Origin of the sequence: Gracilibacillus suaedae, assembly GCF_017599345.1 — a bacterium.
In the GTDB taxonomy this organism is placed as follows: domain Bacteria; phylum Bacillota; class Bacilli; order Bacillales; family Amphibacillaceae; genus Gracilibacillus; species Gracilibacillus suaedae.
On sequence record NZ_JAGFVL010000021.1, the window covers coordinates 1 to 57,671 of the forward strand.

The 57,671-nt window shown below is 36.3% G+C and carries 52 protein-coding genes, 2 tRNA genes, 1 other RNA gene and 1 other annotated feature (1 of these 56 running past the window's edge); of the genes, 26 read left to right on the forward strand and 29 right to left on the reverse strand.

Annotation, left to right across the window (positions count from 1 at the left end; genetic code table 11):
• Positions 1-176: 176 nt before the first annotated feature.
• The 10 genes from J5J03_RS05495 to J5J03_RS05540 all read right to left on the reverse strand — a co-directional run bounded on the left by J5J03_RS05495 (position 177) and on the right by J5J03_RS05540 (position 8,146).
• Positions 177-437 (reverse strand): pro-sigmaK processing inhibitor BofA family protein, encoded by a 261-nt coding sequence (locus tag J5J03_RS05495; protein ID WP_018933896.1) that lies wholly within the window; start codon positions 435-437, stop codon positions 177-179.
• A gap of 71 nt (positions 438-508) precedes the next feature.
• Positions 509-724 carry a YaaL family protein gene (locus J5J03_RS05500; protein ID WP_153836297.1) on the reverse strand — a complete coding sequence of 72 codons (216 nt, stop codon included), beginning with the start codon at positions 722-724 and terminating at the stop codon, positions 509-511.
• A gap of 15 nt (positions 725-739) precedes the next feature.
• Positions 740-1,336, reverse strand: coding sequence for a recombination mediator RecR (recR, locus tag J5J03_RS05505; protein WP_018933894.1), 597 nt, complete (start codon positions 1,334-1,336; stop codon positions 740-742).
• Positions 1,337-1,346: 10 nt separating this feature from the next.
• Entirely contained in the window at positions 1,347-1,670 is a 324-nt protein-coding gene (locus J5J03_RS05510; protein WP_208587095.1) for a YbaB/EbfC family nucleoid-associated protein, read from the reverse strand.
• Between the two features lie 29 nt (positions 1,671-1,699).
• Entirely contained in the window at positions 1,700-3,406 is a 1,707-nt protein-coding gene (gene dnaX, locus J5J03_RS05515) for a DNA polymerase III subunit gamma/tau (RefSeq protein ID WP_208587097.1), read from the reverse strand.
• A 393-nt stretch (positions 3,407-3,799) separates the two neighbouring features.
• Positions 3,800-4,065: signal recognition particle sRNA large type (gene ffs / locus J5J03_RS05520), an RNA gene on the reverse strand.
• 138 nt (positions 4,066-4,203) lie between these two features.
• Positions 4,204-4,815 carry a YesL family protein gene (locus J5J03_RS05525; RefSeq protein ID WP_208587099.1) on the reverse strand — a complete coding sequence of 204 codons (612 nt, stop codon included), beginning with the start codon at positions 4,813-4,815 and terminating at the stop codon, positions 4,204-4,206.
• Between the two features lie 114 nt (positions 4,816-4,929).
• The gene (locus J5J03_RS05530; RefSeq protein ID WP_208587101.1) at positions 4,930-5,772 is read right to left on the reverse strand and encodes a carbohydrate ABC transporter permease; all 843 of its coding nucleotides are present in this window, start codon (positions 5,770-5,772) and stop codon (positions 4,930-4,932) included.
• Positions 5,773-6,690 (reverse strand): carbohydrate ABC transporter permease, encoded by a 918-nt coding sequence (locus J5J03_RS05535; protein ID WP_407927809.1) that lies wholly within the window; start codon positions 6,688-6,690, stop codon positions 5,773-5,775.
• Positions 6,691-6,802: 112 nt separating this feature from the next.
• The gene (locus J5J03_RS05540; RefSeq protein ID WP_208587105.1) at positions 6,803-8,146 is read right to left on the reverse strand and encodes an ABC transporter substrate-binding protein; all 1,344 of its coding nucleotides are present in this window, start codon (positions 8,144-8,146) and stop codon (positions 6,803-6,805) included.
• 452 nt (positions 8,147-8,598) lie between these two features.
• Here J5J03_RS05540 and tadA point away from each other — a divergent pair, with 452 nt between their 5' ends.
• From tadA to J5J03_RS05555, 3 genes are all read left to right on the forward strand, one after another.
• Entirely contained in the window at positions 8,599-9,102 is a 504-nt protein-coding gene (gene tadA, locus J5J03_RS05545) for a tRNA adenosine(34) deaminase TadA (RefSeq protein WP_208587107.1), read from the forward strand.
• 39 nt (positions 9,103-9,141) lie between these two features.
• Positions 9,142-9,663, forward strand: coding sequence for an isochorismatase family cysteine hydrolase (locus J5J03_RS05550; protein ID WP_208587110.1), 522 nt, complete (start codon positions 9,142-9,144; stop codon positions 9,661-9,663).
• A 219-nt stretch (positions 9,664-9,882) separates the two neighbouring features.
• Positions 9,883-11,175, forward strand: a complete 1,293-nt coding sequence (locus J5J03_RS05555) for a LysM peptidoglycan-binding domain-containing protein (protein WP_208587111.1) — start codon at positions 9,883-9,885, stop codon at positions 11,173-11,175.
• A 134-nt stretch (positions 11,176-11,309) separates the two neighbouring features.
• Here J5J03_RS05555 and J5J03_RS05560 read toward each other — a convergent pair whose 3' ends face one another.
• On the reverse strand, positions 11,310-11,753 hold the full coding sequence (locus J5J03_RS05560) for an RrF2 family transcriptional regulator (RefSeq protein WP_208587113.1): 444 nt from the start codon (positions 11,751-11,753) through the stop codon (positions 11,310-11,312).
• A gap of 234 nt (positions 11,754-11,987) precedes the next feature.
• Between J5J03_RS05560 and hmpA the strand changes: the two genes are divergently transcribed.
• Positions 11,988-13,214: an NO-inducible flavohemoprotein gene (gene hmpA, locus J5J03_RS05565; protein ID WP_208587115.1), complete on the forward strand. Its 1,227-nt coding sequence runs from the start codon at positions 11,988-11,990 to the stop codon at positions 13,212-13,214.
• 44 nt (positions 13,215-13,258) lie between these two features.
• On the opposite strand, the gene acsA is transcribed toward hmpA, so the two are convergent.
• Positions 13,259-14,977, reverse strand: a complete 1,719-nt coding sequence (gene acsA, locus J5J03_RS05570; protein WP_208587116.1) for an acetate--CoA ligase — start codon at positions 14,975-14,977, stop codon at positions 13,259-13,261.
• Between the two features lie 189 nt (positions 14,978-15,166).
• Between acsA and J5J03_RS05575 the strand changes: the two genes are divergently transcribed.
• Genes J5J03_RS05575 through J5J03_RS05585 form a run of 3 tightly spaced genes read left to right on the forward strand, consistent with a single transcriptional unit; the run spans position 15,167 to position 19,005 of the window.
• The gene (locus J5J03_RS05575) at positions 15,167-16,654 is read left to right on the forward strand and encodes a spore germination protein (RefSeq protein WP_208587117.1); all 1,488 of its coding nucleotides are present in this window, start codon (positions 15,167-15,169) and stop codon (positions 16,652-16,654) included.
• Between the two features lie 21 nt (positions 16,655-16,675).
• Positions 16,676-17,764 (forward strand): GerAB/ArcD/ProY family transporter, encoded by a 1,089-nt coding sequence (locus tag J5J03_RS05580; RefSeq protein WP_208587118.1) that lies wholly within the window; start codon positions 16,676-16,678, stop codon positions 17,762-17,764.
• Entirely contained in the window at positions 17,761-19,005 is a 1,245-nt protein-coding gene (locus J5J03_RS05585; RefSeq protein WP_208587119.1) for a Ger(x)C family spore germination protein, read from the forward strand. The genes J5J03_RS05580 and J5J03_RS05585 overlap by 4 nt, the downstream gene beginning before the upstream one ends.
• A gap of 170 nt (positions 19,006-19,175) precedes the next feature.
• On the opposite strand, the gene J5J03_RS05590 is transcribed toward J5J03_RS05585, so the two are convergent.
• The 16 genes from J5J03_RS05590 to dnaA all read right to left on the reverse strand — a co-directional run bounded on the left by J5J03_RS05590 (position 19,176) and on the right by dnaA (position 38,907).
• Positions 19,176-19,249, reverse strand: a tRNA-Arg gene (locus tag J5J03_RS05590).
• Between the two features lie 94 nt (positions 19,250-19,343).
• Positions 19,344-20,174 carry a pyrroline-5-carboxylate reductase gene (gene proC / locus J5J03_RS05595; protein ID WP_208587120.1) on the reverse strand — a complete coding sequence of 277 codons (831 nt, stop codon included), beginning with the start codon at positions 20,172-20,174 and terminating at the stop codon, positions 19,344-19,346.
• Between the two features lie 346 nt (positions 20,175-20,520).
• A tRNA-Ser gene (locus J5J03_RS05600) sits at positions 20,521-20,613 on the reverse strand.
• A gap of 99 nt (positions 20,614-20,712) precedes the next feature.
• Positions 20,713-21,987 (reverse strand): serine--tRNA ligase, encoded by a 1,275-nt coding sequence (gene serS / locus J5J03_RS05605; protein WP_208587122.1) that lies wholly within the window; start codon positions 21,985-21,987, stop codon positions 20,713-20,715.
• A 332-nt stretch (positions 21,988-22,319) separates the two neighbouring features.
• Positions 22,320-22,533 (reverse strand) — a binding site (T-box leader).
• A 33-nt stretch (positions 22,534-22,566) separates the two neighbouring features.
• A complete protein-coding gene (pdxT, locus tag J5J03_RS05610) occupies positions 22,567-23,136 on the reverse strand; it encodes a pyridoxal 5'-phosphate synthase glutaminase subunit PdxT (RefSeq protein WP_208587124.1) in 570 nt (189 codons plus the stop codon).
• A 20-nt stretch (positions 23,137-23,156) separates the two neighbouring features.
• Positions 23,157-24,041 carry a pyridoxal 5'-phosphate synthase lyase subunit PdxS gene (pdxS, locus tag J5J03_RS05615; protein WP_208587126.1) on the reverse strand — a complete coding sequence of 295 codons (885 nt, stop codon included), beginning with the start codon at positions 24,039-24,041 and terminating at the stop codon, positions 23,157-23,159.
• 105 nt (positions 24,042-24,146) lie between these two features.
• Positions 24,147-25,493, reverse strand: coding sequence for a D-alanyl-D-alanine carboxypeptidase family protein (locus tag J5J03_RS05620; RefSeq protein WP_208587128.1), 1,347 nt, complete (start codon positions 25,491-25,493; stop codon positions 24,147-24,149).
• Positions 25,494-26,457: 964 nt separating this feature from the next.
• Positions 26,458-27,930: an IMP dehydrogenase gene (guaB, locus tag J5J03_RS05625; protein WP_208587130.1), complete on the reverse strand. Its 1,473-nt coding sequence runs from the start codon at positions 27,928-27,930 to the stop codon at positions 26,458-26,460.
• A gap of 758 nt (positions 27,931-28,688) precedes the next feature.
• Positions 28,689-29,774 (reverse strand): HD-GYP domain-containing protein, encoded by a 1,086-nt coding sequence (locus tag J5J03_RS05630; protein ID WP_331460438.1) that lies wholly within the window; start codon positions 29,772-29,774, stop codon positions 28,689-28,691.
• Positions 29,775-29,797: 23 nt separating this feature from the next.
• Positions 29,798-32,272 (reverse strand): DNA gyrase subunit A, encoded by a 2,475-nt coding sequence (gene gyrA, locus J5J03_RS05635; RefSeq protein ID WP_208587134.1) that lies wholly within the window; start codon positions 32,270-32,272, stop codon positions 29,798-29,800.
• A gap of 62 nt (positions 32,273-32,334) precedes the next feature.
• Positions 32,335-34,254 carry a DNA topoisomerase (ATP-hydrolyzing) subunit B gene (gene gyrB / locus J5J03_RS05640; RefSeq protein WP_208587283.1) on the reverse strand — a complete coding sequence of 640 codons (1,920 nt, stop codon included), beginning with the start codon at positions 34,252-34,254 and terminating at the stop codon, positions 32,335-32,337.
• A gap of 40 nt (positions 34,255-34,294) precedes the next feature.
• Positions 34,295-34,582 (reverse strand): extracellular matrix regulator RemB, encoded by a 288-nt coding sequence (remB, locus tag J5J03_RS05645; protein ID WP_208587136.1) that lies wholly within the window; start codon positions 34,580-34,582, stop codon positions 34,295-34,297.
• 14 nt (positions 34,583-34,596) lie between these two features.
• On the reverse strand, positions 34,597-35,709 hold the full coding sequence (recF, locus tag J5J03_RS05650) for a DNA replication/repair protein RecF (RefSeq protein ID WP_208587138.1): 1,113 nt from the start codon (positions 35,707-35,709) through the stop codon (positions 34,597-34,599).
• A gap of 25 nt (positions 35,710-35,734) precedes the next feature.
• Positions 35,735-35,959 carry a S4 domain-containing protein YaaA gene (gene yaaA, locus J5J03_RS05655; RefSeq protein ID WP_208587140.1) on the reverse strand — a complete coding sequence of 75 codons (225 nt, stop codon included), beginning with the start codon at positions 35,957-35,959 and terminating at the stop codon, positions 35,735-35,737.
• A 260-nt stretch (positions 35,960-36,219) separates the two neighbouring features.
• Positions 36,220-37,362: a DNA polymerase III subunit beta gene (gene dnaN, locus J5J03_RS05660; RefSeq protein WP_208587148.1), complete on the reverse strand. Its 1,143-nt coding sequence runs from the start codon at positions 37,360-37,362 to the stop codon at positions 36,220-36,222.
• Positions 37,363-37,554: 192 nt separating this feature from the next.
• Entirely contained in the window at positions 37,555-38,907 is a 1,353-nt protein-coding gene (gene dnaA, locus J5J03_RS05665) for a chromosomal replication initiator protein DnaA (RefSeq protein ID WP_208587157.1), read from the reverse strand.
• 610 nt (positions 38,908-39,517) lie between these two features.
• Between dnaA and rpmH the strand changes: the two genes are divergently transcribed.
• The 19 genes from rpmH (at position 39,518) to J5J03_RS05760 (ending at position 57,142) form a co-directional block, all read left to right on the forward strand.
• Positions 39,518-39,652: a 50S ribosomal protein L34 gene (rpmH, locus tag J5J03_RS05670; protein WP_018933824.1), complete on the forward strand. Its 135-nt coding sequence runs from the start codon at positions 39,518-39,520 to the stop codon at positions 39,650-39,652.
• Positions 39,653-39,740: 88 nt separating this feature from the next.
• On the forward strand, positions 39,741-40,085 hold the full coding sequence (gene rnpA, locus J5J03_RS05675) for a ribonuclease P protein component (protein WP_208587159.1): 345 nt from the start codon (positions 39,741-39,743) through the stop codon (positions 40,083-40,085).
• 112 nt (positions 40,086-40,197) lie between these two features.
• Positions 40,198-40,986: a YidC family membrane integrase SpoIIIJ gene (gene spoIIIJ / locus J5J03_RS05680; protein ID WP_208587161.1), complete on the forward strand. Its 789-nt coding sequence runs from the start codon at positions 40,198-40,200 to the stop codon at positions 40,984-40,986.
• Positions 40,986-41,645 (forward strand): RNA-binding cell elongation regulator Jag/EloR, encoded by a 660-nt coding sequence (gene jag / locus J5J03_RS05685; RefSeq protein WP_208587163.1) that lies wholly within the window; start codon positions 40,986-40,988, stop codon positions 41,643-41,645. Before spoIIIJ ends, jag begins: the two co-directional genes overlap by 1 nt.
• 683 nt (positions 41,646-42,328) lie before the next feature.
• Positions 42,329-43,705 carry a tRNA uridine-5-carboxymethylaminomethyl(34) synthesis GTPase MnmE gene (gene mnmE / locus J5J03_RS05690; protein WP_208587165.1) on the forward strand — a complete coding sequence of 459 codons (1,377 nt, stop codon included), beginning with the start codon at positions 42,329-42,331 and terminating at the stop codon, positions 43,703-43,705.
• A gap of 25 nt (positions 43,706-43,730) precedes the next feature.
• On the forward strand, positions 43,731-45,623 hold the full coding sequence (mnmG, locus tag J5J03_RS05695; protein ID WP_208587167.1) for a tRNA uridine-5-carboxymethylaminomethyl(34) synthesis enzyme MnmG: 1,893 nt from the start codon (positions 43,731-43,733) through the stop codon (positions 45,621-45,623).
• A gap of 12 nt (positions 45,624-45,635) precedes the next feature.
• Positions 45,636-46,349 carry a 16S rRNA (guanine(527)-N(7))-methyltransferase RsmG gene (gene rsmG / locus J5J03_RS05700; protein WP_208587169.1) on the forward strand — a complete coding sequence of 238 codons (714 nt, stop codon included), beginning with the start codon at positions 45,636-45,638 and terminating at the stop codon, positions 46,347-46,349.
• Positions 46,350-46,597: 248 nt separating this feature from the next.
• Positions 46,598-47,461 carry a nucleoid occlusion protein gene (gene noc / locus J5J03_RS05705; protein ID WP_208587179.1) on the forward strand — a complete coding sequence of 288 codons (864 nt, stop codon included), beginning with the start codon at positions 46,598-46,600 and terminating at the stop codon, positions 47,459-47,461.
• Between the two features lie 181 nt (positions 47,462-47,642).
• On the forward strand, positions 47,643-48,404 hold the full coding sequence (locus J5J03_RS05710; protein ID WP_163582185.1) for a ParA family protein: 762 nt from the start codon (positions 47,643-47,645) through the stop codon (positions 48,402-48,404).
• Positions 48,397-49,230, forward strand: coding sequence for a ParB/RepB/Spo0J family partition protein (locus J5J03_RS05715; protein ID WP_208587181.1), 834 nt, complete (start codon positions 48,397-48,399; stop codon positions 49,228-49,230). The genes J5J03_RS05710 and J5J03_RS05715 overlap by 8 nt, the downstream gene beginning before the upstream one ends.
• Before the next feature lie 80 nt (positions 49,231-49,310).
• Entirely contained in the window at positions 49,311-50,015 is a 705-nt protein-coding gene (locus J5J03_RS05720; RefSeq protein ID WP_208587183.1) for a DUF554 domain-containing protein, read from the forward strand.
• A gap of 406 nt (positions 50,016-50,421) precedes the next feature.
• Positions 50,422-51,432, forward strand: a complete 1,011-nt coding sequence (locus tag J5J03_RS05725) for a YkvI family membrane protein (RefSeq protein WP_208587192.1) — start codon at positions 50,422-50,424, stop codon at positions 51,430-51,432.
• A 42-nt stretch (positions 51,433-51,474) separates the two neighbouring features.
• On the forward strand, positions 51,475-51,669 hold the full coding sequence (locus J5J03_RS05730; protein WP_018934417.1) for a DUF951 domain-containing protein: 195 nt from the start codon (positions 51,475-51,477) through the stop codon (positions 51,667-51,669).
• 219 nt (positions 51,670-51,888) lie between these two features.
• Positions 51,889-52,989, forward strand: coding sequence for a redox-regulated ATPase YchF (gene ychF, locus J5J03_RS05735; protein ID WP_018934416.1), 1,101 nt, complete (start codon positions 51,889-51,891; stop codon positions 52,987-52,989).
• A gap of 142 nt (positions 52,990-53,131) precedes the next feature.
• Positions 53,132-53,422, forward strand: a complete 291-nt coding sequence (gene rpsF / locus J5J03_RS05740) for a 30S ribosomal protein S6 (RefSeq protein WP_018934415.1) — start codon at positions 53,132-53,134, stop codon at positions 53,420-53,422.
• Positions 53,423-53,437: 15 nt separating this feature from the next.
• Positions 53,438-53,956, forward strand: a complete 519-nt coding sequence (ssb, locus tag J5J03_RS05745; RefSeq protein ID WP_018934414.1) for a single-stranded DNA-binding protein — start codon at positions 53,438-53,440, stop codon at positions 53,954-53,956.
• Positions 53,957-53,976: 20 nt separating this feature from the next.
• Entirely contained in the window at positions 53,977-54,207 is a 231-nt protein-coding gene (rpsR, locus tag J5J03_RS05750) for a 30S ribosomal protein S18 (RefSeq protein ID WP_018934413.1), read from the forward strand.
• A 592-nt stretch (positions 54,208-54,799) separates the two neighbouring features.
• Positions 54,800-56,386 carry a phosphoglycerate dehydrogenase gene (gene serA, locus J5J03_RS05755; RefSeq protein ID WP_208587194.1) on the forward strand — a complete coding sequence of 529 codons (1,587 nt, stop codon included), beginning with the start codon at positions 54,800-54,802 and terminating at the stop codon, positions 56,384-56,386.
• A 258-nt stretch (positions 56,387-56,644) separates the two neighbouring features.
• The gene (locus J5J03_RS05760) at positions 56,645-57,142 is read left to right on the forward strand and encodes a hypothetical protein (RefSeq protein ID WP_208587196.1); all 498 of its coding nucleotides are present in this window, start codon (positions 56,645-56,647) and stop codon (positions 57,140-57,142) included.
• Between the two features lie 219 nt (positions 57,143-57,361).
• On the opposite strand, the gene J5J03_RS05765 is transcribed toward J5J03_RS05760, so the two are convergent.
• Positions 57,362-57,671, reverse strand: partial view of an HAD family hydrolase gene (locus J5J03_RS05765; RefSeq protein ID WP_208587198.1) — the 3' end only. Its footprint extends 470 nt past the window's final position; 310 of the gene's 780 nt are visible here — the last part of the coding sequence; its start codon lies off the right edge, out of view — the gene reads right to left on this strand; the stop codon is at positions 57,362-57,364.

The window sequence follows — 57,671 nt, forward strand, 5'->3', positions numbered from 1 at the left end:
AGCGCAGTATTCTGCCGGAGCGAATGACAACACTTCTCAAAAAACAGGATAGAACAACGCAAATCCATGTCCAGTTACTGCGCAGTTTATGGATTATGTAAAGCATTTTTATAATTACTTTTTACCAAAAAAATAACTCTTCCTAAATAGAAGAGTTATTTCTAATATTCATATGATTAAATGACAAAAACACTGATAGCAGTTAAACAAGCAATGCCTGGAATGCCTAGCATGCCGACAATCACCGCTGTAAATACATTGATAGGTATATGCAATCCAAAAGATGCACCAAACAAGTTAAAGAAGAACAGAAATAAGACACCAACCGTAACTTTCATCACAACTTGCCCACTACCTTTAACGAAATTCACCGGAATTCCTTTCGTTAGCAAAATGACAATTAATACTACTATCCCTGCTATAATCCACCAATTCATATACTTGTCCCCTTTTACATATAAAATATTACTCTATCTATATGAAGGGAAAACGAGAAATAGAAGAAAAACTACTTAATAGCAGATAAATTTCGTACTTTAGCTTCTCTTAGTAAATAAAAGTATTTTGCCTTTGTCATTGCTAAATCGAATTGACCGTGTTCACTCGGCTCAATGCTTCGATTCAAAATATCCTCTAAATAATTCCATTCCTTTTTTAAATGAAATATTTTATCTAAAAATTCTTGATCTAGTTCTGCTTTTTTTATTTTTTTGGAACGAAACATATGCTTCACCTACTATTACACTTCTCTTCTGCCTTCTAATGCTTTGGAGAGTGTTACCTCATCGGCATACTCTAAATCTCCTCCCATTGGCAGACCATGAGCAATTCGTGTAGTTTTTATACCTGAAGGCTTCACCAATCTTGAGATATACATCGCAGTTGCTTCACCTTCAATATTAGGGTTTGTTGCTAAAATTAATTCTTTTATTCCTTCATCTTTCAAACGGTTAATCAATGATGGTACATTAATATCTTCTGGTCCAATCCCATCCATTGGAGATATTGCACCATGTAAGACATGATACTTACCATTGAATTCTTTCATTTTTTCCATTGCAATGACATCTTTTGGATCTTGCACAACACATATTAATGATTGATCACGCATGTCATCCTGGCAAATTGCACACGGGTCCTGATCCGTAATATGCCCACATGTACTGCAATGTGTCAATTCACGTTTGGCGTTGGCGAGCGCTTTTGCAAAGTCCAATACATCATCTTCCTTCATATTTAAGACAAAAAAAGCCAGGCGAACGGCAGTTTTTGGACCGATTCCTGGCAGTTTGGTAAAGCTGTCAATCAGCTTTGATATCGGTTCGGGATAATACATGAGAACCCTCCTAGAACATTCCTCCAGGTAAATTTAATCCTTTAGTAAATTTGCCCATCGTATCATTCGTTTTATCTTCTACCTCTTTAAGTACTTCATTTGTCGCTGCTAAAATAAGGTCTTGCAGCATGTCGATATCATCTGGATCTACTACTTCTTCATTGATTTCAATATCTGTAATTTCCTTCTTTCCGTTCGCTACTACTTTTACCATTCCACCACCAGCAGTAGCTTCAAACGTCATTTCCTGTAACTCTTCTTGAGCTTTCATCATATCCTTTTGCATTTTCTGCATTTGTTTCATCATTTTATTCATGTTTCCTCCACCACGCATGGAAAACCCTCCTAATAAAGATCTATTTTTTAATCATGTATTTCTAATAAGTCATCACCGACTAACTCTCTGGCAGCATCTACTACCGGATCTCCTTCTTCTGCTGATGAAGAGGTATCCGATTCATCCGAACCATCATCTTGTTGTTTTTGTTTACGAACATATTCTTCACGTAAACTAGTCCAATCAGCTTCTGGAATCGGAATAAAAGATACATTCTGACCAATAGTCTCAGATAACATTAATTCTATCGTTTGTTTATGCTCTAATGCAAGTGAACAGTGAATTTCATATCGAAAAGCGATAATAATTATTTCTTCTGACGCTGCACTCGGCTTACTATTTTGAATAGTCGCATGTGCTGGAGCACTTTGTTTCTTTAGAGCATCCATAAAAGCTGGCCATTGTGTTCGAACTTTTTGAATCGCAGCCTTAGAAGCGTCATTCAGAACATGCCTAATTCTGTCATAAGGTACTTTATAACCGTTACGATTCGTTGGTGTACTTCGTTTCGGTGCAGGCTGCTTTCTTTCCGTTGGCGCAGCTTGACTCGGTTGTTTCTGAATATCCATCAATTGCTGTTCTAACTTTCGAATTTTTTCGTTTAACTGCTCTACCGCAGGCATAGAAGCTACATCTGCTATTGCACCAGTTCCTTGATTACAAATTTTTAATACAGCTACCTCGATAAAAACTTTCGGACTATTGGTCCACTTAATTTCCTGCTGACACTGATTCAATTCTTTAATCGCCATTTGAATCCATTCCGCATCAAGCTTTTCGGCTAATTCTTTAAACGCCTCATCAACTATTGCTCGCTCCAGAACATTTTCGAGGGAGGGAGCAGTCTGATATAGCAAAATATCACGCAAATAATAGATGAGATCAAAAACAAAACGACCAGGATCCTTACCTTCCTGGATCATCCCGTCAATCTCCAGTAATGTTGCTTTCACTTCATTTGTATGCATTGCACTGACTACTTTTGCCAGTTTAGCTTGCGAAACAGAGCCTGTGACAGCGAGTACATCTTCAATGGTTACTTGATCTTCACTGTATGAAATAGCTTGATCTAATAAACTTAATGCATCACGCATACCACCTTCAGCCGATAGCGCAACCGCCTCTAATGCTTCATCAGTCACAGCAATTTGTTCAGCTTCGATAATCTTCTTCATACGATCAACCATAGCTGATTGCGCAATTCGTTTAAAATCGAATCGTTGACACCTTGAGATAATCGTCAATGGAATCTTATGCGGCTCCGTTGTTGCTAAAACAAAGATAACATGTTTAGGTGGTTCTTCTAATGTTTTTAACAATGCATTAAATGCACCAATTGATAACATATGAACTTCATCGATAATATAGACTTTATACGCTACCGCACTCGGTGCATATTTTACTTTGTCACGAATATCCCGAATCTGTTCAACGCCATTATTAGAAGCAGCATCAATTTCTACCACATCTGAAATCGAGCCATCCTGAATCCCGATACATGCATCACATTGATTGCACGGCTCTAAAGAAGGCCCATTCTGACAGTTAACAGCTTTGGCAAATATCTTAGCTGCACTTGTTTTTCCCGTACCTCGGGGACCTGAAAAAAGGTAAGCATGGGTAAACTTATCTTGCATGATCGCATTTTGCAAGGTACGTGTAATATGTACTTGTCCTACTACATCATCGAAATTCTTTGGACGCCAGACACGATATAATGCTTGATAGCCCATAATTGATCCCCTTTACTAATAATCATCAATTTCTTTCTCATTTTATTGTATCAAATCCAAGCATGAAAAACGAGTAATATTTAAGTGGTAAACGCATTGTCTATAACATTGCTACTTTTCCATCATAGTTTTAAATATAAAGAAAAACTGGGCAACCCAACCAGTTCTTATCACTAAATACTAAGTAGATGTGCGATTGCTTTGGCAGTAATAATGAATCATTGCGAGAATATGCAACATTTCAAAATTACCACATCGAGTTATTGGACTTCATGCCCCCTATACACAACTATTTCACTAGGTGCTTTACTAATTAATGGCAAAGTTTATATGCTTTATTTATAACAAAAACCTCTTGTATGCATACAAGAGGTTGGATCTTTATATTTAACGCCGTGCACCAAGCTTCGATGACATCACCTCAAGCGTTACTCAAGTTGATAGCTCGACCCAGGCTTCCCTGCGGCACACAGGAGAATTCGCTTAATGCTGCTTCCTTCCGGACCTGACATGGTTCACGAGTTCCTGTTGCGCAGGACCCGAGTGTCAACACTACTCCCTTAAGGCAGACCTTAAAGTGATGGCACCTCAGCAAGGTATTCAGTCTCGCTATAGCGGATTGCGAGTACAGGGCACCGCTACCTCCCCACCTAGCACGGCAAGTTTGCAAACATATTCAATTGCGCTCAAGTTAAAAGCGCAAATATTAGTATAACCTTTTTTTATAGAAAATGCAATCAAAAACAGCATCCAATTCCTTCCACTTTGACTTAGGTTACCGCGTTTACTCTTTCCACTTACTGAAATATCTTCACAAACACTCGTAATGTTAGCCACATCCAAATCAGCGCCAGTAAACTAAAGGTAAAAAAAACTAAAAGCACTGGAAATTCCAATGAAAAAAACATAGTGGAAAACATGAGTAACATGATTGTAATCGTAATATGGATTTTTGATATTCCAATAATTAAGGCATTTTTTAATTGTTGAATGACAGAAGCATAATTATGAACAATAAGCGGAAATGCCCAGATTACCATAGTGAAATAGAGAAATAAAAGGAAATAGAAGATAAATGGAACAACAAATAGTATCTCTTCCTGCGAACTGTTTATGACCTGAAAATTTAAATAGAACAAAAGGCCAATAATTGCAAGAATCCATCCGATCATATTCGCGTACTTAAATTCATCTTTGTACACCTTTTTAAAGGTCGACCAAATATGGATATCCCTGTCACCCATTAACCACTTTCTAACTACTCCAAGTGCAGCAGCTGTTGCTGGAAACACACCGAAAACACCTAATCCTATTAAGGTAAAAGCTATCCAAAGTATATTTAATAATGCTAATTTAGTTGTCCATACAAATACTTTATCTAGTGTGGTTGTAATATTTTTTCCGTTCATTATTTAAGCCATCCTTCTGCACTTTTCTACTATCTGATTTTACTACTATTATAACACGAAAAAAAAGCCATAGTCTTCGTAACATACTATGGCTTTCAACTAGTAGACAATCTGTTATCCTTTTACACCGCCAGACGTTAACCCTGCAACAAAGTAACGTTGGAAGAAGATAAACAGAATAACGATTGGAATAATCGTTAAAACAGATCCTGCAATTAAGATATCATAGTTATTTCCATATGGTGTTAGTAGTGTTGCTAACCCGATCGGAAGTGTAAACATATCATTTGACCGCAATACTAGCAATGGCCATAAGAAGTTGTTCCAACTAGCTAACCCTTGCAAAATCGCCATCGCTGCCAGTGAAGGTCCCATTAACGGAAGCATAATTTTAAAGTATATACCGTATTCCGTACTTCCATCTATTCTCGCTGCATCCATCAGCGCTGTTGGTAGACCTGTAGCATATTGTCGGAAAAAGAATACTGCGACTGGTGCGACTATTAATGGAAGAACTACCGCAAAATAGCTATCAACTAAATTTGCACCTACCATCATTTGATATAAAGGAAGCATTAGTATTTCAAACGGAATCATTAAGATCAATAATACTAATACAAAGAACAAATTTCTTCCTTTAAAATTGTAAACAGCTAAAGCATAGCCAACCATCGATGAAAAGAATAAAGATAATACGATGGTTAACGCTGAAATAATTAAACTGTTACCATACCAGCTCCAATAAGAAGCAGCTTGTTGGAAAATATACATATAGTTATCCATGTTTAATAGACTAAAATCGATACTAAACGTAATGCCATCTCGCATTAGATCTGATGATGGTCGAAAAGACGAAATCAACAATCCAATAATCGGAAATAATATGATTAATGAGATGAGCGCAAACCCAACAGTGGCTACCCACGTCAACCCACTATTTTTCTTGTTGGTATTCATTTATTCATCACCTCGTTTGAACGTACCTGTTGCTATTAAGTTAATAATACTAATAACAAAGATTATCAGCATGAGGACAACCCCGATAGCAGAACCGAATCCCATATCGTTTTGCCCGATCCCTTGTTGATAGATGTAACCTACTACCGTTAAACCGATATTTCCTGGAGAACTTGTTTCCCAGAAGACAAAACTTTCTTCAAACATTCTAAATCCATTGATGATCGTAATTGTACTTACAAATATCGTAATCGGTTTTAAATGTGGAATGGTAATATATCTTAATTTCTGGAAAGCACTAGCACCATCAATATCCGCTGCTTCGTACAATTCATCGGATATATTTTGAAGCTGTGCTAAGAAATATAAGACATTTACACCAATCCAGCGCCATGAAGCTAAGATCACCATTAGGAACATAGCGGACCAGGCATTGTAGCGCCAGTCAATCGATTCCATCCCTAAAAAGTTTACAATTTGATTAGCTACAGAAGAATCTGCCTCACTAAACATTAACCTGAAAATCATACCACCAACAATTGTAGAAGTTAAAGCTGGGATGAAAATAGAGGCTCTAAAAAGAGTTTTGAATTTTACTAATTTAGAGTTTAGCAATATCGCTAAAAGCATCGGAATAAGCGTTAAGATAATAACGGTCAGTATAACATAGATCGTTGTATTGGATAACGCTTTATAGAAATTAGGGTTAAATACCCGTTCATAGTTTTTTAGCCCAATAAATTCAACTTGTCCTGGCAAGATACTTTGAAAACTCATGATGATCCCGTGAATTGCAGGATAAAGCGTTAAGATTAAAAAAGATAAAATAAATGGTGAAACAAAAATATAGGGAACTACTTTTTTTGAATTTAAGAATCTTAAAAATTTGTTCGGTTCTTTATATGCTGTTTTTTCTATGCTAGCACTTGTATTAGATCCTTGACTTGGAGAGGACACGATAATACCTCCTTCTGATTTATCTAATTTAGGAGACAGATTCTAACCTGTCTCCTAAAAGGTTATTTAAACTTTAATTTTCCATTTGTGATCTTACTGCTTCTGCAGCTTGTTCAAGTGCTTCTTGCGGAGTTTGAGAATCATTTCGAATCGTTTGCTGTGTTACATTCGTATGATATTCACTGATAACATCAGGTGTATTCTCCGTAAAGTTCAATTGATTGATGTCATCTCGTACTTCTAGAAGCATGTCAAAAATTCCATCTCCAAAGTAATCATAATATTTGTTATCTGCTCTTACTTCTTCACTTTCCCAAGTGTCCCAGCGTGGTGGATCAAATCCTAACACTGTCCATAGGTTAATATTTCCTTCTTCACTAAGCTTCGCATATGCTAAAAATTCTTTTGCCAGTTCCACATCTTCAGATTGATTTGTTACAACTGTACCTGTTCCACCCATACCAGCAGAGCGTTTTCCGCCTTCTTCCCATGCTGGCATCGGACGAATTGCAATTTTGCCTTCTAAATCTGGCATATTATCTAAGAATCTACCCATATACCATAATGGTGCTAAAATTGAAGCTGAGCTTCCTTCAGAGAAGTAACCGTAGAATTCCTCAGACTGGTTCATACCACCCGGTGTTACTTCAGCTATTTCATGCTTGTAAACAGCATCTTGTAAGAATTGTAGTGTATCAATATTTGTTTGGTTATCTAAGGTTAACTCGCCATTTTCATCAAATGCATCGGAATCTTGTTGCGAGATCATTGGCCACATATCCATCAACCAATCTTCTGTACCAACATTCCACATTACTGAATCCGTATTTTCAACCACTTGTTCACCAGCTGCTACGAAGTCATCCCAAGTTTCAATTGCATCAATATCTACTCCAGCTTCATCCATGATTTCTGTGTTATAGAACATTACCGTTGCACCAACATGAGTAGGTAAGCCATAGTAGTTTCCATCTTTAGCATAGTTTTCAAATCTTGACGTTACTGCATTCTCTAATACCGGCTCTACATATTCATTCAATGGCTCTAACTGAACTTCCCCTTGTAAATAGTTCGGAAATTGCCCAATCTCGATATCAGCAATGTCCGGACCACCTTGCCCTGATTGAATCGCTAACAATAAATTATTGTGCATTTGCTCAAACGGATACGTCTCAGCCACTAATTTAATCGCTCGATCTGGATTCTCTTCATTCCATCGCTCTGCTGCATCTCGATATAGATCAACGTGTTGCCCAACAAATGTCCAAAATGTCAGTTCTGTTGCATCTTCAATATCCTCACCAATTACTTCTACTTCTTCCGCTTCACCAGAGGAGTCACCATCTCCGCCTCCCCCGCAAGCTACTAAAGCTACTGACAATAAACCCAAAATTAAAATGAGTAAACTCTTTTTCATATTAATACCCCCTATTTTATGAAACGCTTTCAAACATTGCGAAAAAATATTCTTACTACCATGCATGATAGACTTTAAATTACTAATTTGTTATTCATAAATAACATCTTTAAATAGAGATTATCATTATATTAACCAGTTGTCAATAACTACTTTAATGTTTTCATTAAATTTATACGTACATGTTAAAAGTTAGTGTATTAAAGTAATAAGACACTATTCACTTCGATAACTCAAAAGGTACACCTAATAAATAATACCCTAGAATCATACAACTTCAATTAATGTTTTTGTTTCATTTTGATTTTTAACTATATAAAAAGGTAATTAATAAGTTACTTTAGATAATTACACGAGAAGCTTATACTTCACAAAAAATAAATACTACATAACTTGAACTTCCACGTTTTTTTCTGCACTATAGTAGTAAATATCTAAAGTGTGGGATGATAATGACAGATCAGGAATATATGTTAATAGCTCTTGAAGAAGCGAAAAAAGCTGAGGTGCTGGGAGAAGTACCGATTGGAGCTGTAATTGTCCATCAAGAAGAAGTGATTGCAACAGCATTTAATTTACGCGAAAAATTGCAGACAACCAACTCTCATGCGGAAATGCTTGCAATTGATAAGGCAAATCAAGTACTAGGTAGTTGGCGATTAGAAGATTGCACATTATATGTCACATTAGAACCGTGTCCCATGTGTACAGGTGCTATATTGCAATCAAGAATATCACGTGTTGTATACGGGGCGAAAGATATAAAAGCAGGATGTGCTGGGACTTTATACAATTTCCTGCAGGATAAACGTTTTAATCATCAAGTAGATGTAGTGGCTGGTGTAATGGAAGAAGAGTCCAGCCAACTATTATCAGACTTTTTTAAAGCATTGAGGCAAAAGAAAAGACAAGAGAAAGTTATCAAGGAAAACCAAAATACTATTGATCCATCCTAAACAAAGCATTTTTAACAAAAGAAGAACTGAGGTGTAAACTTGAATAAAACAGCTGTATTAATCATTGATTTAATCAATGATTTTACATTTCATGAAGGAGAGTTACTTTTAAACAATACGCGAAAGATTTTACCGAATATTAAGAGGTTAAAGCAATACGCAAAAGAACGTCATTATCCGATCATTTATATTAATGATCATTACGGTACATGGGAAACAGATTTCAAACAAATTGCCCATGCATGTTTATCTTCACAAAATGAAGATATCATTGAAGAAGGAATGCCAGACAAAGAAGATTACTTTATTATGAAGCCTCAAATGTCAGGCTTTTTTCGAACACCACTACGTTCTTTATTAGAACAATTAGAAATAGGGCACTTAATGATTGCAGGCGTTGCGGGAAATATATGTGTGCTCTTTACCGCCAATGATGCTCATATGCGTGGTTATACACTACATGCTCCGGAAAATTGTGTTGCATCGAATACCGAAAGGCATAACCAAGAAGCCATTAAACTAATGGCAGAAGTATTTAATGCCGAAACGAAACCCATCTAAATATTCAAGACGCTATGTTCTATTTCTCCTTTCTTATCATAAAGTTAAATAAAGAACTTTTTTATCACGGTGCTAATCGTCTGTTAATCCACCACTTTAAGCTTCACGAAGCTAAGGGGGATAACAGACGCTAACACCATGATTAAGTATCGCTAATGATCAATCGGGGGCAATCCCCCACTGATCATAGTCTCACTATATTAGAAAGGAGAACTTTTCGTGCAAATTTATGTAGTAAAACAAGGGGATAGTTTATATCAGATCGCCAATCAATTTGGAACTTCCTATGAATCGATTGCAAATGCAAATGAAATAGATCCCGAATTACCTCTAGTAGTTGGTCAAGCACTTGTTATCCCGATTTATGGAAGATTTTATGTCGTCAAACCAGGAGACAGTTTATATACGATTGGGCAAAGATTTGGCATATCTGCCGCTGAACTCGCTAGTATTAATCAAATCAATATGTATCAGCCACTTTCTGTCGGGGTGACATTATATATACCAGAACCTGCTAAATCACCTATTGAAGTAAATGCATATGTTGAGCCCACTGGAGGGACGGTCTCTGAAACACTGGAAAATGCAGCCCGAAAACATGCAGGTAACTTAACCTACTTAGCTCCTTTCTCCTACCAAGTAGACCGACAAGGAAACTTAAGTGCTCCCCCGTTAAATCAATTGGCAGCTATTGCTAACGAACACAATACTACACTCATGCTTGTTGTTACCAATCTCGAAGAAGGTGCTTTTAGCGCAGAATTAGGTCGAATCATTTTAACTGATGAATCTGTCCAAAATAATTTACTCGATCAAATTATTCAAACTGCTCAGGAAATTGGATATGGAGATATTCATTTTGATTTTGAATTTTTACCTCCTGAGAATCGTGAGGACTATCGCAGCTTTTTGGAAAAAGCAACCACTCGATTACATCAAGAAGGGTTATTGGTATCAACTGCACTTGCACCTAAAACAAGTGCTGAGCAACAAGGAGAATGGTATGAAGCTCATGATTATGGAGCACATGGGGAAATTGTTGATTTTGTTGTCTTAATGACCTACGAATGGGGATATAGTGGTGGCCCTCCGATGGCCGTTTCACCGATTGGTCCTGTCCGGGACGTCGTTAATTATGCCTTAACAGAAATGCCTCCAGAGAAAATTTTGTTAGGTCAAAATCTATATGGTTATGACTGGACGCTTCCCTACGAACCTGGTGGTGAAATTGCACAAGCTGTTAGTCCACAACAAGCAATCCAAATAGCTAGAGAAAATAATCAATCGATCCTATTTGATGAAGAAGCACAAGCCCCTTATTTTAATTATACAGATCAAAATGGAGAAGAGCATGAAGTCTGGTTTGAGGATGCACGCTCCATTCAAGCTAAATTTGATCTTATTAAAGAAAAAAATTTACGAGGGATCAGTTATTGGAAGCTTGGGCTAGCCTTCCCACAAAATTGGTTATTGCTTGAAGATCAATTTACGATAGAAAAAAAGAGTAATTGATCAACCAAGAGGAGTAATCGGTGCTAATCATCTGTAGGCCCCCTCTTCAAGGTTCATGAAGCTAGGGTTCTAACACCCTGATAAGTTTCGCTAATGACCAGTGCGGGCTACTCCCTACTGGTCATGGCATCACTTTATGATTGCTCCTCTTTTATATCCATTAATGTTCGTAATTCATCTTTGTTCACAATTAAATCTGCTAAAGTATATTGATTTAATACTTCAAAAAAGGCACTCATCGCTTCCCCTACTACTGATCGTAATTTACAGGAAGGTGTAATCACACATTGATTGTGCTCCCCGTCAAAACATTCCACTAAATAAAAGTCATTTTCCATTAAACGAATGACTTCTCCAATATTTATCTCATCCGGGTCTTTCATTAGTAGAATACCGCCATTACGCCCCCGCGTTGTATTAATATATCCTTTCACACTTAATTGGTGAACCACTTTTCGGATATGCTCGGTTGATATATAAAACGTATCTGATATTTCTTTTATGCTTACTTTTCTTTCACTGGTTCCAGTATAAATCAAGACTCGCAATGCAAAGTCTGTGTATTTTTTTAAACGCATGACATACTCCCCTTCTCTACCTCCATTTTACTCGAAAATAACCAAAATCGCTATCTCGCTTTAACAGAATTGTCATATATTTAGCCAACAGACTATTGAAAAAGTTTCCAAACTTTTTATATAATTAAACATGTATTTAAAATACATGTTTTTGAAATTTATATTACTAAAGATCGAATCAGTAAAACTAAGTCTAAAAACAGGCTTAAATTTAATTCACAAGGAGTGTTCGTGATGACACATTCTACTCAAGCGCTTGAAGCGAAAACAATTGAAACAGTAAAAGCAACGGTACCCGTACTAGCTGAACATGGAACTGCGATTACTTCCAGGTTTTATCAATTACTTTTTAGCAACCATCCGGAATTGAAAAACATTTTTAACCAGACAAACCAACGAAAAGGGAAACAACCTCAAGCATTGGCAAACGCAGTATATGCAGCAGCAGCAAATATTGACCAATTAGAAAATATTTTGCCTGTTGTAAATCAAGTGGCTCATAAACATCGGAGTTTGAACATCAAACCAGAGCATTATCCAATTGTCGGTGAAAATCTATTAAAAGCAATGAAGGATGTCTTGAAAGATGCAGCTACAGATGAAATCATTACTGCTTGGGCAAAGGCATATGATGTGATTGCCAATGCTTTTATTCAAGTCGAAAAAGAAATGTATGAAGAAACGGAACAGAAACCAGGGGGATGGATTGGATATCGTGGCTTTCGTGTCATTCAAAAAGTGAAGGAAAGTGATGTAATCACCTCTTTCTATTTGAAGCCAGCCGATAACGGCATTCTACCAGATTTTGAAGCTGGGCAATATATAACTGTAAAAGTCGACATTCCATCGATTCCATACATCTGCCAGCGTCAATACAGTTTATCTTGCAAACCAAATAAAGAATTTTTCCGTATTAGTGTGAAAAGAGAAGATGGGATTGGTGATAACCCTGACGGAGTAGTATCCACCTATCTCCATGAATCAGTTCATGAAGGGGATGTGATAGAACTTAGTGCACCTGCTGGAGATTTTGTACTTAATCAGGAGAAGAAGCCACTAGTATTAATTAGTGGTGGGGTTGGTTTAACACCGTTAACAAGTATGTTAGAAACAGTAGTAACACAACAGCCTAACCGTGAAGTTTATTATATTCATGCAGCCCAAAATGAAAGAGTACATGGTTTAAAGGATAGTGTGAAGCAAATAGCGGATCAGCATGACCATGTTCATACTTTTACTATTTATGAGAAGCCAGAAGACGCTAATGCTTGTGATAAGACAGGTTATATCGATTTAGCATGGTTACAATCTGTTTTGCCAACGAACGAGGCATCTTTCTACTTCTGTGGTCCTGAGCCATTTATGAAGGCAATTTACAAAGCATTAAAGACTTGGCATGTTAATGAAGAAGATATTTATTTTGAATTCTTTGGGCCAAAAGGGGATTTAGAGGCATCCTAATCAAAAGGCTAGCACCTGTATGAGTGCTAGCCTTTCATTCTTACTTATTCTTCTAAAGTAGAAGTGTCTCCTGTTGGTAGACCTAGTTCCCAAGACTTTAACAGTCTGCGCATAATTTTACCGCTTCGTGTTTTTGGAATACTATCTTTAATTTCAATTTCACGAGGGGCAGCATGGGCACTTAAGCCCGTTTTAACAAATTGACGAATATCTTCCAATAATTCATCTGATGCCTCGTAACCTGGATTTAAAGTAATAAATGCTTTAATAATTTCCCCGCGTTCCGGATCTGGTTTACCAATAACACCTGCTTCTGATACAGCTTTATGTTCAATTAATTTACTTTCCACCTCGAAAGGTCCAACACGCTCACCAGAGGTATTGATTACATCATCTAAGCGGCCTTGGAACCAGAAATAGCCATCTTCATCCATATAGGCACTGTCTCCTGAAACATACCAATCGTTAATAAAGTAGCTCTCATATTTGCCTGGATTCTTCCAGATAGCACGCATCATCGATGGCCAACCTTTTTTAATTGCTAAATTCCCCATTTGATTTGGCGGTAATTCATTACCTTCGTTATCAACAATGGCTGCTTCTACCCCTGGAATAGGTCTCCCCATTGACCCTGGGCGAATTTCCATACTCGGCAAATTGACAATTAACATCGCACCAGTTTCTGTCATCCACCACGTATCATGGATGCGTAAATCAAGTACACGCAGAGCCCATGTAATAACCTCTGGATTTAAAGGTTCACCTACACTTAAAACATGACGTAAACTTGATAAATCGTATTGTTTAACCAGTTCATCGCCAGCACTTACAAATTTACGTAAAGCAGTTGGTGCTGTATACCAAATGGTTACATGATGTTTATCTAATGTTTCATACCAGGATTCAGGAGAAAAACGCCCTCCTCGAATTACATTGGTGACACCATTTAACCATGGTGCAAAGATCCCATAACTTGTACCTGTTACCCAGCCAGGATCAGCAGTACACCAATAAATATCATCTTCTTTAAAATCAATGACCCATTTACCTGTTGCGTAATGTTGAATCATCGCATTATGCACATGATAAACACCTTTCGGCTTACCAGTTGAACCAGATGTATAATGAATAAGCATACCATCTTCTCGATCTACCCATTCTATATCAAACTCTTCAGAAGCTTCTGTCATTTCTTTCTCAAAATGAATATATTTATCGCCTTCTATAGCATCCTTAGCCCCTACTAAGACTATTTGCTGTAAATGTGGAAGATCAGCGACAGGTACACGTCCTAGTAATTCAGGCGTCGTAATCAACATGGTCGCTTCACTATCTTCCAAACGATCACGAACTGCTTGTTCCATAAATGCTTCAAATAATGGCCCAGCAATCGCGCCTATCTTGAGAATACCAAAAAAATTGGCATAAAATTCTGGACTTCTTGGCATGAACAAGAAAACACGATCTCCTTTTTGAACACCATACTTCTTGAATATATTTGCTGTTTTATTACTTTGTTTGCTTAATTGCTCAAATGTTACACTTTCTTCACGGTCTGGTGCGGAATATAACAATGCCACTTGGTCTTTTTTATTAGGATTTTCTGCATGACGATCAATTGCTTCGTAAGCAGCATTTACCTTACCTGTTTTATACCAGCTAAAGTCTTTCTTAATTTCTTCCCAGTCGAAACCTTCTCTTAGTGCATCAAGATCTTCCACATTGTGTTTTCCTGATCTTGGCTGTACTTTTGTCATATCCATCCTATCACCTCTCTAAAAATTATGAACATTTTTCAACAATTGAAACCCCTTACAATACATTTTAACGGATAAAGTACAGAAATCAAATAATAAACTCCCAGTTTTTACAACTTCATTTAGTGCATATTTCAATAAGAAGCTGTAAAGGCTACTTATTAAGATCAGATTCATTAATAAGGAGTTAAATCTATGCGTTTACTTTCTGGACAGCGAAAAAAGAACTCCAGTCCGTCTGACAAAAATATTTCTTCTTCATTATCTAGCAATATTCAAGAAATGAAACAATTATTCTCATACAAATTAAATAAAGATTTTTCAATGAGAACATTGAATTTGAAGTTCAATCACAAAGAGGCCTGCCTTTTTTATTACAGTTCTATAGTTGATGGTGCAAGAATCAATTTAAATATTATTAAACCTCTATTAGAAAATGATGGAGATTCTGTTAGTAATGTAGTATCTATTGAGAATATTGAAGAAGTTTCAGATTTCGAAACTGCAAATGAGAATATTAATAGTGGGAAAGTGATTTTATTTATAGAAGGAGATAAAATGGCTTACGCTATGGATGTTGCAGATTTCCAACATCGAGCTGTCTCTAAATCTGAAAATGAAACTACGATCAAAGGTCCTCTAGATGCATTTACTGAATCAATGAACACTAATATTTCCTTGATTCGCAAACAATTACATAATAGTCAACTCATCAATGAAGGTATTCAAATTGGTGAACGTTCAAAAAATGAAGTTAACCTTATCTATTTAAAAGACTTAGTAAATGACGATATTTTAGAAAATCTCAGATCTAGACTAAAAGATATCAAAACAGATAGTGTACGGAACGTTGAAATGTTAGAACAGTATTTGGAGGAACGTCCTTATTCATTATTACCAACAATTCTATACACGGAAAAACCGGATAAAGCAACTTCGTATATAGAAGAGGGCTTTATTGTATTATTAATGGATAGTTCTTCTGCTTGTCTCATTGTACCTGTTACCTTTTGGTCATTTTTCCATTATCCAGAAGATCGCTATTTACGTTTTTTTTATGGGAATTTTACTCGAGCAATTCGCTTACTCTCTTTCTATTTAACCCTAATGATTTCGGCAACATTTGTAGCAATTGCTAATTTCCATAGTGAAATGATTCCTCCAGATTTATTATTGGCTATAACAGCTTCACGGGAACGTATACCTTTTCCATTAATATTTGAAGTATTAATTATGGAAATTGCTTTTGAACTAATTCGTGAAGCAGGCCTACGTATTCCTAATCCGCTTGGACCAACCATTGGTATTGTTGGCGCACTAATTTTGGGACAGGCTGCTGTAGAAGCAAATATTATTAGTCCGATTATTGTGATTGTTGTTGCATTATCTGGATTATCGTCTTTCGCTTTAGCAGATCTTAATATTAATTTTACGATTCGAATAATGCGTTTTCTATTCATTCTAGCTGCTGGTACATTTGGCATGCTCGCCTTGACTGGTGCATCTTTATTATTTTTTATGTACACGGCATCAATCAAATCATTCGGTATCCCGTTCTTTTCACCAATGTCACCACACTTTATTTCATCAGAGGATACCGTATTTCGTAAAGCACTAAAAAAGGAATTGTTTCGCCCGGAATATTTACGTCCAAAAGATATACGAAAAAAGGCGAAATCATAATGAAGTAGGTGGTGGAACATCATGCAAAACAATGGGTTTTTACAAACAAAAGAAATCCTTGCGATTACTTTAATCGTAATAGGAAGCAAATTAGCAGATTCCACCCCTGCATTATTGGCTCAAAAAGCTCAAAATGGTTTTTGGTTAATTCCAGTGATCGCGTTTGTATGTATCTTCCCTAGCTTTTTGATCATGCTTTACCTACTGAATAGATACCAACATAAAAATATGATCGAATTAATAGAAACCATTACTGGGAAATGGATTGGTAAAATAATTGGACTTTTACTTTTTTTATTCACTTTTCTCACGCTTACTTTAAACAGTCGTAATTATGTGGAACAAATAAAACTTTTATATTTCCCTGAGTCTCCTACCGAAATAATTTATCTCATTTTTTTTGGTATTGTCTTTTTTGGGGCAAAGAGAGGATTTGAGGTGATAGGCTATACCTCTTGGGTTGCACTTCCAATTATCAAACTATCTGCGGCCTTAGTTATTATTCTCATCATGGGTAATATCGTCATACAACGCGTCTTTCCAATCTTTGGATCCGGTTTACCAATTATGTTATCAGAAGGTGTTAAGTCTACTGCTATTTTTGCTGAGCTTTTTTTTCTACTCATTGCTTACCAATCTGCGAAAAAGACACAAATGTTTACTAAAGGAGTGATAATCGCCAGTATTATCGCTATTTTAGAAATCGTTTTATTTTATTTCGTTTACATTACAGTATTTGATTATAATTCCATAGGAAAAATAGCCTTCCCTTTCCATGATATTATACAATATATCCAATTTGGCGAGTTTTTCACGAATATTGAGACTATTTTTATGATTTTCTGGCTTTTTGCCGCTTATATAAAATTTATTATATTTATTTACATTACAGCTTGGATATTTGGAGAAATATTTGCGATACGAAATTTTGAACCACTTCTTTTACCTTTTAGTTTTTTAGTGATAATGATTGGTCTTTTACCAATTAATTCCATTTCAAATGAGCTTGTACTCCATGATTCGTTAATTACAATCATGTCACCTTTTTTAATTATTCTTCCGGTTCTCTTATGGATCATCGCTTTAGTTAAAGGAGATTTAAAACGATGAACAGAAAGCTACTTATGTTTCTTTTCATAATGTTACTACTTGCTGGTTGTTATGATCGAATTGAGCTTGAACAACAATCATATGTGGTTGCGATGGGTATCGATAAAACGGATCGAAAAGGAGTATACGCCTTTACATATCAAATCGCCAATCCTGAAGTAGGATCTGCTGCTGGACAAGGTGGCGCTGATGAAGCTCCGGCAGAAATTGTTACTGTAGATGGTGCAGATATCCTAAGCGCTACCCATACAGCTAATTCCTTTGTGACTAAAAAGATAACATTAGATCATACCAAGGTCATCGTAGTTTCAGAAGAGTTAGCGAGGGATGAAGACTTTATTCGTGTTATTCAATCTGCTTCAAGATCACCGCAAATTCGAAGAGGGGTACAATTAGTTGTTTCAAGAGAGGATGCAAGTGATTTCATTAATAACAATAAACCACTAATGGAACAAAGGCCACATAAATATTATCAATTTATGCTCGATCGTGCTACTCAAACAGGAATTATCCCAGAAGCAACCTTGCACCGTTTCTTTCAAATAACCGAAGGAGATGCAGACCTATTCTTAGCGATTTATGCTACAACAGAGCAGTCCGATCAAACAGAAAATAAAAAAACAGAAGATCAATATATCGCTGGTGAAATACCACAAATTGGGGGGTCACCTACTCAATTCATGGGATCTGCCGTGTTTAAAGAAGGTCAAATGATCGATACCTTTACTGGTGAAGAAACGCGTTTTGCTCAAATATTAGATAATACATTAGAAATGGAAACCTTATTTGCAACTATTCCTGATCCATTAATGCCTGAATATCAAATCGCGTATAATTACTCACAAAAAGAAGACCCAAGCATCAACATTCAATATCATAAAGAAAAACCAACCACAATTGATGTACAAATTCCTTATCAAGCAGAAATTTTAGCGGTACCTAGTTTAATAAAATATTCTCAAAATAAAGAATACCAAAAAGTATTAAGAGAAACTCTTACTAAGCGATTAAATGAAAAAACAGCTGAATTGGTTCGCAAATCACAAGAGGAGTACCGTTCTGATCCATTTTATTGGTCACTGTACGTGCGCAAATATTTTAAAGATGTGAAAGACTATGAAGAGGCTGATTGGCATAAGAAAATATATCCAAATGCAAAGATTACTGTTAACTATAAAATGGAAAAATTAGAATTTGGAAAGATGATTAATGATTCTAACCTAGATGAAGTGAGGGACTAAGATGTGGAGCATTATTCCGATTATGTTGACCATCTTCATTTGCTATCGCCTGGTTATGCATAGTCTAGCAACATTTCATGATGGGAATAAAATAGGGGGGATAGCCATTTTATCAATCATTCCTTTTGTTATTTTCTTCACTATTTGCTATCAAGTATTCAAATAATATACGACCCCGAGAGGATTCGAACCTCCGACACCTTCTTTAGGAGAGAAGTGCTCTATCCTACTGAGCTACGGGGTCATGATATAAATACTTAATGAGATGATTAGGAGAGACACCACTTTATATCTTAATAAATCTTAAGGTAAATGGCAAGGCTCTCCTTCTTCACTGTTTATTTTTCAAACATTTCTCTGAGTTCCTTTGATCTTTTAGTAGTCTGCTCTAAGCATGCAATGACTGCTTGTTGAAATTTATGTTGTGCCAAAGTTTGAAGCCCTGCTTCTGTCGTACCACCTGGGCTTGTAATTTTCTCACGCAATGTTGCAGGTGCATCATCTGTTGTAGCTAACATTTCTGCCACACCTTTAATTGTTTGTGCCATTAAAGGCTTCGCTGTTTCTTTATGCAATCCTTGTTCTTCGACAAACTGCTCCATTGCTTCCACCATGTAATAATAAAATGCAGGTGCACTGCCTGCTAAAGCAGTATAAGCATCCATTTGCTCTTCTTCTATTATTGTTGTCGTACCAATGGATGTCATAAGTTGCTTTATTAACCTGACAGTTAAAAAATTTGCATATCGTCCTGCAGTTATCGTTGTAGCAGATTGTCCAATCAATGCCGATGTATTAGGCATAACACGAACAACTGCATTACGGAGACCTATTAGTTGCTCCATATATAGAGTAGAGATCCCAGCCAATAATGACACAACAATTTTACTTTCACTTAGATACTCTTTTATTTCTGTAATGGCAGGTTGAATATCTTTCGGTTTCATCGCCAAAATAATGATATCACTTTGGCTAACCACGTCTTTTTTCGATTGTGAAGTTCGAATACCATATTTATTTTCTAATTCTGTTAAACGTTCATTATTGGAATGATTAGTCGCAATGATTCGATCAGCAGGGACTATTTGTTTAGCAGTCATCCCAGCGATAATCGCCTCTGCCATAGACCCCGCACCTAAAAAAGCTATTCGTTTCTCCCGTAAATTCATCACAAGCCCTCCATCATATGTATACTTCTTCTCCTATTATAAATGATAATAAGAAGAGGGCAACAATAAAAATAGATAATAAAAAGTTTGTTGAGCGGACATTCAGTGCGTTATTATGTGAAATAACTGCTCATTTTCGATGTTGGCGGACATTTAATCCTTTATTTGGCTTCTTTCGGTGAAAATTAGCGCTATTTTCTATGAATAGCGGAATAGATGTCCGAGTATAACCTAAAAAGCACGTTTTTGTCGCAAATAGCGGAACAAATGTCCGCGCACAAAAAAATCGCTATCCTATGATAACGATTCTCGTACATATATAATCTCCAATTTTGTGTTCAATTAATGGCGGAGGAGGAGGGATTCGAACCCCCGCGGGCCGTGAAGCCCCTGGCGGTTTTCAAGACCGCTCCCTTCAGCCGGACTTGGGTACTCCTCCGTATTTGCTGACGACAAGTAATAATATAGCATATTCCCAAAATAGAGTCAATAGTTTTTTAACGTCTATCCTAAAAAATTTAGAATAGACGTTAAGATCTTATTTAATTACTGTTTTCCCACCCATATATGGCACCAATACATCCGGTACTTCTACAGTGCCATCTTCTTGCTGATAATTTTCAATGATGGCAGAAACGGTACGACCTACTGCTAAACCTGATCCGTTTAACGTATGAACGAATTCCGGCTTTCCTTTCTCTTCACGGCGAAATCTGATCCCAGCACGTCTTGCTTGAAAATCTTCAAAATTAGAACAAGAAGAGATTTCACGGTACGTATCATTACTTGGCATCCAGACTTCGATATCGTACTTTTTAGCAGCAGTAAATCCTAAATCAGCCGTACACATACTCATCACACGGTAAGGTAACTTCAACAGTTGCAATACTTTTTCTGCATGCCCAGTTAATTCTTCTAAGACAGTATAAGAATCTTCTGGTTTTACGATTTGTACTAGTTCCACTTTATTAAATTGATGTTGACGAATTAATCCTCTGGTGTCCCTTCCAGCTGATCCTGCTTCAGAACGAAAATTACTACTAAATGCCGTGAATTTTTTGGGTAATTCCTCCGCTTTTAAAATTTCTTCGCGATGATAATTAGTTACAGGGACCTCTGCAGTTGGAATTAAGAAATAGTCCCAACCATCTACTTTAAAAGCATCTTCTTCAAATTTAGGTAATTGACCTGTACCAGTCATGCTTGCACGATTTACCATATGTGGTGGTAATATCTCTTGGTATCCATGCTCATCTGCATGTAAATCCATCATAAAGTTGATTAGTGCACGTTCTAAGCGGGCACCTAAGCCTTTATAAAAGACAAAACGGCTTCCTGTCACTTTAGCAGCTCTTTCAAAGTCTAATATATCTAATTCTGTCGCTAAGTCCCAATGCGGTTTTTCTTCAAAATCAAAACTTGGTACCTCCCCCCATTTACGTACTTCTACATTGTCATCTTCCGACTCTCCAACAGGAGTAGATTCATGTGGGATATTGGGAATAGATAACATCAATAATTCAAGTTCTTCTTCTACTTGTCGAAGTTCTTGATCAATTGTTTTGATTCGATCTCCCACTTCACGCATTTCTGTAATCATATCATCTGCATTTTTCTTTTCTTTTTTCAATAAAGAGATTTGCTTGGATACTTCATTTCGTTTTGCCTTTAATTGTTCCGTTTCAGCGATGAGGTCTCTTCTTTTTTCATCTAAATCCCCGAAACGATCCAAATCTGTTAAATCTTCCCCTCTGTGTGCTAATTTCTCTTTCACTTCAGCAAAATTCTTACGCAACATTTTCATGTCTAACATAACTATTACCTCCTAAAGATTTTTTATTTAACATTCATTTACATATAATACAAAGTATCATGCATTGATTTGCTTTCCTCCATTCTCTTAGAGTTGAAAGTGAATCCATCGCTTCGGAAAAATACTCGCTTTCCGTGGGCATGGCTTCAGCTAACTTTTACTGAAGTGGAACCCACGAAAAGTGCAGTATTCTGCGGGGAGCAAAACAACACTAATCAAAATTCAGAATGAGAGAAAGCACACGCTAAAGCTTTACTAGTTCGGGAGTTTCTACCTATCCATTCGTCTTGGAAACAGCTTTTGAATATAAAAAACTCCCGCCCCATACTGTTAGTAGGGACGAGAGTTTACCCGCGATACCACCCTGATTGGAGAATAGACTTCTCCCGGCTTCTTTCAAAATAACGGCTTCTCGCCGAGCACATGTACTATTATTTCCATGTACCACTCTAGGATGGATTCGCCTATCTTTTATACCGATTTGCACCAACCATCGGCTCTCTTATATAAAAACAATAAGCTACTAATTCCTGTCATTGCTTTTTTCCTATTTGCTTGTGAACACTTTTTATTATTATATTATTTTTCCACCATTTTGACAAAGTATTCTGTTAAACGATGGTCATCGGTTAATTCTGGATGAAATGCACTGCATAAATAATGATCTTGCTTTGCTGCAATGATTTTATCCTGATAAGTGGCTAAGACTTCTACTTCTGATCCAACCTCTATAATATATGGAGCACGGATAAAAACCGCTTCAAAATGATCTGCAACACCTTTTATATCTACTTCTGCTTCAAAAGATTCACGCTGTCTGCCAAAAGCATTGCGTTCCACCTTCATGTCCATTAGTGATAAATGTGCATCATCTTGTCCAGCAATATCATTTGCTAACAAGATAAGCCCTGCACAAGTACCAAAAATCGGATTCCCTTGTTTACCAAAGTCAACTAATGCCTCAAAAAAGTCATATTTATCGATGAGTCGACGCATTGTTGTACTCTCACCGCCAGGTATAATTAATCCGTCTATATCAGCTAATTGTTCTTTATACTTAATAATGATCCCTTCAGCCCCAGCTGCTTCAACGGAACGAATATGTTCACGAATCGCACCTTGTAAGCCTAATACTCCGATTTTCACCATTACTTTTTACTCCTCACTACTTACCAACCACGATCTTGCATACGCTCTTCTGGAGCAATTGTACTAATTTCTAAACCTTTCATCGCTGTACCAATGCCTTTGGATACTTTTGCAATTAAGTCGTAGTCTTCATAATGTGTTGTTGCTTCAACAATCGCTCTTGCAAAATTAGCAGGATTATCTGATTTAAAGATACCTGAACCAACAAATACTCCATCTGCACCTAGTTGCATCATCAGGGCAGCATCCGCTGGAGTTGCTACACCACCCGCAGCAAAGTTTACAACAGGTAAACGACCATTTTCTTTAATCTCAAGAAGTACTTCGTATGGAGCACCTAATTCTTTGGCATATGTCATGACTTCATCTTCATTCATATTAACCAGCTTACGAACTTGTGCATTTACTTCACGAATGTGGCGAACTGCTTCGACAATGTTACCAGTACCTGGTTCACCTTTTGTACGTAACATGGACGTACCTTCACCGATACGGCGAGCTGCTTCACCTAAGTTACGGCAACCACATACAAATGGTACAGTGTAATCTCTTTTATTTAAGTGATACACTTCATCTGCTGGTGTTAATACTTCACTCTCATCGATATAATCTACACCCATCGCTTCCAGTACACGAGCTTCTACAATATGACCGATACGGGCTTTAGCCATAACCGGAATAGAAACAGCATTCATCACTTCTTCTACAATCGTAGGATCTGCCATACGAGCTACTCCACCTGCTGCACGAATATCAGATGGTACTCGTTCTAATGCCATAACTGCTACAGCACCAGCTTCTTCAGCGATTTTTGCTTGTTCTGCATTGACAACGTCCATAATAACGCCGCCTTTTTGCATTTCTGCCATACCTCTTTTTACTCTATCTGTACCTATTTTAGACATTCTTATGTTCCTCCTAAAATTATGAACTATAAAACGATCTATTTCATTCTCTTACATTATATAACAAAAAATGCACAAATGCCAACTGCTGTAATCGGAATTAAATTAACTGAATAAACCTTTAAAGAAATCTACCACTGTTGTAAAAACATTTGCAAAGAAGTCACCAATTGCACCTAAAGCTAGCATAAACCAGTTTTGTTTTTCAACTGCTTCAGTTGTCACTAGATCTACACGTTGATCAGCTGTATCTCCACCAATATAACCGTAATCTACATCACCATTATACTGAAGAACTGCTTCTCCTATTTTTTCACCCGCTTCAAGAGGGGCTTCTAATGCTCCGTCTTCTGTTAATTTATCTTCATCGATCTCGTATCGTATATCATATAATTCTTCTTCACCAGCTTTGATCATCGTTTCAAACGCTGCTGCTGTTTCAATATCTACTTCTTTTTCTTTTCCTTTTGAAACAGGCAGTTTAGATTCTTCTTTTAATTGATAATTAGTTGGAAATAGTTCTACTGTTTCAAATTGGGAGAATCCATATTCCATTAATTTTTTCGTTTCAACAAAACGTTCGCCTTCACTACTCGTTTTCATCACTACTGTAATAATGCGACGATCTCCTTGTTGGGCTGTCCCTGTAAAACAATGTCCTGCAGCATCTGTATGACCTGTTTTCAAGCCGTCTACACCTTCATATGAATATTGAGAAAAGTTATCATTATTCCAGTCAGGCAACATCCAATTCCAATTTTCTAACACTCTTCCATCTAATTCAGTCGTTGTCATACTGGAATAATCTAAAGCCTCAGGATAATCATTAATAAGATGATAGGCTAACAGTGCTGAAGAACGTGCTGATAACAGGTTATCTTCATTTGATTCAGTTCCCTCTGGGTGGTAATCACCCAAATCAGAATTTGATAAACCGGTAGAATTAACAAATTTATATTCTGGTAAGCCCATTTCTTCTGCTTTTTCATTCATCATTTTTACAAATTCGCCTTCTGAACCTGCTACTAACTCTGATAGTGCAACCGTTGTACCATTATCAGAGTAAATTGCCATTGCTTCATATAATTCACGGACTGTATAGTTTTTATCCTGAATTAAACCAATCCCCGAAAAATTATTACTGGGGGATGCTAACCAATAAGCGTAATCACTAATTTGAGTAGTTGTATCCCAGCTGATTTGACCTTCATTAATGGCTTCTAGCACCAAATATTCCGTCATCATTTTCGTCATACTAGCTGGAGGCAATTTTAAATCAGATTGTTTCTCATATAAAACTTTCCCTGTGTTAGCATCGACAATGATAGCAGATTCTGCGTTGACATCTATAGTTTCTGCAGCTTGTACTTGTAAGTTATTCATAGAAAACGTAGTGATCATTAATAATGCAACCACTACCAAAATACTTATCTTTTTCATTACATCTTTCAATTTTCCTACCTCCGACTATTTTTTTGCACGACATAATTTTATCACAACTACTTCAATTAGAAAATAACGCTTTATGACTATCATTAAGAAAAACTGAGCAAACCGCTCAGTCCTTATCATTACATACTGATTAGATCTGCGATTTCTCTAGTAACCATTATGAAATATATCGACTGTTTGACTACCACTCCGGCTGCCCACTTCCCTTTCCATGGGGTTTGCCCTTCAGCTAACTTTTTCGAGCAAAAACCGCTCGAAAAAGTGGATCTTCAGGCCAAACAATTCCCACAGGAGTGGAAGTGGGCGGCCTCCGCTTTATCCATGTGCTACAACATTTGTCAGACCAGGTAACTTGGGTTATTATCCCTGTGAAAGGGTAAGGTATGGCATAGGAAATCACTAATAAGGGTTATAAAACCAATATGCTTTTTCTGTTATTCGTTGTAGGAAAAAGTATAGCGAAGGCCGGCCGTTTTGACTCGAGCCTACTGAAAACCCCCACTAATTTTTAAATATTGAAAATGTAATCCAAAATTTTAATAGAAATAACATGAAAAAGTGGGGAATACTCCCTTTTAAATATGCATCTTTAGCCATCAAAGTGGGAGACATAATTTCCATAATATGTTTTTTAGTAGCTCTTTCGACTCCTTTAGCGTTAGCATGATCTGAAGATCCACTTTTGCAGGAGTACTCCTGCAAAAGTTAGCTTGAAGAGCATGCCCCTTGGAAAGCGAAACAGTCAGCCATAGCGGTTGACTTGCACTAGCTAGCTTTCAATATGGTAACCCCATCTGTATAGCTATTCTTGCTTCTTAAAATATATGTTTTAAATCACCTTTTACTATACATACTTGCTTACAAAAGTTGTGATATCAATGGTTATATGCTTTCTTTCCTCGGTCAGATAAAGAAAACTTGGGTAACCCCAAGTTTTTCTCCATCCTTATTACTATATGGTGAATTATGATAAGGAATAGTTTGGCGATTCTTTCGTAATTTGAACATCATGTGGATGACTTTCACGTAATCCTGCCCCTGTCATACGAATAAATTTGGCATCATTTCGTAATGCTTCGATATCAGGTGATCCACAGTAACCCATACCAGATCTGAGACCACCAATCAATTGATGAACCGTATCTGCTAAAGGTCCTTTATAGGCTACACGACCTTCAATGCCTTCTGGAACCAGTTTCTTAGCATCCTGTGAGTCTTGGAAATATCGATCATTAGAACCAGATTTCATGGATGTTACAGATCCCATACCACGATATACTTTATATCTTCTACCTTGGAAGATTTCCGTTTCACCAGGGCTTTCTGTTACCCCTGCAAACAAGCTTCCTAACATAACAGCATGCGCACCAGCTGCGATTGCCTTGGCGATGTCACCGGAGTACTTAATACCCCCATCAGCAATAACAGGGATATTATGCTTTTGTGCTTCCGTTGCACAATCATTAACTGCTGTTATTTGAGGTACACCGACACCTGCTACTACTCTAGTTGTACAGATAGAACCAGGACCAATACCTACCTTGATAATATTTGCACCTGCTTCGATAAGTGCTCTTGTCGCTTCAGGAGTTGCAACATTACCAGCAATAATATCAATATCAGGGTATTTAGTTCGAACGCGTTTAACTTGTTCAATAACACCTTGTGAATGACCATGTGCTGTATCAATTACTAGTACATCTACACCAGCTTCAACTAGTTTATCAATACGTGTCATCGAATCTGCAGTTACACCAACAGCAGCACCTGCTAATAAGCGTCCTTGCTTGTCCTTAGCAGAATGAGGGAACTCAATTACTTTTTCAATATCTTTAATCGTAATAAGTCCTTTCAAAACATCATCATTATCTACTAATGGTAATTTTTCAATTTTATGTTCTTGTAAGATTTTACTTGCCTCTTCTAAAGTTGTACCAACTGGTGCTGTAACTAAGTTTTTACTTGTCATCACATCAGCAATTTTAATCGAATAGTCTTCAATAAAACGTAAGTCACGATTTGTTAAAATCCCTACTAATTTTTGTTCTTCCTCATTATTTACAATAGGTACACCGGAAATACGGAATTTACCCATAAGATGCTCTGCATCAAAAACTTGATGTTCAGGCAACAGGAAGAATGGATTCGAAATAACGCCACTTTCAGAGCGTTTCACACGGTCTACTTGTTCTGCCTGTTCTTCAATCGACATATTTTTGTGAATAATGCCGATTCCACCTTGTCTGGCAATTGCGATAGCCATCTTCGCTTCTGTTACAGTATCCATTCCTGCACTTAAAAATGGAATATTAAGCGTAATATTTTCTGATAGCTTTGTCTTAACTGATACATCTCTAGGTAGTACATTTGATTCCGCTGGTAATAATAACACATCGTCGAACGTCAAACCTTCTTTACTAAATTTATCTGTTCTCATCGGTGAACCTCCTTAGATTTTTTGGTTTTATTGTGAAATAATGGATGGGAAATGAAGCTCTCTATACTAGAGTTTCATCTATTTTTTGAGGGTTATATCCTTAACTATTGTTAATTACAATACGATATGTTTCAGGGTTTTTCAACCTTTTTTTTTGGCTATTCCACCCACTTAAAATCGCGATATGATCAAATCAATAATGTAAGAGGTTACAACTCGTAAATTTTTTTTACATTATTTATAGAAATAATACTAAGAACCAAAAACATAACCCCATCCACATCTCTTCTAAGTCACATTAGATACATGCTGCGAAGTAATGAAATTTTCCGAGGCGAGGCTTTCCTCCATTCTTTCCATAAGGAGTGCTGGGATACCGCTCCGGCAGAATACTCCGCTTTCCGTGGGCTCGGCTTCAGCTAACTTTGCAAAGTGGATCTTCAGCTCTCACTGTCCCACAGGAGTCTCCGTATTCTGCCTACGCTAATTTTAGTGTTCTGGTTATGATAAGAACGGAACTTAAGGAACTCTATTCTTTGGATTTCCTGTCTATTTATCAGAACGCTACACTAAGCTGCGGAAAAAATGCGAGACTCCTGTGGGAAAGGAACAGTCTGAAGACCCCGCGTGATGCACCTGCGTCTCCTTGTAAAGCTTCGAAGTAGGCTTCCTCGGTGCAAGGGAACAAAGATGTTTAAATATGGATTTTGTGCACTATATTTTTCATAAAAAAACAGGCAACCGTTGTGGTCACCTGTTTAATCTGTAATAATATTTTCAATAAAAATTGCTTGTTTTTCGTCTAGCTTAATGATTTCTTCGCTATCCATTAACCTTACCATCGGCCTTGTTGGTTGATTGGAATCAACGAAAATGATGTATGCTTCTTTACCGGTTGAAAGCATAACGCGGGTACCTATCGTGTAGTTCATGAGTGTATCAATAAATTTTTGCAGCACTGGATAATCGAATTTTTGATACTTTAACTTCAACATTTCTTCAATTACCTTAAAAGGTGATTGTTTTCTGCGATAAACACGCTCTGACGTCATGGCATGGTAAGTATCGCTAACTGCAATAATTTTAGCAAAAGGATGGATCTTCTCATCTTTTACTCCAATTGGATATCCACTACCATCCATTCTTTCATGATGCTGTAATATTGCTATTTTCATGTCTTTTGTTACATAAGGAATATCCTCAACCATTCGGTAGGATAACGTCGGGTGTTTCTTTATTTCCTCATATTCAGCCATTGTTAATCTGGATTCTTTCATGAGCCAATTTTCACTTAATTTAGCCATCCCACTGTCCGCCAAAATAGCTGCAATCCCTACTTGGATCCAATCTTTTTGATAGCCTAATTTTTTAGCAAGATGTGCGGATAACAAGGCGATGGATACTCCATGATGATAGAAATAGTCTTCTTTGGAAGCAAATTTATGCAATAAAAATAAATCTAAACTAATATCTTTTACATAATCAAATAATGGCATCATTAATTTTCTTACCTGATAAATATCAATGGAACTTCCACCTTGCCATTTTTTAAACATTGCTTTATACCCCGAAACAGCATTAAGGTATAAAGTCTCAAAGGAATCTTGTGACTTCCTTTGAACTTGTTTGCGTGAAGCTTGTTCAGCATCCGAAACTTTTTCAGGGGTGAAAGGACTTCCAGATACTAATTTTTCCGATACCTCTACAGAATCAATATTAAAATGTTTTAAGACTTGAATATGTTCTTCTGTAATGACCGTATTTTTATCAATAATTGGATGCTTAGTTTTTCCTTTTATTAGCTTAGTAACAATACATCCCGGAATGAGTTGTTGTGGATGCACCTGCAAATGGATCACACCCTTTACTATTTTTCTATCTCTTCTTCATTACCCTGTTCAACAATCTCTTCTTCACGATCAACCTTTGCTACTGTTGCAACTTTTTCCGCTTCCTGTAGTCGAATCAGACGAACCCCTTGTGTATTTCTACCTGTCGTTGAGATGCCTTCTACCTGCATACGAATAAGGACACCAGATACTGTCATAATCATAATATCCTCTTCAGTCGTTACATTCTTCACCGCTACAACTCTACCAGTTTTTTCGGTAATGTTAGCAGTAAATATCCCTTTACCCCCACGATTTGTTCTACGATATTCGTCAACAGGTGTTCGTTTTCCATAGCCATTCTCAGTTACGTTCAGTACATACTGGTCTTCCTCCAGAATTTCCATCGAAACAACCTCATCATCTTCACGTAATGAAATACCTTTCACACCTGCTGCTGTTCTTCCCATAGAACGGATTTGACTTTCCTCAAATCGAATGACGTAGCCATTTTTAGTACCAATTAAAATATCTTTCTCGCCGTCTGTTAAACGAACAGAAATTAATTCATCACCTTCCCGCAGGTTTAGTGCAATCAAGCCGCCCTTACGGATGTTTGCAAATTGAGGAAGTGACGTTCTCTTAGATACACCATATTTGGTTGTGAAGAATAAATACCAGTCTTCTTTATACTCACTGACCGTGATAACAGCATTAATCCATTCCCCTTGTTCAACTTCTAATAAATTTATAATGGGAATACCTTTAGCTGTACGATTAAATTCAGGAACTTCATACCCTTTCGAACGGTATACCTTTCCTTTATTAGAGAAAAAGAGAACCGTATCATGTGTTGAACAAGATACTAAATGTTCGACAAAATCATCGTCATTTGTACCCATTCCTTGTACTCCACGGCCACCACGTCTTTGTGCTCGATAGGTTGAAGCAGGTAGACGCTTAATATAGCCTCTGTGTGTCAGAGTGATAACAATACTTTCCTCAGGGATTAAATCTTCATCTTCGATCAGATCTATTCCACCTGATACAATCTCTGTTCTTCTTTCATCACTATATTTCTCTTTAATTTCTAATAATTCTTCACGAATAATTTCGAGAATTTTCTCTTCATTCGCCAAGATTTCCTTCAATTCTTTAATTAACTCTACAATCTGGCTATATTCGTCTTCAATCTTTTCCCGTTCTAAACCAGTTAGACGTTGCAGACGCATATCTAAAATTGCTTGCGCCTGTTTTTCGGATAGATTAAATTGATTCATTAAGCCATCGCGAGCAATTTCAGTTGTTTTGGATTGGCGAATTAACGTGATAATCGCATCAATATGATCAAGTGCTGTCCGTAAACCTTCGAGGATATGTGCACGGGCTTCCGCTTTATTTAAATCATATTGCGTCCTTCTCGTAATAATTTCTTTTTGATGCTCTAAATAATATTCCAGACATTGTTTCAAATTTAATACTTTCGGCTGTCCATCCACTAATGCTAGCATGTTAATACCGAAAGACGTTTGTAAAGATGTCTGTTTATATAAATTATTTAAGACAACATTTGGATTCGCATCACGGCGTAGTTCTATCACAATGCGCATACCATTACGGTCTGACTCATCCCGTAAATCAGTAATTCCCTCTATACGTTTATCTCTTGCTAAATCAGCGATTTTTTCAATTAATTTAGCTTTATTGACTTGATATGGAATTTCTGAAACAAGGATTCTTGATTTACCATTCGCTTGTTCTTCTATCTCTGATTTTGCACGAATGGTAATCGATCCTTTACCAGTCTCATATGCTCTTCTAATACCACTTCGGCCTAAAATTTCACCAGCTGTCGGAAAATCAGGACCATAAATATATTCTTCCATTAATTCACTAATAGAAATTTCTGGATTCTGACTAATCGCTAAGATGGCATCAATCGTTTCACCTAAATGATGTGGAGGAATATTAGTTGCCATCCCTACAGCAATACCAGAAGCACCATTCACTAACAGATTAGGGAACTTAGCAGGTAATACTTTCGGTTCTCTTTCCGAACCATCATAGTTATCCATGTAATCAATGGTATCTTTATTGATATCCCGTAGCATTTCCATTGAAATCTTAGACATTCTTGCTTCTGTATAACGCATCGCTGCTGGTGGGTCACCGTCTACTGAACCAAAGTTTCCATGACCATCAACAAGCATATAGCGATAACTAAAGTCTTGTGCCATTCTTACCATTGCATCATAGACAGCAGAGTCACCATGTGGGTGATACTTACCGATAACATCCCCAACAATACGAGCTGATTTTTTATATGCCTTATCTGCATGCATACCCTGATCATTTAACGCATATAATATTCGACGATGAACAGGTTTCATCCCATCTCGAACATCAGGTAATGCACGGGATACAATAACACTCATTGCATAATCTAAAAAAGATGTTCGCATTTCTTGCCCTATATTAATTTCTTGAACTTGTGGACGGTTTTGATCCACCATATTTGATTACCTCCTATTTCACTGCAGGAAGACGTGAAAATTGCTATTCTGTTCAAACTGGATTAGATATCTAAATTTTTAACATATACCGCATTATCCTGAATAAAATTACGGCGTGGCTCTACTTTATCCCCCATAAGCATGTCAAAAATTTGATCAGCTTCCATTGCATCTTCCAAACTTACTTGCAACAATGTACGTCCATCAGGGTCCATTGTTGTTTCCCACAGCTGTGTTGCATTCATTTCTCCTAAACCTTTGTAACGTTGTAACCCTGGTTTTGGCTGTTTAGGTAATTCTGCTAATAATTGATCTAATTCTTTATCGGAATAAGTGTAATATACAGCTTTACCTTGTTTGATTTGATAAAGAGGTGGCTGTGCAATATAGACATAACCATAATCAATTAACGGTCGCATAAATCTAAAGAAAAACGTTAATAATAAGGTTCTAATATGTGCACCGTCAACATCAGCATCCGTCATAATCACAATTTTGTGGTAACGTGCTTTAGAAATATCAAATTCTTCGCCAATTCCGGTACCAAGTGCTGTTATAATAGAACGGATCTCATTGTTAGATAAAATCCTGTCTAACCTTGCCTTTTCCACATTTAATATTTTACCTCTTAATGGTAAAATCGCTTGGAAATGGCGATCTCTCCCTTGCTTGGCAGAACCACCTGCAGAGTCCCCCTCTACAATATACAGTTCACTGATCGTCGCATCTCTTGACGAACAATCGGCTAATTTCCCTGGAAGATTGGAAACTTCCAAAGCACCTTTACGTCTTGTTAATTCTCTTGCCTTTTTCGCCGCCATTCTAGCTCTTGACGCCATTAAGCCCTTATCGACAATAATTCTTGCTGTATTAGGATTTTCAAATAAAAACTTTGAAAATAGTTCACTAAAGGCTGAATCTGTAATCGTTCTTGCCTCACTATTACCTAGTTTTGTCTTAGTTTGTCCCTCAAATTGTGGATCGGGGTGCTTAACAGAAATAATTGCTGTTAAACCTTCTCTTACATCATCACCAGTCAAATTCGGATCGTTTTCTTTGAATAAGTTGTTCTTTCGCGCATAATCATTAATAACACGAGTAAGACCCGTTTTAAAACCTGATTCGTGGGTACCACCTTCGTGGGTACTAATATTATTGGCAAATGAATAGATATTGCTTGCGAATCCATCATTGTATTGTAATGCTACTTCTACTTGAATATTATCTTCTTCCTTTTCTGCATAAAACGGCTCATGTAACACTTCTTTCGAACGGTTCAAATGTTCTACATATGATCCGATTCCACCTTCATAGTAAAAGGTTTCTGCTTCACGATCTTCTCGGTTATCTTGAATGGAAATTCGTAACCCTTTATTCAAGTAAGCTAATTCACGTAATCTTGTCGCTAAAGTTTCGTAGTTATATTCAGTAGTTTCTGTAAATATTTCAGGATCTGGTTTAAAACGCGTTCTAGTTCCTGTAATATCAGTATCACCAATTACTTCTAATTCTTTATTCAGTTTACCGCGTGAAAAACTAATATGATACAATTTGCCATCACGGTGGACATGCACATCTAGTTCAGTGGCTAAAGCATTTACAACTGAAGCCCCTACACCGTGCAAGCCACCTGATACTTTATAACCACCGCCGCCAAATTTTCCACCTGCATGCAGGACAGTCATAATAGTTTCTACAGCAGGTCGACCTGTTTTCTCATGCAGACTTACAGGGATTCCACGACCGTTATCGACTACTGTTATACTATTATCTTTTTCAATAAAAACCTCTATATGATCACAGTAACCCGCCAGTGCCTCATCAATACTGTTATCAACGATCTCCCAAACTAAATGATGAAGTCCTTTTTCATTGGTAGACCCAATGTACATTCCCGGTCTTTTTCGTACTGCTTCCAAGCCTTCTAATACTTGTATTTGATCTGCATCATAGGCTTGTTCTAGTGGCGTATTTTCTTCCATTGTCAATTCAATCACCTACATTCTCTCTCATTGATTATCTTTATTCTTCAACACCATTTTCAGAATAATCCTCTAATCTGCTAATCGTGGAAATCATACTGGCTCTTTTCTTTAAAGTTAAGACGGATAGTGGGCTATAATATACTTTCTCAGCAGTGATTACTACTGCCTTTGTTACATCTTCTTCTGATACAACGACTTGTTGATTCTCTTTCAATTCTTCCAGCATCTCCTCGTTTATCGTGGAGGAAGTTACTAAACTATAATCAATTATTCCTATCACATCTTTAGATTGAATGACATGGTCATCTCCAATATGAATAAACATAATATCCCTACTTTTTACTCGATTATTTTTCCATTATCTATTCTAAAAATCTCTGCCTTCTCCAGTGTCTGATGATGAATACCATCCACACTGGTTGTAGAGACAAAGGTTTGAACTTTTCCTTCAATCGTATCTAATAAATGGGATTGTCTGAAATCATCTAATTCACTTAAGACATCATCTAAAAGCAAAATAGGATAATCGTTAATTTCCTGATAAATCAGTTCTATTTCTGCGAGTTTCAAAGATAGCGCAGTTGTTCTTTGTTGGCCCTGTGATCCAAATGTTTGGACATTTTTTTTATTAACATAGAAGACTAAATCATCCCTGTGTGGACCTATTAAGGTTGTGCCACGCTCTACTTCTTTCGTTTCTAATCTTTCAAATGACTCTCTCAGAATTGTTCCTATTTTTCCCTTTTCGTCTGTCTCTGATACATCAATGGTAGGAGCATATTGCAAATCCAGATCTTCAATCCCTCTACTTATTCCCCGATGTATCTCATTTGCCCAGGTACGCAGGCGCTTCATGAACATAAAGCGTTTTTCTAAGATAATGGCAGCATGTTCCATCATTTGTTCTGTCAATACACGGAGCATCGTAAGATCATTTGATTTACGTTTTTGAAGTTGCTTTAATAAATGATTTCGTTGTTTTAGGATTTTGACATATTGTCCAAGATGATAGATATAGATTGGTTGGATTTGTCCTATCTCCATGTCAATAAAACGTCTTCTAATTTGAGGGCTTCCTTTCACAAGATTTAAATCCTCAGGTGCAAACATGACAATGTTTAAGGCACCAATATAATCACTAAGACGTTTTTGTTCTAAATGGTTTAATTTAGCTTTTTTACCTTTATTGGTAATTTGTATTTCCAGTGGGAACTGCTGCTTTCTTTTAAATACACTACCTTCTATTTTAGCATAATTTTGCTCCCATTGAATTATTTCTTTATCTTTTGTCGTTCGATGTGATTTGGAGAATCCTAATACATAGATAGCTTCCATTAAGTTTGTTTTGCCTTGAGCATTTTCTCCAATAATCACGTTTATTTTATCATCGAACTGAACAGATAAATGATCATAGTTGCGATAATGATTTAAACTTAATTGTTGTATATACATTCGAATTTCCTTCCGAATTTAACCTTTATTCCGCACTTTTTGTTACTACGAACGTACCAACATCTTCTACATAGACTGTATCCCCAGGATAAAGTTTTTTACCACGACGTGTCTCTAATTCGTCATTCACATAGACACCATTTTCTTGTAAAAAAACTTTAATCATACCACCTGACTCCAGTATATTGGCTAATTTTAAAAACTGTCCTAAAGGGATATAATCTGTTGAAATTTCAATGTTTTCTTCCATCATTTCACCTACTTTGTTATCAAGAAAGATATTGGTTATTAGTATAGCCCTTCTATCTATTTTACTAAACATTTGATAAATATAAAAGTAAACCTGCTAATTATTTTTTCATGAAAGCTAACCTGTTTAAACTACCATTCACAAAACTGGAATATAATACCTGTGATTTAGTGTTTTCAATTAAAGAAAAAAATACACGCGTTTCATTTATCACTGAAACGCGTGTATACTTTTTCAACTAACTTGGACGATCTTACCAATTAAAATGTTCTTACCGGTAAAATAAGTTGTAATATTTGGTCGTGATCGATTGGTTTGATAATGAATGGCCGCATGGCTCCGGTAAACTCAATTTTGACTTGTTCTGTTTCCATTATTTTCAATGCATCAATCATATATTTGGAACTAAATGAAATCTTTAATTCTTCCCCATCCATACTAGCTACGGTTATTTCTTCTTCTACCTTACCGATTTCGGGGGAATTACTAGAAATCTCTACAATTTGTTGATCCTTAGTTTGTAATCTTATGACATTATTATGATTATCTTTTGCGAGTAATGAGGCACGGTCAACTGCTTGGAGCAGTGTTTTCGTATCTGCATGAATCACTGTTTTACTTTCTTCTGGAATTAACCGTGATGTTTCTGGGTATTTTCCATCTAGTAAACGGGATAAAAAGTATAAGTGATTCGTTTGAAATGCGATTTGGTTTTCGGTAATGCTAATTTGAATTTTATCTTCTGTATCATCCAAAATTTTGCTCAGTTCATTTAAACTTTTTCCAGGAATAACAACTTGATCAAAAGGAAATTCATCAATTCCTTCTTGTAACGGTAACTTACTTGCAGCTAAGCGGTGACTATCTGTTGCTACAAAGTGCAATTGCTCACCTTCCACTTTAATGTTAACCCCTGTTAAAATCGGACGCGTTTCAGATGTGGATACCGCAAATACTGTTTGTTTAATCATATTTTTTAATAGATTAATCGGTAATTCAAAATTGGTTTCCGTGTTAATTTGTGATATTTGTGGATATTCTTCAGCATCTTGTCCATTTAAATGAAACTCAGCATGACCAGATTGAATCGTGATTTGCAATTGTTCATCTACTTCTATTTGGACGATTGGAGAAGGTAGTTTTCTTATAATTTCAGGGAAATATTTCGCATGAACAATAATTTCTCCTTGCTCAATTTCGTCAATATATTGAATACCTTCTTCTTCAACTGGAATAAAAGATTCAATTGTAATATCGGAGTTACTTCCTGTTAGTGTTATGCCATTATGTGTCGCTTGAATTTTTAAACCAGCCAAAATAGGAATGGCCGTTTTCGATGAAATAGCTTTTGTTACATGTTGAATACTTTCCATTAACTTGTCTCTGTTTATTACAATTTTCATTCTAATCCTCCTTGAGGAATATATTTATTTATTATTAATATAATACCGTAATAATAGTAATAGGGCATGTGATTATGTGGATAACTCGATTTTTTCGGTTTTAATAAAGTTATCCAGATGTGAATAACTTGTTTGCATATTTGTTTCACTTATCCACAATACCCACAATTATCTACTAGCATGTATAGTAAGTTACATCGATTTTAATTGTTCTTTTATTTCTTCAATTTCTTTACTTAATAATTCATCTGTCCCCATTAACTTGGAGATTTTTTCATGTGCGTGAATAACGGTTGTATGATCTCTTCCACCAAATTCTTCGCCTATTTTTGGAAGTGAAAAATCAGTTAGCTCTCTGGATAAATACATGGCAATTTGTCTTGGGAATGCAATGGACTTCGTACGTTTTTTTGCAGAGAACTCTTCTAGTTTTACGTTATACCTTTTTCCCACTTCTTCTTGAATATGTTGTATCGTAATTACTTTTGGTCTAGAAGAAGGAATAATATCTTTTAATGCTTCAGCTGCTAAAGACGCATCGATATCCTGATTGATAAGCGATGAATAAGCAACTACTCGTATTAAAGCACCTTCTAGCTCTCTAATATTCGTGTCAATTTGATTGGCGATATACAGCATCACTTCATTAGGTATATCTAGACCTTCTGCTTTCGCTTTTTTTCTAAGTATCGCAATTCTTGTCTCCAAATCAGGCGGGGTAATATCGGTAATAAGTCCCCATTCAAAACGAGAACGTAATCGATCTTCTAATGTTGGAATTTCCTTCGGTGGCCTGTCACTGGAGATAATAATTTGTTTATTTTCTTCATGTAACGTATTAAATGTATGGAAAAATTCTTCTTGTGTTTGTTCTTTTCCAGCTAGGAACTGAATATCATCAATTAATAAGACATCAACATTACGATATTTATTACGAAAATTCACAGCTTTATTATCACGAATAGAATTGATAAATTCATTCGTAAACTTTTCAGATGAAAGATAGACTACTTTTGCGGTTGGATTGTGATCTAATACATAATGTCCGATCGCATGCATTAAGTGTGTTTTTCCAAGACCAACACCACCGTAAATAAACAACGGATTATAAGCCTTTGCCGGTGCTTCTGCAACTGCTAGAGATGCTGCATGAGCAAACCTGTTACCAGAACCAATAACAAATGTTTCAAATGTGTATTTGTCATTTAACATGGATTTAGGTGATGTTTCATTACTTTGCATAGGTACTGTTTTTTTCTTTTTCATTTGTGTGAATTCTTCTGTTGTGTCATCTGTACTTTCTGGAATGACAAATTTCACAGCTAATTTTGCCCCGGTTAATTCATATAAGGCATCTGCGATAATGGTTGTATATCTAGATTCTAGCCAATCTCTGGTAAATTCATTTGGAGCGGAGATAATCACAGTATCTTCTTTTAATTGATCTACAGAAGTATTTTTTAACCAGGTATCATAGCTTGGTTTACTAACTTTATCCTTAATTAATTCTAACGTATTTCTCCATAAATCTTCGATATTTTCCACGAAAAACCCTCCTTTCATAAGGCAACAATAGGAAGTATACATGCATAATAACTTGTGGATAGATACACACTGATAAAAAAGCGGAAAACCTAAAAATTAAGTTTTCCACATTAATGTGTATAAACTAATATACAAGCTGTGAATTTTTGTCCACACTATATCCACAAACTGTGGATAAAACTCATTTTGAATTATTTTATTCACAAACTAAAACACAAATATGATATCAAATAAAGCCGAATAATGCAATGTTTTCTCTACACTTATCCACAACTTAGACAAATTGTGACTATTATCTTTACACATAGTCTTATTTTGTGAGTAATTTGTCGACAAAACATTGAAAAAGTCGTTTTGTTCTATGAAACTTATCCACACAACGCTGTAGTAGTACAGTTTGAACAAAGTTTTGTTATAGTACAGCCTAGATATTAATTTGATATAAATTTCCGTTTCATTTAAAATGGGTAGTGTAAAGATATTAAGGAAATAACGAGGGAGTTCAAGTTTTTTAGAACTGGGCATTGACATCAGAAATAATTTATAAGTATAATGAGTAAGACTGTCTAATCGATTATGATTATTAGATTCCTCAGGGAGGTGCATATAAATGAAACGTACATTTCAACCAAATAACCGTAAACGCAAAAAAGTTCATGGATTCCGTGCGCGTATGAGCACTAAAAATGGACGAAAAGTTCTTGCTCGTCGTCGTAAGAAGGGTAGAAAAGTATTGTCTGCATAGGCCACTGATACACTCAGTGGTCTTTTTCCATGTACGGCATAACTTTTAAAAAATGAGTATCGTTTTCTTTAATGGAGGCGCGCTAGAAATGAAGAAAGCATGGAGAATTAAAAAGAATAGTGAATTTCAAGAGGTTTTTAAGAAGGGCGCTTCTTTTGCTAATCGACAACTAGTCATTTATTATTTACATAAAGAACAACAACAACATTACCGAGTTGGGTTGTCTGTAAGTAAAAAAATTGGGAATGCTGTAGTACGCAATCAAGTAAAGCGCTATATTAGACAAGCTTTTCTTGAATTAGATACAAATATAAAAAGTGATTATGATATAATTATTATTGCTAGACAACCAACGAAAGAAATGGATTTTCATGAAATTAAAAAGAGTGTCAATCATTTACTTTATAAAACAAAACTTTTAGAAAATAAATGAACGTTTTGTTAATATTCTTTTTTATACCATTATAACTAGCTTGTTGATAGTGAGTAATGGTAAAATGAGAAACTATAAATAACGTGAAGTGAAGGAATTAAGGAGGATAATGATGCGTAAGAAGCTCCTATTATTATTGGGCTTAGTCGGAGTGCTGGTATTACTATCAGGTTGTACTGAGATTGATCAAGAAATTACTGCAGAAAGTGAAGGGATATGGAATAGTTATTTTGTTTATCCTCTATCATGGTTAATCGTAAAAGTTGCAGAATTTTTTAATGCGGAATATGGCTATGGTCTTTCTATTGTTTTAGTCACGCTGCTAATCAGATTAATTTTACTCCCGCTCAACATTAAACAACTGAAAAGTTCTAAAGCAATGCAAGAAATTCAGCCAGAATTACAAAAAATTAGAGAAAAGTATAGTTCTAAAGATCAACAAACACAGCAAAAGTTACAGCAGGAAACAATGGAGTTGTTCCAGAAAAATGGTGTTAATCCGTTAGCAGGTTGTTTGCCAATTATCGTTCAGATGCCTATTTTGATTGCATTTTATCATGCGATAATGCGTACAGGTGCACTTGATGATCATGTATTTTTATGGTTCCAATTGGATTCACCAGATCCATACTATATATTACCAATTCTTACAGCTGGATTTACTTTCTTACAGCAAAAGTTAATGATGGCAGGAACAACCGCACAACAAAATTCAATGATGCCTCAAATGACAATGATGCTTTATATCATGCCGATTATGATTGGGGTGTTCGCAATTTTCTTCCCATCAGCATTGGCACTTTATTGGGTAGTAGGTAATATCTTTATGGTATTACAAACATTACTAATTAAAAATCCAATGATGAAACGTAATGAGGCAAATGCAGGAGGAAATAAATAGTGAGACAGATAACTGCTACTGGGCAAACTGTAGATGAAGCGGTTCAATCAGCGTTAAGGCAGTTAAACATCACAGAGGACCAAGCTAAAATTGAAGTAATTGATGAAGGGAAAAAAGGGTTACTAGGTTTATTCGGATCAAAACCTGCGATTGTGAAAGTCGCCAAAGCTCAAGAGCCAGAAGAAGTTCCTGAGAAGGAAGTCGAAACAGAAGAAGATCCTGTTGAAAAAATTCAGACATATGTAAAGAAGATTATTGCTGAGTTTCAAGTCGACGTAAATGTTAAAGCAGAAGTAGAACAAAATGTTGTTACATTGCAATTGACTGGAGAAAAGATTGCGTTATTAATTGGAAAACGAGGTCAAACATTAAATGCAATTCAGTATCTTGCACAATTGGCGATGCATCAATATGCTGATAAATATTATACGGTAGTTGTTGATGCTGAAGGATATCGTGAAAGAAGACAAGAAACGTTGATTTCATTGGCGGAGAGGTTGGCTGACCGTGCTAGTCAGACAAAGAGAGATGTGAAAATCGAACCAATGCCTTCGTTTGAACGAAAAGTAATTCATACAGCATTACAAAAAAGAAAAGACGTTGAAACAGATTCACAAGGAACCGAACCGAACCGCTACGTAGTAATTAAACCGAAATAAATAGCTTCTCATGGAAACGAGTAATCAACGCGATTGCTCGTTTTTTATGACCGAAAGAAAATACAACGGAGTAGAGTCCATAAACTGCTAAGTCAGTGGACATGGATTTGTTTTCTCCCACTTCCTCGGAGAATGCTGGCAAACCGCTTCGGCAGAATACTGCGCTTTTCGTGGGCACGGCTTCAGCTAACTTGGTAAAGAAAACCACTTTACCAAGTGGATCTTCAGCTCGTGCTGTCCCACAGGAGTCTCCGTATTCTGCCTACGCTAAGGGAACTGATCAATCATTTGAAAGTGGAAGTCCATAGCGATTCACTCTCATGGATTAAATCTTTTACTAATCAGAACATTTCGCAAAGCGTAGTATCTTGCCGGAGCGTATGTAAGCACTCACTAAAAATCAGATTGGAAGGAAGCTACACCAAGACCAATTTTCACAAGTTCACAGTTTATATCTACGTCGAATTAATGGAGAAGTTGATTCTGTTTTTGTGCTTGTGAATAATTGATTTCATAAAAAGTTATACACATGTGGATAATATATAGCGATGATTAATTTAAAATCCGAGTGTGGATATCTTTTCAAGTGATATAGTTTTGTGCTATTCTAATAAGTTAGTGACACTAAATAAAATGGATAGTCAATTAATATATAGAAAAATGAGAATAATGGGGGTGAAGAAGTGGACAAAGATACAATAGCAGCGATTTCGACACCGATCGGAGAAGGAGCGATCGCAATTGTTCGATTGAGTGGTGAAGAAGCAATTGCCATAAGCAATAGATTATTTGAAGGAAAAGACCTTGAAAAAGTAGAATCTCATACGATTCATTACGGAAAAATGATCGACACCGAAACGAATGAAATGATGGAAGAAGTAATGGTTACGGTTATGCGTGCTCCTAAAACATTTACTAAAGAGGATGTAGTAGAGATTAATTGCCATGGTGGACTGGCATCTGTTAATCGATTATTAGAACATGTTCTGTTACACGGTGCACGTTTAGCTGAACCAGGAGAGTTTACCAAACGGGCATTTCTTAATGGACGTATTGATTTATCACAAGCAGAAGCTGTGATGGATTTGATTCGTGCCAAAACAGATAAGGCAATGAATATTGCATTGAAGCAATTAGATGGGAAATTATCGAAACTTGTTCATCAATTACGGCAAAAGTTAATTGAAACGGTAGCACATGTAGAAGTAAATATCGATTATCCAGAGTATGATGATGTTGAAGAAATGTCTCATCAAATGTTACGAAAACAAACAGAAGAAGTATATCAGGAAGTAGAACGGTTATTAAGTATGGCGAAACAGGGAAAAATCTTACGGGAAGGTATTGCAACAGCGATTATAGGTCGTCCAAACGTAGGAAAATCCTCTTTGCTTAATGCATTTGTTCAGGAAACGAAAGCAATTGTAACAGATATTCCAGGAACAACCAGAGATGTGATTGAGGAATATGTCAATGTTCGCGGTATACCGTTACGATTAGTTGACACAGCGGGAATTCGTGAAACGGAGGATATTGTTGAGCGGATCGGGGTGGAACGTTCCCGTCAAGCCTTAAAGGAGTCGGACTTAATTTTGTTAGTGTTGAACTATGGTGAGCAATTAACAGAAGAAGACCGTAACCTTTTTAAAGCGATAGAAGGGTTAGAATATATCGTGATCGTCAATAAGACAGACTTGGATCAAAAGTTAGACCTGGAGGAAGTAAGACAATTAGCCGGTGATCAAAAAGTGATAACGACTGCATTAATTGAAGAGAAAGGCATGGATGATTTAGAAGAAGCAATTGCAGACACTTTTTTTGCGGGAGATTTGGAAAGTGGCGATTTAACGTATGTTTCGAATGTACGTCATATTCAATTATTGCAGCAAACTTTAAAGGCTCTGGAAGATGCAATGGATGCGATGGATGCAGATATGCCAATTGACCTGGTACAAATTGACGTGACAAGAGCTTGGGAATTATTGGGTGAGATTGTAGGAGATACGATGCAGGATAGTCTGATTGATCAACTGTTTTCACAGTTCTGTTTAGGGAAATAAATACTAATAAAAAGGAGGATCAGCGATGTCAACTTATGAAGCTGGTCATTATGATGTGATCGTCATCGGAGCAGGCCATGCAGGGGTAGAGGCTGCTTATGCTGCTGCCAAACGTGGAGCGAAAACATTAATATTAACATTGAACTTAGATATGATCGCATTTATGCCGTGTAATCCATCAATCGGTGGACCTGCCAAAGGTATCGTCGTTCGTGAAATTGATGCATTGGGCGGATTAATGGGTAAGGTAATCGATAAAACATACATTCAAATGAGAATGCTTAATACAGGTAAAGGACCTGCTGTTCGGGCATTACGTGCACAAGCAGATAAACCTTTATATATTCAAGAAATGAAGAAGACATTAGAACAAGAACCAAATTTAACACTTCGTCAAGGAATGGTAGAAAAATTAGTTGTCGAAGATGATCAAGTAAAAGGGGTTATCACAGAGACGAAAGCATTATATCGTGCTGAAACTGTAATTATTACAACAGGTACGTTTATGCGTGGTCGTGTCATCATTGGCGATATTTCCTATGAAAGTGGACCAAATAACCAACGAGCAAGTGTAAAATTAGCGGAAAACTTGGAAGAAATAGGTTTTGATCTTGTTCGTTTTAAAACAGGTACACCACCAAGAGTTAATAATCATTCGATTAATTACGATAAAACAGAAATTCAGCCAGGGGATGACCATCCACAACATTTTTCCTATGAAACAACGGAGGAAATATTGGATCAAATTCCATGCTGGTTAACCTATACAAATGAAAAAACACATGAGATTATTAATGAAAATCTAGGGTTATCTGCGATGTATTCCGGTATGATCAAAGGAACAGGACCGCGTTATTGTCCATCTATTGAGGATAAAATTGTTAGATTCCATGATAAACCACGTCATCAAATTTTCTTGGAGCCAGAAGGTCGCCATACCGATGAAGTGTATGTCCAAGGTTTATCTACCTCATTACCTGAATACGTACAACGCGAAATTTTACACAGTATTCCAGGATTAGAAGAAGCGGACATTATGCGTGCTGGTTATGCAATTGAATACGATTCTGTCGTGCCAACACAATTATGGCCGACACTTGAAGTGAAAGATGTAGAAGGTTTGTTCACGGCGGGTCAAATTAATGGTACATCTGGGTATGAAGAAGCTGCAGGTCAAGGTTTAATGGCTGGAATTAACGCAGCAGCTAAAGCATTGGATAAAGATCCCTTAATTTTAGATAGATCTCAGGCGTATATTGGTGTATTAATTGATGACCTTGTAACAAAAGGGACCAATGAACCATACCGTCTGTTAACGTCACGAGCAGAATATCGTTTATTATTACGTCACGATAACGCGGATTTACGTTTAACTGAGATAGGTCATCAAATGGGCTTGATTTCAGACGAGCGATTTGCAAGTTTTGAAGAGAAGAAACGCTTAATTGAAGAAGAGAAAGAACGATTAAGCAGTATTCGGTTAAAACCAACAGAAGAATTGCAACAGTTGATGGAGTCTGTAGGTGGTACTAGGTTAAAAGATGGCATTCTTGCTTATGATTTAATGAAAAGACCTGAAGTAACATATGACGTGATTGAACAAGTAGCACCAGCTGAAAAAGAATTAGCGGCTGATGTAAAAGAACAAGTCGAAATTCAAATTAAATATCAAGGTTATATCGCAAAGTCAAACCAACAAGTCGAGCGCATAAAAAAAATGGAAAATAAACTAATCCCAGATGATATTGATTATGATGCAATTAGTGGTATTGCTACTGAAGCAAGAGAAAAATTGAAGCAAGTTCGTCCGTTATCTGTAGCGCAAGCATCAAGGATATCAGGTGTTAATCCAGCTGATATTTCCATTCTTTTAGTGTATATTGAACAAGGGAATGTAGCTAAAGTATCGAACGAATAGAGGAGTGGCATGATGAATCTTTCGTCTTTTCAAGAACATCTAAAAAAAGAAGGAATTGAGATCACGGAAAAGCAATTACAGCAATTTGAGAAATATTTCCACACATTGGTGGAGTGGAACGAAAAAATGAATTTAACAGCGATCACAGATCAAGAAGAAGTCTACGTCAAACACTTTTATGATTCGATTACAGCTGCATTTTATTTTGATTTCACCAATGCATTTCATTTATGTGATGTGGGTGCTGGAGCGGGTTTTCCCAGTATTCCACTTAAAATACTTTTTCCGCAAATCGATGTTACCATTGTCGATTCATTAAAGAAAAGGATTACATTTTTAAATCATTTAGCTTCAGAACTAGAACTTGAAGGTGTGAGTTTTTATCATGATCGTGCTGAATTGTTTGGAAGAAACGAGAAGTTCAGACATAAATTTGATGTCGTGATGGCTCGTGCTGTAGCGAGGACTTCTGTTTTGTCTGAGCTTTGCCTGCCACTTCTACGAACAAATGGTACGTTTATTGCGATGAAGGGTTCTAATGTAGAGGAAGAACTTTCCGATGCCGAAGATGCAATTGAACTGCTTGGTGGAAAATTACAACGCATTGAACATTTTTCATTACCAGAAAATAATGGGGAAAGAAATATCGTCATTATTGATAAAAAACGTAAAACACCAAAGAAATTCCCTAGAAAACCAGGGGTACCCAATAAAAATCCTTTATAAATGATATTTTTATCAAAAATAAGTCATATTTTTTATCGCTTTTTGATTTTTTATGATAAAATAAGAGTAACAGATTACTAGTTATGTTCCACGTGAAACATTTGGGATATAAAACGGCTTCTATGACTTGCTTAAATTCTAGTTTTAAGCAAGTTTTCCCTTTTATTAACTCGATAAATAGGGAAAAGTATTCGCTCTCATACAATATTATTTGAATTTTGTTTAAGCAGAAAAAGGTGGTGTTGATTATGTTACACCCATTTGGTCGTATTTTTGGATTAGGTGATAAGGTGGATGAAGAATTAATAGAGGACCAGGAAAGCTATCAAGATGAAGTAGTTTTTATTGATGTTGATGCTATTGAAGCAAATCGCTACCAGCCTAGATCCATATTTAATGAAGAAAAAATTAAAGAATTAGCACAAACCCTACATACACATGGTATGATTCAGCCGATTGTAGTCCGGTCTCTTGATGAGGAAGAGGATAAATATGAAATAATTGCTGGGGAAAGACGTTGGCGAGCAGCAAAAAGCCTGAATTGGGATAAGGTTCCTGCAATTATTCGTGAAATGACAGATAAAGAGACGGCATCGGTAGCATTAATTGAGAACTTACAACGTGAGGAACTGACAGTAATCGAAGAAGCGGTCGCATATGAGAAATTGATCGAGATGCATGAATTAACACAAGAAGCGTTAGCCCAACGTTTAGGTAAAAGTCAATCGACAATAGCAAATAAAATGCGCTTATTAAAATTGCCAGAACCAGTGCAACAAGCTATTTTGCAGAAGACAATTACGGAAAGACATGCTCGTGCATTGATCGCTTTAAAGAGTGAAGCACTTCAATTGAAAATATTACAACAGATTATTGAACGAGATTTAAATGTTAAACAAACAGAGGCCCAAATAGAGCGACTGTTATCTGATAAGAAAAAGCCTGCCAAAAAGCCTCGGCTAAAAGGTGTTAACAAAGATATGAGAATTGCTATGAACACGATCAGGCAATCATTAGACATGGTATCTGACACGGGGATTGATTTAGAGACAGATGAACAGGATCATGATGACTATTATCAGATTACGATCAAAATTCCTAAGAAAAAATGATTACATGATGACCCATCTTTATTAGTTAGGAAGATGGGTTGTTTTTTGGCAAGATAAAAGGTATTTGTTAGGTAATCAATTGGACCATTTTAACTAAAAATGTTAAAAATTAAAAAAAATTTATTTATAATAGATTATTAGTGATAGAATAAGAGAAAAGATGCAAGAGGTAGGTGACACCATGGGTAAAGTAATAGCCGTTGCAAACCAAAAAGGTGGCGTCGGCAAAACGACTTCTTCTGTTAATTTAAGTGCATGTTTAGCACATCTGAATAAAAAAATATTAATTGTAGATATAGATCCTCAAGGTAATTCTACGAGTGGGGTAGGGATTAATAAAGCAGATGTAAGTCATTGTATATATGACGTGTTAGTAGAGGATATTGAAACGAAACAAGTATGCTTGCAGACAGATATCGAAAATTTAGAAATAATACCCGCAACCATTCAGCTAGCTGGAGCTGAAATAGAATTAGTTTCTACTATTTCACGTGAAGTTCGTTTGAAGAAGGCTATTGATAGTATTAAGGATGACTATGATTATATTATCATTGATTGTCCTCCTTCACTAGGGTTGTTAACAATCAATGCCTTAACAGCTTCAGATACTGTTTTAATACCAGTTCAATGTGAATATTATGCATTAGAAGGATTAAGTCAGTTATTGAACACGATTCGGTTAGTACAAAAACATTTAAATAAAGAACTGATGATAGAAGGAGTTCTTTTAACCATGTTAGATGCAAGAACGAATCTTGGACTGCAAGTAATAGATGAAGTGAAAAAGTATTTTCAAGATAAAGTCTATAACACGGTGGTACCACGTAATATTCGTTTAGGTGAAGCGCCAAGTCATGGACAACCAATCATATCATACGACTCTAAATCAAGAGGAGCAGAGGTTTACCTTGATTTAGCAAAGGAAGTGATTGCCGGTGGCTAGAGGATTAGGTAAGGGGTTAGATGCATTTTTTCCAGAAATAGAAGAAAAAGATTCTGACAAGATTGAAGAGGTAGAACTGAAGAAATGCCGGCCAAACCCATATCAACCACGAAAAGTATTCGAAGCGGATGCGATCGAGGAGTTAAAAGAATCTGTTTTACAACATGGTATCCTGCAACCTTTGATAGTAAGAAAGAGCATTAGAGGATATGAAATTGTCGTAGGTGAGAGAAGGTTTAGAGCAGCTAAAGAAGCAAATTTAGAAACAATACCTGTTATTATTAAAGATTTAACAGATGAACAAATGATGGAGTTAGCATTATTAGAAAATATTCAGCGTGAAGATTTAACTCCGATTGAAGAAGCAACGGCATATGATCGCTTAATTAATGAGTTAGGTACAACACAGGATCAACTTGCCAAGCGGTTAGGGAAAAGCAGATCACATATCGCGAACCTGGTAAGACTCCTCAGTTTGCCAGAAGAGGTTATGGCCCAAATCAACCACGGAGCACTTTCCATGGGACATGGAAGAGCTTTATTAGGATTAAAAGATAAAAATAAAATCAAACCGGTAGTAAAACGGATTACGACAGAGAGATTGAATGTCCGCCAAGTGGAGGCACTAATAAACGAACTAAATAATCAGCAACCGAAGAAAAAGAAAAAGCCAAAGAAGGATATCTTTATTACGGAAAAAGAAAATCATTTAAAAGAGTATTTTGGAACGAATGTAAAGATTAACAAAGGAAAAAGAAAAGGTAAAATAGAAATAGAATTCTTTTCGGAAGAAGACTTAAACCGTATTTTAGATAAGATAGAATAATATTTGGTCTGATTGTTTGCGGGTGCAAATGATCAGGCTTTTTCATGTGAAACTATTCTACAGGTGAAGGTGGAGGCATCATGGCTTTATTAGGAACATTAGTAAATGGTTTATGTATTATTATAGGTACCATTATTGGTCTTATTTTTTCCAATATCCCTGAAAGAGTTAAAAACACCGCTTTACAAGGAATTGGTTTAGTAGTAGCACTGATTGGTATTCAAATGGCGATCCAAGCAGATAATATTATCTTAATTTTGCTAAGTCTATTACTAGGCTCTATTATTGGTACAGGTGTACATTTGGAAGATAAATTAAATATCCTTGGGCAAAAACTAGAAGGTAAAATAAGCAAGGATGGCAATGGAAATCTTACAGAAGGATTTATAACGGCTACTTTAATTTTTGTCATTGGGGCCATGAGCATTGTCGGTGCATTGGATGGTGGATTGAGAGGGGATCATGAAGTTTTATATACGAAAGCGTTTTTAGACGGTTTCATGGCAATGGTGTTAACCACAACATTAGGATATGGCGTCATTTTTTCGGTAATACCAGTTATTCTCTATCAAGGATCGATTGCATTACTAGCGGTACAAATTAATAATTGGCTCCCGCAATCTATCTTAGATGGATTTATCAATGAGGTAACTGCAATAGGAGGCTTATTAATATTAGCAATTGGCTTAAATATTCTTAACATTACCAAAATAAAAATAGGAGACTTCCTCCCCGCTATTTTTGTATTTATTATCTTTTATTTCAGTTATGGTTTTATAGCATGAGCGAAATCCAAATACTGCGAAATAGTGTGGACTTCCAAGTAAGTCTGGGCAGAGTGCGGACAATTGTTCCGCTATTTGCGACAAAAGTGCCGTTTTTATGGTGGTTGCGGACATCTATTCCGCTATTCATTGAAAATAGTGCTAATGGAAGCCGAAATGAGCCAAATAAGGAATTCAATGTCCGCTAACATGGGAAAACAGGCGTTTTTCATTCAAATAACGCACTAAATGTCCGCTCAGCACCTAGATAAATTTTCATTATTCCTCAGTTTGTATCTATTTCATATCTGACAATCGGGTTGGTTTTGTCTGGTTATTGGCTTTAAAAGTGCCGGAATTTTTGTTCATACCTTTGTCCCACGTCGCATATTTTTAATATATCTAAAGCTTTTTTGGAGGCAAAGATATGTGGAAATCGGGTATGAAGTGGATGTTCTTAATTATAGGAACAATGGTTGGGGCAGGGTATGCTTCAGGCAGAGAATTATGGCAATTTTTTGGCCATGAAAGTGGACTAGCTATTCTTTTATTTACCTTATTATTTATTTGTTCTATAGCAATTACAATGAAAGTTGGTTATCAACACCAAACATCTAATTATTACGCATTATTGGAGATTATTCTTGGAAAGCGTATTGCGCGTTTTTATGATATCTTGATTTTCTTCTACCTTATGTCTACCACTGTAATTATGATTGCAGGCAGTGGTGCAACCTTTGAAGCTTTTCAACTTTCCAAATGGATTGGCATTCTCTTTATTGTTGTTTTTATTATTTTAATTTTTATTAAAGGTATTAAAGGGGTGCTCACTTTTAACGTCATCCTTCTACCTTTATTAATCATTGGCTTATTATCGATTTTAGTCATTTATTCAATAGATGAACAACTAACCTTCATTTTATCTTTAGACCATCAAGCAAACTGGACAGCTGCTTTTACATTTACAGCTTTAAATATCTTATCGATTCTCGCTGTTTTAGGAGCGGTAGGGGAAAAGATTGAATCAAATGGTGAAATAGTGATCGCAAGTGTTGGTAGTGGCTTGATTCTAGGAATTATCTCTTTTTTATATAATAATTCTTTAATTCAAATATCTGAGGTCATCATTTTATATGAAATACCTTTATTTGCAATATTGAAGAATTATCCCAACTATACGTATATCATGATGACAATTTTATTATGGTGTGCTATATTTACAACAGCTATATCAGGTGTTTTAGGATTAGTAACAAGGCTTGGTCGTTTTTTAAAATATCATTTATGGCAAATTACAGTATTTTTATTAATTATTCTCACGCCGTTAACAATTATTGGTTTCTCCACACTAATTGAATTTCTATATCCGATTTACGGAATTGTCAATTTATATTTACTTTGTGCTATCTTACTATTTCCTTTTTATAAAAAAAACTAATATAATAGGTACCATAATATCGTGTAAGATTGAGGTGATAACATGGAGCGCAAGGAATTTCAGTTAAATGATGTAGTCGAAATGAAAAAGCCCCATCCATGTGGTGAGAATCGTTGGAAAATTATTCGCATGGGCATGGATATTCGAATTAAGTGTGAAGGATGTGGGCATAGTGTCATGTTACCACGTAAACGATTCGAACAAAAAATGAAACGAGTACTCGAACATCAGGAATGAAATAATTATCATAAAAATGTTTCACGTGAAACAAAATCTTTTTTTCTAGTATGCTAAAAGCTAAGAAATCATTTTTTCAATAGAGGGAAATTGGAAAATCAAGGGGTTAGAGCCCTTGATTTTCGTTTTTTAATAACTTGTCAATTTGGAAAAGTATCACTATAATTGGTATGACTGATACGTTCATATGGACGGAATCCTTAAGGAGTGAAAGTTAACATGGCATTAACAGCAGGAATTGTTGGTTTACCTAACGTGGGTAAGTCAACGTTATTTAACGCAATAACACAAGCGGGTGCAGAATCGGCAAACTATCCTTTCTGTACGATAGATCCGAATGTAGGAATTGTAGAAGTACCAGATGAAAGGTTGCAGAAGCTAACTGAATTAGTAAAACCCAAAAAGACAATCCCTACAGCATTTGAATTTACTGATATTGCAGGGATTGTAAAAGGTGCGAGTAAAGGGGAAGGACTAGGTAATCAGTTTCTTTCACATATTCGCCAGGTAGATGCAATTTGTCACGTTGTTCGTTGTTTCCAAGATGAAAATATTACCCACGTTTCTGGAAAAGTAGATCCTATTTCCGATATTGAAACCATTAATTTAGAGCTTATTTTAGCCGACTTGGAAACTGTTTCCAAAAGAATACAGCGTGTAGAAAAAATGGCAAAACAGAAAGACAAAGAAGCAATGGCTGAATTTGAAGTACTTTCGAAGTTAAAGGATGCTTTTGAAGAAGAAACGCCAGCACGTGCGGTATCTTTTACCGAAGAGCAACAAAAGCTTGTTAAAGGTCTACACTTATTAACAAGTAAACCGGTATTGTATGTCTCTAATGTTGGGGAAGATGAATTATTAGAAGCAGATAACAATGAATATGTACAGCTTGTAAAAGATTTTGCTGCTAAAGATGAAGCGGAAGTCATTGTGGTAAGTGCCAAGGTAGAGTCTGAAATTGCCGAATTAGATGGAGAAGAAAAAGAAATGTTCCTGGAAGAGTTAGGAATTGCTGAATCAGGGCTAGATCAACTAATTAAGGCAACTTATAACTTGCTTGGCTTAGCAACATACTTTACAGCAGGTGAGCAAGAAGTACGAGCATGGACGTTTAAAAAAGGAATCAAAGCACCTCAAGCAGCAGGTATTATTCATAGTGACTTTGAAAAAGGATTTATTCGTGCTGAAACAGTTTCTTATGATGATTTAGTTGAAGCAGGTTCTGAACAAGCTGCGAAAGAAAAAGGAAAAGTAAGATTAGAAGGTAAAGAGTATTTGGTGAAAGATGGAGATGTGATGCATTTCCGATTTAACGTATAGCAGGATCACTTGTTACATGCAAAATATTGTTTGCATTAGAGAAGGAAAATTGATATAATATCTTATTGTGAGTAATGAGACTATTACTCCTTGCTCTATTCTCAGAAATAGGGCCGTCAAGACCAAAAGGAGGTGTAAACGGATGAATAAATATGAAATCATGTACATCATCCGCCCAGATATCGAGGAGGAAGCACAAACAGCTCTAATCGAGCGTTTTAACGGTTACCTTACGAATAATGGTGCGGAAATTGAAAAAGTTGAAGAAGTAGGTAAGAAACGTCTTGCTTATGAAATCAACGACTATCGTGATGGATATTATGTAATCATTAACTTTACAGGTGATGAAACAGCTATTAACGAATTCAATCGTCAAGCGAAGTTCTCTGATGACATTTTACGTCACATGGCAATTCGTGAAGATGATCAATAATAAGGAGTGGTTCTGATGTTAAATCGTGTCGTGCTTGTCGGCAGGTTAACGAAAGATCCTGATTTACGTTATACACCAAATGGCGTTGCCGTAGCTAATTTTACCATAGCTTGTAATAGACCTTTTACTAATCAGCAAGGACAACGAGAAGCAGACTTCATTAATTGTGTCACATGGAGAAGGCAAGCGGAAAACCTTGCAAACTACATGGGAAAAGGAAGTCTAATCGGTGTAGATGGTCGTATTCAAACTCGTAGTTTTGATAATCAAGAAGGTCAGCGAGTCTTCATGACAGAAGTAATGGCAGAATCGATTCAATTCTTGGAATCTAAGGGTGGATCAACTGGTGGACAACCTAACGCACAAGGATCTCAAGGATATAATCAAAATCAGAACCAACCGAGTCAAGCAAATCAAAATCAATTTAACCAAAACAATAATAATCAAAATAATCAAGGAAATAACGATGGCGGTAATCCATTCCAGGATAGTGGAGAGCCTATCGATATTTCGGATGATGATTTACCATTTTAAATTAAAGGAGGTTTTTGATTATGGCAGCTCGTCGTGGTCGCGCAAAGCGTCGTAAGGTGTGTTATTTCACAGCGAACGGTATTACACACATCGACTATAAAGATGTTGGTTTATTAAGTCGTTTCGTTTCTGAGCGTGGAAAAATTCTTCCTCGTCGTGTAACGGGAACTTCTGCAAAATATCAACGTAAATTGACTAAGGCAATTAAACGCGCTCGTCAAATGGCGCTTTTACCTTACGTAAATGACTAATAAATGTGTAAGAGCTTGAAGCTATGTGATGCTTCAAGCTCTTTTATTAGGTCGGAAAGGATCAAACTGTGCATTGATTGGCTTTGAGGAACTAAAGTGACTTCACCAATCGAACAATCACAATCTATATCGGTCCACTTAATATCAGGAAAACCTATTATGTTTATAGCTCGATTTCTTAGTTATCCCACTAATAACAGAATCTCTGAAGAATAGCTCGACCCTGACATCCACACAAATAGTATACATTCATTTATTCTCAACCTCAATGTTCGTGTTTTGAATCAAGAAAAAGCTTCAATAGTAAATTAAATAATAATAAATACTTAAAAGACGAACAATCTCGATGGATATTTGCTTTTTTGTATTGACATTCTCTTTTTATTTGCTATGATAGAGAAAACTTTAAAAATAGACATGTTCCAGAAAACAAAAGTGTCGAAATTTTCTCAATTCAATTCTATTTATTAAAGTTCAAAAGTGCTATAATAATATTAATTAATAGAAAGTGTATATAAGTGAAGTGTTTCACTTATTCAGCAAGCTGGATGCTTTTTTTATAAGAAATATCATTTTTTTGGAGGGGACAACTGTGACTTTTAAAGTATTAATTAGCGATCCGTTGAGTGAAGATGGAATTAAACCGTTACGTGAAGCAGATAATATTCAAGTCGATATTGATACCGGCTTATCTCCTGATGAGTTGACAGAAAAAATTGGGGATTATGATGCCTTATTGGTAAGAAGTCAAACAAAAGTAACGCGAGATATTATTAGCCAAGCATCTAAATTAAAAATTATAGGTCGTGCAGGTGTTGGGGTTGACAATATTGATTTAAGTGCAGCAACGGAATACGGAGTTATTGTCGTAAATGCACCAGATGGTAATACGAACTCTGCAGCTGAACATACGGTTGCGATGCTCATGTCATTAGCCAGAAAGATACCACAAGCATTTGTAGCATTGAAAAATGGGAAATGGGATCGTAAAACCCATGTCGGCGTAGAATTAAAAGGTAAAACACTAGGTGTTATTGGCATGGGACGTATCGGTGCAGAAGTAGCAGCACGTGCGAAAGGTCAAAGAATGAATGTTATTGCTTATGATCCGTTTTTAACAAAAGAAAGAGCAGACAAGCTTGGTGTTGATTTTGGATCAGTGGAGGACGTGATCGTTGCATCTGACTTCATTACGGTTCATACACCATTAATTAAAGAAACCAAGCATTTGATCAATAAAGATGCATTCGCAAAAATGAAAGACGGTGTCCGTATTATTAACTGTGCTCGCGGTGGTATTATTGATGAGGATGCGTTATATGATGCGATTAAATCTGGTAAAGTAGCGGGAGCAGCGCTTGATGTATTTGAAGAGGAGCCTGCAACAGATCATCGTTTATTAGAGCTTCCAGAAGTTATTGCGACACCTCACTTAGGTGCTAGTACAGTAGAAGCACAAGAAAATGTAGCAATTGATGTTAGTCATGACGTTGTTCGTTACTTAACAGAAGATGTAGCGAAAAATCCGGTGAACTTACCATCTGTACCGAAAGAATTGATGAATAAAATCGAACCATATTTCCATCTATCTGAAAAACTTGGTACATTTTTAACCTATTTAACTCCAGGTGTTATTGAAGAAATTAATATCTCTTATTCAGGAGAATTAACAGAGCTTGAAGTAGCACCATTAACAAGAAATACAATTAAAGGTTTATTAAAACGTCATTTAGGTGACCACGTAAATGATGTAAATGCCTCTTACTTAGCGGAAAAAAGAGGTATTCAAGTTAACGAAAATAAATCTTCTACATCGAAAGGATTTACAAATCTCTTAAAAGTGGAAGTGAAAACAAAAGAAGTGACACGGTCTATCGCAGGTACTTTATTGAATGGTTTAGGGCCACGTATTGTCCAAGTTGATGCATATACGGTCGATCTAGTACCAGAAGGCGACCTTGTTGTCATTAAGCACAATGACCGTCCAGGGGTAATCGGAAAAGTAGGTAGCTTGCTTGCAGAACGTGGAATTAACATTGCAGCTATGCAAGTAGGTCGTTCTGATGTTGGTGGCGAAGCAATTATGATCTTAACGGTTGATAAATATTTAGAAGAAACAGATGTGGAAGCACTGAATGAATTTGAAGAAATCGAAAAATTGACTGCTATGGAACTGTAAAAAATCCAATAGATGAGAGCTCTTCGATGTTGAAGAGCTCTTTTTTCTTTAAAAGGCTGATTTGTGTAAAGTTGATAGAAAACTAGTAGAAGTTGATAGTAAATCATAAAAGTTGATAGAAAACCCTACGAAATTGCCAGTGATGTGATGTTTTTCTTTAAAACATGTTGAAAAGGAAAACATCCCTTGCAGTCGAATCCAGCAGTTCTGTTCTAACAAGAGAACTTTCTTATAATTTAAAACAGGGGGATGAATATTGTGAAGGTACGATTTATCCATATGGGTTATTTTATTGCTCTTATTGCCCTTTCTTTCTTGTCCTTTTTTGTAATATTTGGTGCAGGATTTGTTGGAAAGATCAACATATTTATATTAGTGTTTCCTCTTGCTTTAAGTGGGTTGTGGCTCAGTGATTATACTTGGCGTTTTCTAAGTTTGAAACCGGAAGCAGATAAGATACAGTTAATTCATCCAGCTAAAAATTGTACCTTTATCAGTTTATTTCTTTCAGGTATCTTTACAGTGTATAGTCTATTTCTAACGACCTTGATCCCCACACCTATAGAAGAGATTTCAGCATGGATATTTCTTGGAACACCTGCTATATTGCTTATGTTTTGGTACATTCTTCTGTATAGATATACGAAAAACAAAAAGGACAAAATCCAGTTGGTGTTAGGTTCATTTCTTGTTATTATTTCTTTGGTGTACACCTATCAAATTTGTGAATTTTATGTCATTCAATTCTTTATATAACAAAACAAAAAACATCTACAGAGAGATATGAAATCTCTCTGTCCTTATTACCATTTTGTGTGACGCTTCTGTTGGAATGGGGGTTTGATGTTTTGCTTAAAAATCTTTGCTACTATATCTTAATTTCTTCCTGTTACATATAGCTCTTATTCTGAGATTCTGCTATGGTTCAACCGGAAATTTTTGAATCGATGCTGACACCTTCTTTTTCTTGATGCATTATTTGTTTAAAATCGCAAACAATTCATCAAGATGTTTAATTTGATAAGTAGGCTCTACTTCTGTTGGTTGTTTATCTTCTCGATTGATCCAGACGCTTTGAATCCCTGTCCGATTGGCACCTAGGATATCTGTCATCAAGTTATCACCGACCATGATTGCTTCATCTTTGGTTACATCAGCTGTTTCCAGAGCATGTTCAAATATACTTGGGTCAGGCTTTCCTTTGCCAAATCCACCAGAGATAATAATATGATCGAAGTAATCTTTTAGTTCTGGGGTGATCGTTAATTTAGTGTTTTGTAGATCT

Bases quoted from the DNA above. Each gene is read 5' to 3' on its own strand.
- J5J03_RS05495 (WP_018933896.1), bottom strand. From the start codon at position 437: ATGAATTGGTGGATTATAGCAGGGATAGTAGTATTAATTGTCATTTTG.
- J5J03_RS05500 (WP_153836297.1), bottom strand. From the start codon at position 724: ATGTTTCGTTCCAAAAAAATAAAAAAAGCAGAACTAGATCAAGAATTT.
- recR (WP_018933894.1), bottom strand. From the start codon at position 1,336: ATGTATTATCCCGAACCGATATCAAAGCTGATTGACAGCTTTACCAAA.
- J5J03_RS05510 (WP_208587095.1), bottom strand. From the start codon at position 1,670: ATGCGTGGTGGAGGAAACATGAATAAAATGATGAAACAAATGCAGAAA.
- dnaX (WP_208587097.1), bottom strand. From the start codon at position 3,406: ATGGGCTATCAAGCATTATATCGTGTCTGGCGTCCAAAGAATTTCGAT.
- J5J03_RS05525 (WP_208587099.1), bottom strand. From the start codon at position 4,815: ATGAACGGAAAAAATATTACAACCACACTAGATAAAGTATTTGTATGG.
- J5J03_RS05530 (WP_208587101.1), bottom strand. From the start codon at position 5,772: ATGAATACCAACAAGAAAAATAGTGGGTTGACGTGGGTAGCCACTGTT.
- J5J03_RS05540 (WP_208587105.1), bottom strand. From the start codon at position 8,146: ATGAAAAAGAGTTTACTCATTTTAATTTTGGGTTTATTGTCAGTAGCT.
- tadA (WP_208587107.1), top strand. From the start codon at position 8,599: ATGACAGATCAGGAATATATGTTAATAGCTCTTGAAGAAGCGAAAAAA.
- J5J03_RS05560 (WP_208587113.1), bottom strand. From the start codon at position 11,753: ATGCGTTTAAAAAAATACACAGACTTTGCATTGCGAGTCTTGATTTAT.
- hmpA (WP_208587115.1), top strand. From the start codon at position 11,988: ATGACACATTCTACTCAAGCGCTTGAAGCGAAAACAATTGAAACAGTA.
- acsA (WP_208587116.1), bottom strand. From the start codon at position 14,977: ATGGATATGACAAAAGTACAGCCAAGATCAGGAAAACACAATGTGGAA.
- J5J03_RS05575 (WP_208587117.1), top strand. From the start codon at position 15,167: ATGCGTTTACTTTCTGGACAGCGAAAAAAGAACTCCAGTCCGTCTGAC.
- J5J03_RS05580 (WP_208587118.1), top strand. From the start codon at position 16,676: ATGCAAAACAATGGGTTTTTACAAACAAAAGAAATCCTTGCGATTACT.
- J5J03_RS05585 (WP_208587119.1), top strand. From the start codon at position 17,761: ATGAACAGAAAGCTACTTATGTTTCTTTTCATAATGTTACTACTTGCT.
- proC (WP_208587120.1), bottom strand. From the start codon at position 20,174: ATGAATTTACGGGAGAAACGAATAGCTTTTTTAGGTGCGGGGTCTATG.
- serS (WP_208587122.1), bottom strand. From the start codon at position 21,987: ATGTTAGACATGAAAATGTTGCGTAAGAATTTTGCTGAAGTGAAAGAG.
- pdxT (WP_208587124.1), bottom strand. From the start codon at position 23,136: ATGGTGAAAATCGGAGTATTAGGCTTACAAGGTGCGATTCGTGAACAT.
- pdxS (WP_208587126.1), bottom strand. From the start codon at position 24,041: ATGTCTAAAATAGGTACAGATAGAGTAAAAAGAGGTATGGCAGAAATG.
- guaB (WP_208587130.1), bottom strand. From the start codon at position 27,930: ATGAGAACAGATAAATTTAGTAAAGAAGGTTTGACGTTCGACGATGTG.
- gyrA (WP_208587134.1), bottom strand. From the start codon at position 32,272: ATGGTGGATCAAAACCGTCCACAAGTTCAAGAAATTAATATAGGGCAA.
- gyrB (WP_208587283.1), bottom strand. From the start codon at position 34,254: ATGGAAGAAAATACGCCACTAGAACAAGCCTATGATGCAGATCAAATA.
- remB (WP_208587136.1), bottom strand. From the start codon at position 34,582: ATGTTTATTCATATTGGAGATGACCATGTCATTCAATCTAAAGATGTG.
- recF (WP_208587138.1), bottom strand. From the start codon at position 35,709: ATGTATATACAACAATTAAGTTTAAATCATTATCGCAACTATGATCAT.
- yaaA (WP_208587140.1), bottom strand. From the start codon at position 35,959: ATGGAAGAAAACATTGAAATTTCAACAGATTATATCCCTTTAGGACAG.
- dnaN (WP_208587148.1), bottom strand. From the start codon at position 37,362: ATGAAAATTGTAATAAACAGAGACAAGTTAATGGAAAGTATTCAACAT.
- rpmH (WP_018933824.1), top strand. From the start codon at position 39,518: ATGAAACGTACATTTCAACCAAATAACCGTAAACGCAAAAAAGTTCAT.
- rnpA (WP_208587159.1), top strand. From the start codon at position 39,741: ATGAAGAAAGCATGGAGAATTAAAAAGAATAGTGAATTTCAAGAGGTT.
- spoIIIJ (WP_208587161.1), top strand. From the start codon at position 40,198: ATGCGTAAGAAGCTCCTATTATTATTGGGCTTAGTCGGAGTGCTGGTA.
- mnmG (WP_208587167.1), top strand. From the start codon at position 43,731: ATGTCAACTTATGAAGCTGGTCATTATGATGTGATCGTCATCGGAGCA.
- rsmG (WP_208587169.1), top strand. From the start codon at position 45,636: ATGAATCTTTCGTCTTTTCAAGAACATCTAAAAAAAGAAGGAATTGAG.
- noc (WP_208587179.1), top strand. From the start codon at position 46,598: ATGTTACACCCATTTGGTCGTATTTTTGGATTAGGTGATAAGGTGGAT.
- J5J03_RS05710 (WP_163582185.1), top strand. From the start codon at position 47,643: ATGGGTAAAGTAATAGCCGTTGCAAACCAAAAAGGTGGCGTCGGCAAA.
- J5J03_RS05720 (WP_208587183.1), top strand. From the start codon at position 49,311: ATGGCTTTATTAGGAACATTAGTAAATGGTTTATGTATTATTATAGGT.
- J5J03_RS05725 (WP_208587192.1), top strand. From the start codon at position 50,422: ATGTGGAAATCGGGTATGAAGTGGATGTTCTTAATTATAGGAACAATG.
- J5J03_RS05730 (WP_018934417.1), top strand. From the start codon at position 51,475: ATGGAGCGCAAGGAATTTCAGTTAAATGATGTAGTCGAAATGAAAAAG.
- ychF (WP_018934416.1), top strand. From the start codon at position 51,889: ATGGCATTAACAGCAGGAATTGTTGGTTTACCTAACGTGGGTAAGTCA.
- rpsF (WP_018934415.1), top strand. From the start codon at position 53,132: ATGAATAAATATGAAATCATGTACATCATCCGCCCAGATATCGAGGAG.
- ssb (WP_018934414.1), top strand. From the start codon at position 53,438: ATGTTAAATCGTGTCGTGCTTGTCGGCAGGTTAACGAAAGATCCTGAT.
- rpsR (WP_018934413.1), top strand. From the start codon at position 53,977: ATGGCAGCTCGTCGTGGTCGCGCAAAGCGTCGTAAGGTGTGTTATTTC.